Origin of the sequence: Jannaschia sp. S6380, from assembly GCF_023015695.1 — a bacterium.
GTDB lineage: Bacteria > Pseudomonadota > Alphaproteobacteria > Rhodobacterales > Rhodobacteraceae > Jannaschia.
Genome location: NZ_JALKAS010000001.1, coordinates 2,493,562 through 2,551,232 on the forward strand (window position 1 = coordinate 2,493,562; position 57,671 = coordinate 2,551,232).

Sequence of the window (57,671 nt, forward strand, 5' to 3'; positions counted from 1 at the left end):
GGCACGCCCAGATCGCGGAACATCGCCGCGGCGGTGGATTTTCCCATCCCGATGGAGCCGGTCAGCCCCAGGATCATGACAGGACCGCGCGGCGCAGGTCGTCATCCACCTCGGGCGTGACGCCGAACCAGGCGGCGAAACCCGGCACGGCCTGATGCAGCAGCATGCCCAATCCGTCGACGGTCGGGTTCCCCCGCAACTCGGCACGCGTCAGGAGCGCGGTACGAAGCGGGGTATAGACGATATCGGTGACCAGAGCGTCGTGCGGCAGCGCGTCGAGCGACAGGGCCATTCGCGGCTGACCGGCCATGCCGAGACTGGTGGTATTCACCAAAAGGCCACGTCCCCCCAACCGTGCTTCCGCCCGATCCCACGGCACCACACCGACACGGTCGTCGAAGCCCGCAGCGAGCGTCTGCGCGCGCGCTTCCGTACGGTTGGCGAGCGTGATTTCGGGCACGCCCAGATCGAGCAGGGCCGCGACGATCCCGCGCGCCGCACCACCTGCCCCAAGAACCAGGGCGGGCCTGTCCGCAGCCCACCCCGGCGCGCCCTGTCGCAAATTGGCAACGAAGCCCGCCCCGTCGGTGTTGTCGGCATGAATCGCACCATCCGAAAAGCTGAGCGTGTTCGCGGCGCCGACGGCGCGGGCACGGTCGGTGGCGGTTTCGGCCAGATGGAACACGGCCTCCTTATGGGGAATGGTGACATTGACGCCCGCAAAACCCAGCCGGGGCAAAAGGTCGAGCGTCCGCGCCAGGTCGTCCGCGCGGACATGCAGCGGCACGTAATGCCCGTCGATCCCGTATCGCCGCAACCAGTGGCCATGCAGTCGGGGCGAGCGGCTGTGCCCGATCGGATCGCCGATGACGCCGGCCAGACGGGTCACGCCGGGATCTCCCCGCGCGCGATCAACCAGTCGACCAGCGGCAGGAGCGGCAGGCCCAGGACCGCGAAATAGTCGCCGTCGACCCGGGTGAAAAGGCGCGCGCCCTCGCCCTCCAGCGTATAGCTGCCGGCGGAATGTCGGATCACCGGCCAGTTGCGATCGACGTAATCGGCCAGATAGGCCGGCGAGGCGCGCCGCATGGTCATGGTCACGGTGGCGACGTGACGCCAGACCGCGCGCCCCTCCTGTGCGGCCACGATGGCCGAATGAAGCTTGTGCGTGCCGCTCGAGAGCGCACCGAGCTGGGCCACGGCATCCGCCGGCGTCTCGGGTTTGGAGAGGAGCATGCCGCGATGATCGACGGTCTGATCGCATCCCAGGATGATCCCGTCCGCACGCAGACGCAGCGCCTTCAGCTCGGCCAGGGCATCGGCCACGTCGCGGGGTGCGTGACCTTCGGCCACGAGCGCGGCGCGGGCGACCTCCTCGTCGATGCGGGCCGGTCGGACCTCGAAGGGAATGGCGGCGTTCTGCAGCAGATCGCGGCGGGTCTGGGAGGCCGAGGCGAGAATCAGCATCTGGACGATCCTGTGGGCAACGCGCGGGAAAAACCTGTCAAGAAGGCTGTGACAGGATTGGACGCGTTCCGCGCGGAGGACAAGTCGACGGTTTCCCCGAAACGGACGGGAACTTTTTCGGCCGGGCGGCGTTTGCCCCCAAGCTGTGGAGCGGTCTTACCTGTCCCTCGTGCCTTCAACCGCACTCCCCAAGACGTTCCACAGCCGATCCCCCTTGCTGCCATCGCCGCCACGCGCGTGATCCACCGGATGGACAGGACACCACCCTGTCGGACCGTCGAATGTGAGCGATTCCGTGGAGCGGATTTGATCCCCGTTTTCCACTGCCCCTACAAACAACCACATCCTTCTTCTTTCCTTTTTGATTGATAGAAGGAAGCCTGAGGGGGCACCGCGATGGGCGATCTGTATCTTTGGTTGAAGGCGGGGCATGTGATCTCCGTCATCGCGTGGATGGCGGGGATCTTCTATCTGCCACGCCTCTTCGTGTACCACGCCGAGACCGGCCCGTCCGTGCCCGATATGATCCCGGTTCTGCAGGTGATGGAGAGACGCCTGATCCGGGCGATCATGACGCCGGCGATGATCGCGACATGGGTATTTGGGCTGGCGCTGATCGCCTTGGGCCTTGTCGATTGGGGCGCGGTCTGGCCTTGGATCAAGGCGGTCTGCGTCCTGGCGATGACGGCGTTCCATTTCTGGTGCGCGGGCGAGCGGAAACGCCTGGCGGACGGGAGCGCGCGGATGACCGGCCGTGGCTACCGGATGATGAACGAGGTTCCGACACTGCTTCTGATCGTGATCGTGGTGTCGGTGGTCGTTCGGCCGTTCTGATTGACTTCGACCGGGAGGAGACTTACGTCATTCGGGACGGTGGGCCGTCCTGGCCCGAAACCGCTTCCCATTCCGAAGATATCCGGCACGACCCCTGGCGGCGTGCCCCTTGCCGAGTGTTCCCGACATGCGCGACGACGATACCACCCTGGACACCCCCGCCGAGGACGATGGCCCGGTTGAGACCCTGAACCTGCGGGACCTGAAGGCCATGTCGCCCAAGGCGCTGGTCGATATGGCCGAGGAACTGGAGATCGAGAACGCCTCGACCATGCGCAAGGGCGAGATGATGTTCTCGATCCTGCGCGAGCGCGCCGATGACGGCTGGGAGATTTCCGGCGAGGGCGTGCTGGAGGTGCTGCAGGACGGCTTCGGCTTCCTGCGCGCGCCCGAGGCGAACTATCTGCCGGGTCCGGATGACATCTATGTCTCGCCCGAAGTGATCCGGGCGCATTCGCTGCGGACCGGCGACACGGTCGACGGGATCATCCAGGCCCCCGACGACAACGAGCGGTATTTCGCAATCACCAAGGTGACGCAGATCAATTTCGCCGATCCGGAAAAGGCGAAGCACAAGGTCAGCTTCGATAACCTCACGCCGCTCTATCCCGACGAGCGATTCCAGATGGAGATCGAGGACCCGACCATCAAGGATCGGTCCGCGCGGATCATCGACTTGGTCGCGCCGATTGGAAAAGGTCAACGTTCTTTGATAGTTGCGCCGCCCCGCACGGGTAAGACGGTATTGTTGCAGAACATCGCCAAGTCGATCGAGACGAACCACCCCGATTGCTATCTGATGGTCCTGCTGATCGACGAGCGGCCCGAGGAAGTGACCGACATGCAGCGATCCGTGAAGGGCGAGGTCGTGTCTTCGACCTTCGACGAGCCGCCGACCCGGCACGTGGCGGTGGCCGAGATGGTGATCGAGAAGGCCAAGCGCCTGGTCGAGCACAAGCGCGACGTCGTGATCCTGCTCGATTCGATCACGCGCCTGGGGCGGGCCTACAACACGGTGGTCCCGTCCTCGGGCAAGGTTCTGACCGGCGGCGTCGACGCGAACGCGCTGCAGCGGCCCAAGCGGTTCTTCGGCGCGGCGCGCAACATCGAGGAGGGCGGCAGCCTGACCATCATCGCGACGGCGCTGATCGACACAGGCAGCCGTATGGACGAGGTTATTTTCGAAGAGTTCAAGGGCACCGGCAACAGCGAGATCGTGCTGGACCGCAAGGTCGCCGACAAGCGTGTCTTCCCGGCGATGGATATCCTGAAATCGGGTACGCGGAAGGAGGAACTCCTGGTCGATGCGAAGAACCTGCAGAAGACCTTCGTCCTGCGCCGGATCCTGAACCCGATGGGCACGACCGATGCGATCGAGTTCCTGATCGGCAAGCTGAAACAGACCAAGACCAATTCGGACTTCTTCGATTCGATGAATTCCTGACGGGCCGGGCCCGGGATGGACGGCACGATCTACGCGGTCGCCACTGCGCCGGGAAAGGCGGGTGTCGCGATCATCCGCATATCGGGACCTTCGGCGCGCGCGGTGCTCTCGGCCCTCGGGGCGGCTGCCCCAGCGCCGCGGACGACGCGCTTGGCAACGCTGCGGAGCCAGGCGGGTGAGGTACTGGACCATGCATTGGTCCTGTTCTTTGAAGCGGGCGCGAGCTTTACCGGCGAGGACGTGGTCGAGCTGCATCTGCATGGCAGTCCTGCCGGCGTGCGTCGCGTCATGTCCGAAATCGGTGGTACGGGAGTCGCACGATTGGCGGAACCCGGGGAATTTACGCGTCGGGCGCTGCTGAACGATCGGCTGGATCTGACGCAGGTGCAGGCGCTGGCTGATGTGATCGATGCCGATACCGAGGAGCAACATCGGCATGCGATGCGGATCCTGGAGGGCGACCTGGCGCGCAAGGTGGAAGCCTGGCGCAAAGACCTGATCCGCGCGATCGCCCTGATCGAGGCCACAATCGACTTTGCCGATGAAGACGTGCCGACCGATGTCACGCCTGAGGTGCAGTCGCTTATTCGATCCGTTTCGGCATCCGTCGCGACCGAACTCCGCGGCGTTGCGGCTGCTGATCGGATCCGGGCCGGGTTCGATGTGGCGATCGTGGGGGCGCCCAATGTCGGCAAATCCTCCTTGCTGAACAGCCTTACGCGCAGCGACTCCGCCATCGTCTCGGACATTGCAGGAACGACGCGGGACGTGATCGAGATTCGACTGGATATCGGAGGCGTGCAGGTCAACCTGATAGATACCGCAGGTCTGCGGGACACGACAGATGCCGTGGAACGCCTGGGGGTTCAACGTGCCGTCGACCGAGCTCGAAATGCAGATTTGCGGTTATTTCTGTTTGATGACAAAGGATTGCCGGATCTAGGAGTTGCCCCCCTGTCCGATGACATCGTGATACGGACGAAGGTCGATCTGGACGGAGTTGAGGGCATCTCGACCTTGGACGGGACCGGTATCGAGGCGCTGCTGTCGCGGATCGGGGAACGCGCGATGGGTTCGGCACGGTCTGCCGGGCTGGTTTCGCGAGACAGGGATCGGGAAACACTGGCATTCGCGGTGGGCGAATTAGAGCGTCTGGCGAAGCAGGTCGGCGACTTGGAGCCTGAGGTCTTGTCCGCCGATCTGCGGATCGTCGTACGACGATTGCATCGGATCATCGGCGGGGTTGAAGTCGAAGAGATTCTGGACGAGATATTCGCCTCTTTCTGCCTCGGAAAATAGGATGTTTCACGTGAAACAGACCGACTTCGACGTAATCATTATCGGTGGCGGTCATGCAGGATGCGAGGCGGCCGCGGCCGCAGCCCGATTGGGCGTACGTGTTGGCCTGGTGACATTCCGGCGGTCCGACCTCGGGGCGATGTCCTGCAACCCTGCGATTGGCGGGCTTGGAAAGGGACATCTGGTTCGCGAGATCGACGCGATGGACGGCATCATGGCCCGCGTCGCCGATCGATCCGCCATCCAGTATCGACTGTTGAACCGCCGTCGAGGACCGGCCGTACGCGGTCCGCGGGCGCAGATCGACCGTGCCGTTTATCGTCGACAAATGCAGGACGAGATTGCCGGTTGGTCGGATATCACTGTCGTTGAAGGCGAAGTGATTGACTTGGCCGTGACAAGGGAGACCATCCGGGGCGTTGTCCTGTCGGATGGTCGAACGCTTGCTTCTGGGCAGATCGTCCTGACATCCGGGACATTTCTTGGCGGGGTGATCCATATCGGCGGGGAAGTTCGTTCCGGAGGCCGTATGGGAGATGGGTCCGCCGATCGCTTGAGCCGACGTATTCGAGAGATCGTGCCGCGGATCGGTCGATTGAAGACGGGGACACCGCCCCGGCTGCACCGTGCCTCCGTCGACTGGACCGCGTTGGAAGAACAGCCGGCGGATGCCGATCCGGTGCCCTTCTCCTTCATGCCGACGACCGGCGCGTTGCGTCAGGTTCCGTGCCATATAACCCACACGAACGGGAAGACGCATGATATCATTCGCCGAAACTTAGATCGGTCGGCGATGTATGGCGGCCAGATCAACGGCGTCGGCCCGCGCTATTGTCCGTCGATCGAGGATAAGGTCAGCCGGTTCGCCGAGAAAGAGTCGCATCAGATCTTTCTGGAACCGGAGGGGTTGGAGAGCGACTGGATCTATCCCAACGGCATTTCGACGTCGCTGCCATTGGACGTTCAGAAGGAATACGTTCGCAGTATTCGCGGGTTGGAACAGGCCAGGATCGAACAGCCGGGCTATGCGATCGAATACGACTACATCGATCCCCGCGTCTTGGCCCCGACCTTGGCGCTGCCTGAAATCGACGGCCTGTTCCTCGCGGGGCAGATCAACGGTACCACGGGATACGAAGAGGCAGCGGCCCAGGGATTGGTTGCCGGACTGAATGCCGCGGCGGGAGCATTGGGTCGGGAGCCGATCTGTTTCTCACGTACGGATAGCTATATCGGCGTGATGATCGATGACTTGACGACCCAAGGCGTATCGGAGCCATATCGCATGTTCACATCCCGGGCCGAGTACCGGCTGACGATGCGGGCAGACAATGCGGACATCCGATTGACGCCGATGGGACTTGTCTTTGGCTGTGTGGGTCAGGATCGGGAACGGAGTTTTTCGGATAAGGTTGCGGCGTTAAGCCACTGCCAAGACAATCTGGCGCGGCTCAAGGTATCCGCAGATGCAATCCGTAATCGTGGTGGCAAGATCCGAATGGATGCGCCGCCTGTCACCGCGATTCATGCCTTGGGATCTTATGGCTTGGAGGGGTCGGATCTTTTGGACATCCTGCCCGAAGTTCGTGGTCACCCCCGCGAGATCATCGATCAAGTCGGGTGGAATGCCATGTATCGGCTTTATGAAGACAGGCAGGCTGCGGATGTGGCCAGCCTTCGAGAGAGCGAGTCCGTAGTGATCCCTGCCGATCTTGTAGTCGACGAGATCGCCGGGCTGTCGAATGAGATACGCGACAAGCTTCGCGCGGTTCGTCCGTCGACGCTGGCGCAGGCTGGGCGCATCGAGGGCATGACACCTGCCGCGCTCGTCACGCTGCTCTCTGCCGTTCGGCGCCATCGCAGCAAAGCCGCATGAACCGCTATACCGGCGATGTTTCACGTGAAACAGTCGCGCAGTTTCATCGACTGGAAGCTCTCGTTCGAAAGTGGACGCCGCGTATCAATTTGGTCTCGCAGGCGAGCCTTGAGGACTTCTTTCGACGTCATATCGATGATGCTGTTTTTCTGTATAAGTGCGCACCTGCCATTGGAACGTGGCTGGATCTCGGCTCCGGCGGCGGGTTTCCGGGGCTGGTAATCGGCATACTGTCCCGTACCGGCCGTCAGGTCACGTTGATCGAAAGCGACACGCGAAAATGCGCGTTCCTTCGGACAGCCAGACGTGAACTTGCGTTGTCAATCAATATCATAAGCGCCCGGATCGAAGCCGTTCCGGCGCAGGAGGCTAATGTCGTCTCCGCCCGCGCCTTGGCGCCCCTTCCCCGCTTGCTGTCTCTTGCGACACCGCATGGCACACCAAACACGACTTATGTCTTTCTGAAGGGGAATCGCTGGCGGGACGAGGTCGATTTGGCCATGAAGGACTGGCGCTTCGATCTCGACGTCATCGACAGCCCGATCGAAAAAGGCGCAGCCGTGTTGCGCCTCAGGAATGTGGAGCGGATCTAGATCATGCGACCCAAGACAATTGCGATCGCGAACCAGAAGGGCGGTGTCGGCAAGACCACCACGGCGATCAACCTAGGGGCCGCCCTGGCCATGCGTGGCTTTCGGACGCTGCTGATCGATCTGGATCCGCAGGGAAACGCATCAACCGGCATGGGCGTGGCGCGCGATATTCGGCGGCGCAGCACCTATGATCTGCTATTGGGCGAGGAGTCGGCGGCGGATATCGCGCTGTCGACGGATGTCGACAATTTGCGGATCATCCCCGCGACGATGGATCTCAGCTCGGCGGATTCCGAGCTGATGGCCAGTTCCCGGCGCGTCATTCACCTGCGCAATGCGCTCCGCCTTCGCGAGACACCTTTCGACTATATTCTTATCGACTGTCCGCCCTCGCTCAACCTATTGACGATCAACGCTTTTGTGGCGGCGCATTCCATCCTCGTGCCCCTGCAGGCGGAGTTCTTTGCGCTCGAAGGACTGTCCCAGCTTCTGCTTACGGTGCGAGAGGTGCGATCCACGGCAAACTCCGATCTTCGCCTGGAGGGGATCGTGTTGACCATGTTCGACAAGCGCAACAACCTGTGCCAGCAAGTCGAGGACGACGCGCGCGAAAATCTGGGCGATCTCGTCTTCGACACCAAGATCCCTCGGAATGTCCGCCTTAGCGAAGCGCCGAGCTATGCGATGCCGGTCCTGAATTACGATCCCACGTCGCGGGGCGCCATCGCCTATCGGAGCCTAGCGACCGAACTGCTGCAGAGAAACCGATCGGAGGCCCCCGCCGATGTCTGATACCGCACATGGCAAGCCGGTTCGCCGGGGATTGTCCGCGCTGATGGCCGATGTCGGCGTATCCGCCGCCGACATGTCGGAACCGGGCGGACGTCCTGCCGAACGTGTTCTGCCGGTCGAATCGGTCTATCCGAATCCGGACCAGCCCCGCCGCAGCTTCGGCGAGGAGGATCTGTCGGACTTGGCCGCGTCGATCGCGCAGAAAGGCATCCTTCAACCCCTGATCGTTCGCCCCGATCCGAAGCGCGAGGACGCCTATCAGATCGTCGCGGGGGAACGGCGGTGGCGGGCCGCGCAGCGCGCCGGCCTGCATGAGGTACCGGTGCTGGTGCGCGACCTCGACGACACCGAGGTTCTGGAAATCGCCATCATCGAGAACATCCAGCGGGCCGATTTGAACGCCATCGAAGAGGCCTATGGCTTCCGACAACTGATGGAACGGTTCGGCCACACGCAGGAAAAGCTCGCCGGTGTCCTGGGAAAATCGCGCAGCCACATTGCCAACGTCATGCGCCTCCTCAAACTGCCTGACCCCGTGCAGAACCTGTTGCGGGACGGTCAGTTGACCGCCGGCCATGCGCGGGCCCTGATCGGATGCGAGGATGCCGAAGCCTTGGCTCGCCAGGTCGTCAATCGCGGCCTCTCGGTTCGCGAGACCGAGCGATTGGCGAAGGGCGACGCCACGCGGCCACGCACCCCCCGGACCTCCGGCGGCGCCCCGGCCAAGGATGCCGATACCCGGGCGCTGGAGGGGGATCTGAGCGCCGCGTTGCGCATGGGCGTTTCGATCGAGCATGATCCGGGCGACGAGGGCGGCCGTCTGACCATCCGCTATCGTTCGCTCGATGATCTCGACCGGCTTTGCGGGCTGCTGTCGTCAGACTGACAGAATGCGCGGCAGGATCGCGTCCAGCAGGAGCGCCCCGCTCTCGGTCGCCACAAGCCGGTCCCCGGTCCGCGTCAGATGTCCGCTCTCGGACAGGTCCGCCACGGCCGCAGGGTCGAGTTCACCGCCGAGCCCATGGAACAGATCGATATCCACGCCCTCCTGCATCCGTAGGCCCATCATCATGTATTCGTTAGCAATATCAATATGTTGCTGAACTTCTTCCGTCGAAGTTCCGACCCCTGCATCCTCGGACCGGGCCAGCCAATCCTGCGGCATCCGCGCCGCTTCGGTGGCGATGCGCTTTGACCCGAAGCCGATCCGGCCATGGGCGCCCGGTCCGATCCCGACCCAGTCGCCGCCCCGCCAATAGACCAGATTGTGCCGCGCCTCGGCGCCCGCGCGCGCATGGTTCGACGTCTCGTAGCGGCGCAGACCCGCGGCCGCCGTCAGGTCCTGCGTGATCTGCCACAGGTCGACGGCCAGATCCTCGCCCGGCAGCCCACGCAGACCGCCGGCGGCATGCCGCGCGCCGAAGGCCGTGCCGGTCTCGATCGTGAGTTGGTAGAGCGACAGATGTTCCCCCGCGAGGGAAAGTGCCTCCCGCAGCTCCCGGCGCCATGCCTCCGGGCCCTGGTCTTGCCGCGCATAGATCAGGTCGAACGACACCCGGTCCGTCAGGTCGCGGGCGATGTCGAAGGCGCGGCGTCCCTCCGCGACACTGTGCAGGCGCCCCAAGCGCCGCAGATCGGTGTCGTTCAGCGCCTGCAATCCGACCGAAAACCGGTTCACCCCCGCGTCGCGATAGGCCGCGAACCGTCCCGCCTCGACCGAGGTGGGGTTCGCCTCCAGCGTCACCTCCAGATCGTTGGCCGGGGTCCAGTGCGCGCGGGCGGCGGACACGATCGCCTCCACCGTTTCCGGTGGCATCAGCGAAGGGGTCCCGCCACCGAAGAACACCGATGACAAGACGCGGCCCGGCGTGCGCGCGGCCCAATGGGCCAGGTCGCGAAGAAGCGCGTCGCGCCAGCGCGCCTGGTCCACCCGGGCGGTCACATGCGAGTTGAAGTCGCAATACGGGCATTTCGCCGCGCAGAACGGCCAATGCACATAGAGTGCGAACCCCGCGCGCTGCCAGTTCTCCATCATCCGCCCCGAAACGCGGTGACTTCCAGTTCGTAGAGCATCTCGGGCTCCATCAGTTCCGCCACGATCATCGTCGCGGCCGGACGAACGTCGCCCAGCGCGCTTGCCAGAACGGGCAAGAGCGGATCGATCAACGCGCGGTCGCGAACGATATGGGTAACGCGCACGATGCCGGCATGGGCGAAACCGGCCTCGTCTAGGACGCCTTTCAGCGTGGCGAAGCAGTTTCGGGCTTGTGCGGCAATGTCCTTGGGAATGTCCATCGTCGCATAATCGTAGCCCGTGATCCCCGAGACGAAGCACCAGTCGCCCTGGACCACCGCCCGCGAATAGCCGACCTGCGCTTCGAACGGCGATCCGGTCGAGATCAGGCGTCTGCCGGTCACTCCGCCCCCTCCAGACAGCGCCGCATCTCTCGCAAGGCGACGGCGCGATGGCTGATCGCGTTCTTCTCGTCGGACGACATCTCGGCGAAGGTCCGATCGAAGCCCTCGGGCTGGAACATCGGGTCGTAGCCATGCCCGGTCTCGCCCCGCATCGGCCAGACGAGCCGGCCTTCGGCGGCGCCCTCGAACACTTCCTCATGCCCGTCCGGCCACATCAGCAGGAGCGTCGCGCGAAACCGTGCGGTCCGCGGCTCGGCCACGCCGCGCGCCTCCAGTTCCGTCCAGGCGCGGGTCATCGCCTGGACGAAGTCGCGCCCCTTCGGCGTCTCCGCCCAATCGGCGGTGTGCACGCCGGGGGCCCCGTCCAGACCGTCGATCTCGATCCCGGAATCGTCGGCCAGCGCCGGCAGGCCGGTCGCCTCCATCGCGGCGCGCGCCTTGATGCGCGCGTTTCCGACGAAGCTGTCCTCGGTCTCTTCGGGCTCCGGCAGGCCGAAATCGGCGTTCGACAGGCAGGTGATCCCCAAGGGCGTCAGAAGGGCGCGGAACTCTTCGAGCTTGCCGCGATTATGCGTCGCGATCAGCAATTCGCGCCCTTTGAGGCGTCTCACGCCGTGGCGGCCTTCTGCGCCGCGACCAGCTCGCCCACGCCCTTCTCGGCCAGGGCCATCAGCTCCGCGAACTCCTCGCGCGAGAACGTGGCGCCCTCCGCGCTCGCCTGCAGTTCGATCACCCGGCCGGCGCCGGTCATGACGAAATTGCCGTCCGTCCCGGCCTCGCTGTCCTCGGGATAGTCGAGGTCCAGCACCGGTTGACCGGCGTAGATGCCGCAGCTGACCGCGGCGACGTGATCCAGGATCGGGTCGGTGATGATGTCGCCGGCCTTCATCAATTTGTTGACGGCCAACCGCAGCGCGACCCAGCCCCCCGTGATCGACGCGCAGCGGGTGCCGCCATCGGCCTGGATCACGTCGCAATCGACGGTAATCTGCCGCTCGCCCATGGCCTGCCGGTCGATGCCGGCGCGCAGCGACCGCCCGATCAGGCGCTGGATCTCCTGCGTACGGCCCGATTGCTTGCCGGCCGAGGCTTCGCGCCGCATTCGCGTGGTCGTCGCGCGCGGCAACATGCCGTATTCCGCCGTCACCCAGCCCTGTCCGCTGTTGCGCAGGAACGGCGGCACCCGCTCCTCCAACGAGGCGGTGCACAGCACATGCGTGTCCCCGCAGCGGATCATGCAGGACCCTTCGGCATGACGCGTCACGTCCGTCTCGATGGTAATGTCGCGCATCTGGTCGAGCGCTCGTCCCGAGGGTCGCATGGATCTCTCCTGTCTGATGTCGGGGGTGACATGCCCCCGCGCCCGCGACGGTGCAACCCCGCGATTGACCGCGGGCGCGCCGCTGCATACATCCCTATCGCCCCGACCCGAGGTCCCATGTCTGAGAACCCCCAGATCCTATCCGAGATGAACGAACGCTCCCGCGAGGTGTTCCGCCGGGTGGTGGAAGGCTATCTCGGGACGGGCGATCCGGTCGGCAGCCGGACCCTGACCCGGTCGATGTCGGAGAAGGTCTCGGCGGCGACGATCCGCAACGTCATGCAGGACCTCGAGTTTCTGGGCCTGCTCGAGGCGCCGCATGTCAGCGCGGGCCGGGTGCCGACGCAGGCGGGCCTGCGCATGTTCGTCGATGGCCTGCTGGAGGCGCAGCTGGGTGATGACGACCGCGCGCGGATCGAAGCCAGCGTCGGCGCCTCCGAAGACGACGTGACCGCGATGATGGACCGCGTGGGCAGCGCGCTGTCGGGCATCACCCACGGCGCCTCGCTGGTCCTCGCGCCCAAGCGCGAGGCGCCGATCAAGCATATCGAGTTCGTCCAACTCGGCCCCGACCGGGCGCTGGTGGTTCTGGTTTTCGCCGACGGGCATGTCGAGAACCGCGTCTTCGTCCCCCCGCGCGGCCAGACGCCCAGTTCCATGCGCGAGGCGGCGAACCTGCTGAACGCGGTGATCGAGGGGCGGACCATCAGCGACCTGCAGGACCTGATGGCCGCCGAGGTCGCCGCCCGACGGCAGGAGATCGACACGCTGGCCCACGACCTGATCGAGAAGGGCCTGGCCGCTTGGGAAAACGAGGGCGAGCGGTCCGAGCGGTTGATCGTGCGGGGTCGCGCGAACCTGCTGGACCAGGGGGCGGACGCCGCGCAGCTCGACCGGATCCGCACGCTGTTCGACGACCTGGAGCGCAAGCGGGACATCACCGAGTTCCTCTCGCTGACCGAAGCCGGCGAGGGTGTGCGCATCTTCATCGGGTCGGAGAACAAACTCTTCTCACTTTCCGGTTCATCTCTGGTGGTTTCCCCCTATATGAACGCGGATCGAAAAATCGTGGGCGCGGTCGGCGTCATCGGCCCGACGCGGCTGAACTACGGGCGGATCGTGCCGATCGTCGACTACACCGCGCAAATGGTGGGACGGATTCTGTCCGGCCCGAAAAGATGGACGAATGCAGAGGATGAGCATGGCTGAGCCGAAGGAAAACCCGTTCCTCGACGATCCCGAGGAGATGGAAGAGGAGTTCGACCTCGACGCGGCGATGGAGGAGGACGAGGCGCCCGCCGACCGTCCGCGCGTCAATGTCGATGCGATCATGGCCGAGCGTGACGAGATGCGCGATCGCCTGATGCGCGCCCTGGCCGAGGCCGAGAACGTGCGCAAGCGCGCCGCGCGCGACCGGATGGAGGCCGAGCAATATGGTGGCTCAAAGCTGACGCGCGACATGCTGCCGGTCTATGACAACCTGCGCCGCGCCCTCGATGCCGCGGGCGAGGGCACCGACCAGGATGGCGTGATCGAGGGGATCAAGCTGACGCTGAAGGAGCTGTTGAACGTCTTCAACAAGCACGGCGTCACCCTTGTATCGCCCGAGGTCGGCGACAGGTTCGACCCGCAGATCCATCAGGCCATGTTCGAGGCACCGGTGCCCGACACCAGGGCCGGCGACATCATTCAGGTCGCGATGGAGGGATTCATGCTGCATGACCGCCTGCTGCGGCCGGCGCAGGTCGGTGTCTCAAGCACGCCTGCCAACTAGCCCCTTGAGTTCATAGACCAGAGCCAGCGCGTCCCTTGGCGTCAGCTCGTCCGGCAGGACCTCGCGCAGGCGGGTCTCGGCCGGGCTGTCCGCCGGGGGCTTCGGCGCCTGCGCCGGCGTCGCGCTGAACAGCGGCAGGTCGTCGATCATCGCCTTTGCCTTGCCCCCGCCCTCGCGCTCGCCCTGTTCCAGCGCCTCCAGCACCGCGCGCGCCCGGGCAACGACGGCATCCGGCAGCCCCGCCAGGCGGGCGACCTGCACGCCATAGGACCGGTCCGCGGCCCCGTCGCGCACCTCGTGCAGGAAGATCACGTCGCCGTCCCATTCACGCACGGTGACGGTCGCGTTCTCCACCCCGTCTAGCTTGGCCGCCAAGGCCGTCATCTCGTGATAATGCGTGGCGAAAAGGGCGCGGCAGCGGTTGACGTCATGCAGGTGTTCCAGGGTGGCCCAGGCGATGCTGAGCCCATCATATGTGGCGGTGCCGCGCCCGATCTCGTCCAGGATCACTAGGGCGCGATCGTCGGCCTGGTTCAGGATCGCGGCCGTCTCGACCATCTCGACCATGAACGTGGACCGCCCGCGCGCCAGATCATCGGATGCGCCCACCCGGCTGAAAAGCTGGCCGACGATGCCGATATGGGCGGCATCGGCGGGGACGAAGCTGCCCATCTGCGCCAGCACGGCGATCAGCGCGTTCTGCCGCAACCAGGTCGACTTGCCCGCCATGTTCGGCCCGGTCAACAGGCGGATCGCGGCCCCCCCGCCCTCGGCCGTCAGGCGCGTGTCGTTGGCCACGAAGGGCGCGCCTTCGCGCCCGAGCGCGCGTTCCACCACCGGGTGACGCCCGGCCGTCACCTCGAAGGTTCGGCTGGTATCGACACGAGGCCGGGCCCAGCCCTCGCCCCGCGCCAGGTCGGCCAGCGCCGTCACCACGTCCAGTTCGGCGAGGACGCGCGCCGCGGCGAAGATGCCGTCGGCCGCCGTCAACACGGTCCGGCGCAGATCACGGAAGATGCGCTCCTCGATCTGCTGGGCCTGGCCGCCCGCGTTCAGGATCCGCGTCTCCAGGTCCGACAGCTCGACCGTCGTGAAGCGCACCTGGCTGGCGGTGGTCTGACGGTGGATGAAGCGATCGTCGCCATGCATCTTGTCGGCATGGGTCGCCGTCGTCTCGATGAAATAGCCCAGCACGTTGTTGTGCTTAATCTTGAGCGCGCCGATCCCCGTGGCAGCGGCGTAATCGGCCTGCAATCCGGCGATGACGCCCCTGCCCTCGTCGCGCAGGCGCCGCACCTCGTCGAGTTCGGGATCGAACCCTTCGGCGACCAGGCCGCCATCCCGCAGCATCGCCGGCGGCTCGGCCATCAGCGCGCCGTCCAGACGGTCGCGCAGGCTTGCGTGCCCGTCCAGGGCGCGCAGGTCCAGCGGCTGCTCGGTCGCCGCCAGCCGTGCGGACAGGCGCTGCGCCGCGTCCAACCCGTCGCGGATCGCCGCCAGGTCGCGCGGGCCGCCCCGGTCGAGCGACAGCCGCGACAGGGCCCGGTCCATGTCGGGTGCCCGCCGCAGCGCCTCGCGCACCTCCTGTGCGACGGCTTCGGCCGTGACCGCCCAATCGACCGCGTCCAGCCGGGCGCGGATCGTCCCTTCCACGGTCGAGGGGGCGGACATGCGTCGCTCCAGAAGGCGCCCGCCGCCCGCCGTCACCGTCCTGTCGATCGCGCGGAGGAGCGAGCCGTCGCGTCCGCCCCCTGCCCCGCGCGTCAGTTCCAGGTTGCGCCGGGTCGCCGCGTCGATCGCCATCAGCTCGGACGCCGCCTCGCGCCTGGGCGGACGCAGCGACGGCAGCTTGCCGCGCTGGGTGATCTCGACATACTCGATCAGCGCGCCCATCGCACCGCATTCGGCCCGCGAGAACGTCCCGAACGCGTCCAGCGACGCGACCCCGAACAGATCCGTCAGGCGACCCTCGGCGCCGCCGCTGTCGAAGGCGCTGCGGCCCAGGGGCGTGACGGCGGCGCCCTGATCCTCGATCACGGGGGCGATGTCGGACCCCTCGACCACCACGACCTCGCGCACGCCGAGGCGGGCCAGGTCCGGTCCCAGCCGGACACGCGGGCATTCCGCGACGTGGAACGCGCCGGTCGAGATGTCGGCCCAGGCCAGCGCCCCCGCCCCGCGCACCTCGCACCAGGCGGCCAGGTAGTTGTGCGCGCGCGCGTCGAGCAGCGTATCCTCGGTCAGGGTGCCGGGTGTCACCAGCCGCACGATCCCGCGCCGGACCACGGACTTGGCACCGCGCTTCCTCGCCTCCTCCGGCGCCTCCAGCTGTTCGGCGACGGCCACGCGGAACCCCTTGCGGATCAGTGTCATCAGGTAATTCTCGGCGGAATGGACCGGAACGCCGCACATGGCGATATCCTCGCCCAGATGCTTGCCGCGCTTGGTCAGCGCGATATCCAGCGCCGCGCTGGCGGCCACGGCGTCGTCGAAGAACAGCTCGTAGAAGTCGCCCATCCGATAGAACAGCAGGGCATCCGGCGCCTCGGCCTTGATCTCCAGGTACTGCGCCATCATCGGCGTCGCTGACATGCCCGTCCCCCCATTGGCGCGGGCAGCCTACCGCCCGGCGAACGCCTTCGCTACACCATCCCAAACGGGAGGACGCAATGGCAGGACGCACCAAGATCACCGATGCCGAGGCATTGGCCTATCACCTGGAGCCGCGGCCCGGGAAGCTGGACATCAACGCGTCGACCGCGATGACCACGCAGCGCGACCTGAGCCTCGCCTATTCGCCCGGCGTGGCGGTCCCCTGCGAGGCGATCGCCGCCGATCCGGCCACGGCCTACGACTACACCACCAAGGGCAACCTGGTGGCCGTCATCTCCAACGGGACGGCGGTGCTGGGGCTGGGCAATCTCGGCGCGCTGGCCTCGAAGCCGGTGATGGAGGGCAAGGCGGTGCTGTTCAAGCGCTTCGCCGACGTGAACTCCATCGATATCGAACTGGATACGGAGGACCCGGACGCCTTCGTCCAGGCCGTCCGCCTGATGGGGCCGAGCTTCGGTGGCATCAACCTGGAGGACATCAAGGCGCCCGAATGCTTCATCATCGAAAGCCGCCTGAAGGAGGAGATGGACATCCCCGTCTTCCATGACGACCAGCATGGGACGGCGGTGATCTGTGCCGCCGGGCTGATCAATGCGCTGCACATCTCGGGCAAGCGGATCGAAGATGTGCGCATCGTTCTGAACGGCGCCGGTGCCGCGGGCATCGCCTGCCTGGAACTGCTCAAGTCGATGGGGGCCCGGCACGAGAACTGCATCATGTGCGACACCAAGGGCGTCATCTGGCAGGGCCGGACCGAAGGCATGAACCAGTGGAAATCGGCCCATGCCGTCAAGTCCGACCTACGCACGCTGGATGAGGCGATGAAGGGGGCGGATGTCTTCCTGGGCGTGTCGGCCAAGGGCGCCGTCACCGCCGAAATGGTCACGAACATGGCCGAGAACCCCGTGATCTTCGCCATGGCCAACCCCGACCCCGAGATCACGCCCGAGGAGGCGCATGAGGTCCGCCCCGATGCCATCGTGGCCACCGGGCGGTCGGATTACCCCAACCAGGTGAACAACGTGCTGGGCTTTCCGTACCTGTTCCGCGGCGCGCTCGACATCCATGCACGCGCGATCAACGACGAGATGAAGATCGCCTGCGCCGAGGCGCTGGCCGCCCTCGCCCGCGAGGACGTCCCCGACGAGGTGGCGATGGCCTATGGCCGAAAGCTCAGCTTCGGGCGCGACTACATCATCCCGACGCCCTTCGACCCGCGGCTGATCCATGTCATCCCGCCCGCCGTCGCCCGCGCCGGGATGGAAACCGGCGTCGCGCGTCGCCCGATCGTCGACATGGAGGGCTATACCCATGCCCTGGCCGCGCGGATGGATCCGACGGCCAGCATCGTCCAAGGCATCAGCGCCCGCGCACGCCAGGCCCAGGCCACCATGATCTTCGCCGAGGGCGACGACCCCCGCGTGCTACGCGCCGCCGTCGCCTATCAGCGCAACGGCTATGGCAAGGCGCTTGTCGTCGGGCGCGAGGATGACGTGCGCGCCAAGCTGGCCACCGCCGGGATCGGCGACGCCGTGCGCGAGCTGGAGATCGTGAACGCCGCCAACACGCGCCACCTCTCGACCTACAAGACCTTTCTCTACGAGCGTCTGCAGCGGCAGGGATTCGACGCGCAGGATGTCCACCGCATGGCAAGCCGCGACCGGCATGTCTTCGCCGCGCTGATGCTGGCCCACGATCACGGCGACGGCCTTGTCACCGGGGCCACGCGCAAGTCGGCCCATGCGATCCGCCTCCTGGACCACGTCTTCGACATTCGCGACAACCCGGATGCGGTGGGCATCACCGCGCTGCTGCATCGCGGGCGCATCGTGCTGATCGGGGACACGCTGGTCCACGAATGGCCCGAGGAGGAGGATCTGGCCACCATCGCCGAGGCCGGCGCCCGCGTCGCCCGCGGCTTCGGGATGGAGCCGCGCGTCGCCTTCGTCAGCTTCTCGACTTTCGGCTATCCGGTGAGCGAGCGCGCGACCAAGATGCATCTTGCCCCCCGCGTGCTGGAGGAACGGGGCGCGAATTTTGAGTACGAGGGCGAGATGACGGTCGACGTTGCGCTGAACCCCGACGTGGCGGCGAATTATCCGTTCTCGCGGCTGACGGGGCCTGCGAACGTGCTCGTCGTTCCAGCCCGCCATTCGGCCAGCATCTCCGTCAAGCTGATGCAGGAGATGGCCGGCGCAACGGTGATCGGCCCGATCCTGACGGGCATCGACCGCCCGGTGCAGATCGCGTCGACCGGGTCCCGCGCCTCCGATATATTGAACATGGCGCTTCTCGCGGCTTGCCGCGTCGGCGGGTGACCCAAGGCATTGCTGCATCTGCACTTGTAATTGCTGCAGTGCAGCATAGTCTGGAGGAAAGGCCGGGATGATCCCGGCCAGAAGCCGGAGCGTCCCATGAGCGATATGAGCGAGATCCTGAACCTGGTCCGGACTGGCCGCCTGGGTGAAGCCACACAGCGTATCCAGCGTAACTTGGGCACCGGCGGACCCGAGATGCGACCGGAACCCGACATGAAGGACGTCACGCCGCGCGCGTGTCCGATCCCAAGCCCCGGCATGTCGGCACGCGGCAAGGCGACACGGACCAAACCGGCTCGCAAGCCCCGCGCGACCGCTACCGGACATCCGGCCGGCACGACCTGGGCGCGGCGACAAGGTCCGCTGCCCTATCGGCTCTCCGCCCCCTCGGCCCCCGACCCGCGCGCGCCGCTTCTGGTCATGCTTCACGGATGCACGCAAACCCCCGAGGATTTCGCGGCCGGCACGGGGATGACCCATGCGGCCGGGGCGATCGGCGCGCATGTCATCTGGCCGGAGCAGACGCGAGCGGCGAACGTCAATGCCTGCTGGAACTGGTTCGAACCCGCCCATCAGGGCCGAACGGGCGAGGCCGCGGCCATCGTGACCGTCATCGAAGAGGTCCTTTCGGGCCTGGGGCCGAGGGCGGTTCACGTGGCCGGCTTGTCGGCGGGGGGCGCGATGGCGGCGCTGCTGGGGGCGTTCTACCCGGATATCGTGACCTCGGTCGCGATCCATTCCGGTCTGGCCCCCGGCAGCGCCCAGGATGTCGGCAGTGCCTTCGCGGCGATGCAGAACGGCGCACCGGGGCGACGGGCGCTCGCCGTGCCGGCCATCGTATTCCATGGTGCGGCCGACCGGACGGTGACCCCCGCCAATGCCGGGGCGCTCTTGAATCTCGGTCCGGCCTCCGACCGGCAGGAGCGTCGCGAAATCATCGCTGGGCGCCGGACCACGATCCGCAGCGGCATCCGGCCGGGCCAGTCCGCCCCGTCCGAGATGTGGGAAATCGACGGGTTGGGCCATGCCTGGTCGGGTGGTCACCCCGCCGGCAGCTATACCGACCCGAAGGGCCCGGACGCGACGGCCGAGATGATCCGGTTCTTCGCCGGCGTCGCCCCGCGCGATCGGTAGACAAATGTCGAAGGGCCGCCCCGGTATCGGGACGGCCCTTGAAACGGCGGTGGTCGGGATGGTGCGCTACTGCGTCATCCCGTCCCAGAACCCCTTGACCTTGCGGAAGAAGCTGTCGCCCTGCGGATTGTTGTCGGCATCGATCCGCTCGAACTCCCGCAGCAGCTCCTTCTGGCGCGAGGTCAGGTTGACCGGCGTCTCGATGGCAAGCTCGATCATCATGTCGCCCACGCCGCCCCCGCGAAGGGCCGGCATGCCCTTGCCGCGAAGGCGCATCTGCCGCCCGGTCTGCGACCCGGCGGGCACCTTCACGCGCGACCGGCCACCGTCGATCGACGGCACCTCCACCTCGCCGCCCAGCGCCGCGGCGGTCATCGAAACCGGAACGGCGCAGTAGAGGTTCACGCCATCGCGCTGGAACAACGGGTGATCCTCGACCTCGATGAAGATATAAAGGTCGCCGGTCGGCCCGCCGCGCAGGCCGGCCTCGCCCTCTCCGGACAGGCGGATCCGCGTGCCGGTTTCGACCCCCGCGGGAATGTTCACCGAAAGCTGGCGTTCCTTCTCGACGCGGCCGACGCCACCGCAGACATTGCAGGGATTCTTGATGATCTGGCCGGCGCCGGAACAGGTCGGGCAGGTCCGCTCGACCGTGAAGAAGCCTTGCTGCGCACGGACCTTGCCCATGCCCGAACAGGTCGGACAGGTGGCCGGTTCGCTGGCGCCCTCGGTGCCGCGACCTTCGCATTTGGTGCATTGCACGGCCGTGGGCACGGTGATCGTCTTCTGCTGGCCGGCAAAGGCCTCCTCCAGCGTGATGCGCATGTTGTAGCGCAGGTCCGATCCACGGGTCGCTCGGGCCCGGCCGCCGCCGCGTCCGGGCTGGCCGCCCATGAAATCGCCGAACAGATCCTCGAACACATCCGAGAAGGCGGAGGCGAAGTCCCCCTGCCCCTGCGGCCCCGCGCCGGGTCGCCGCGGCCCGCCGCCGCCCATGCCGCCATCGAACGCGGCGTGGCCGAAGCGGTCGTAGGCAGCCTTCCTCTCGGCGTCCTTCAGGACGTCATAGGCCTCGTTCGCTTCCTTGAACTGCGCCTCGGCGTTCGGATTGTCGGCGTTCCGATCAGGGTGCAGCTCCTTCGCCTTGCGGCGGTAGGCCTTCTTAATCTCTTCCGTGCTGGCGCCCTTCGAGACGCCCAGGGTCTCGTAGTAGTCACGTTTCGCCATCATTATTCTCCAACGAAAAGACCGGCCCGGATGTCGGGCCGGTCTCTGCTGTCATTCGACCCGGAAAGGATCAGGCCCGCTTCTGGTCGTCATCCAGATCCTCGAAATCGGCATCCAGGATCTCGTCGTCCTCGCCGGTTCCCTGTTGCGCCTCGGGGGTCTCCTCGGTCTCGCCCTCCTCGGACGCGGCCTGTGCCTTATAGATGGCCTCGCCAAGGCGCATCGCGGCCTCCTGGACGTTCTGGATCGCGGATTTGATCTTGCCGGCATCCTCGCTGTCCATCGACTCCTCGAGCGCGGTGACCGCGAACTCGATCGCCTCGACGGTGGACGGGTCGACCTTGTCGCCATGCTCCTCCAGCGACTTCTTCGTGGAATGGATGAGGCTCTCGGCCTGGTTGCGCGCCTCGACCAGTTCGCGACGGCCCTTGTCGGCTTCGGCGTTGGCCTCGGCGTCCTTGACCATCTGTTCGATGTCCTCGTCCGACAGGCCACCCGACGCCTGGATCGTGATCTGCTGCTCCTTGCCAGTCGCCTTGTCCTTGGCGCCGACCGACACGATGCCGTTGGCGTCGATGTCGAAGGTCACCTCGATCTGCGGCAGGCCGCGGGGCGCGGGCGGAATATCCTCGAGGTTGAACTGACCGAGCATCTTGTTGTCGGCCGCCATCTCGCGCTCGCCCTGGAAGACCCGGATCGTCACGGCGTTCTGGTTGTCCTCGGCGGTCGAGAAGACCTGGGACTTCTTCGTCGGGATCGTGGTGTTGCGGTCGATCAGGCGGGTGAACACGCCGCCCAGCGTCTCGATCCCCAGCGACAGCGGCGTCACGTCGAGCAGGACCACGTCCTTAACATCACCCTGCAGCACGCCCGCCTGGATCGCGGCGCCAAGGGCCACGACCTCGTCGGGGTTCACGCCCTTGTGCGGCTCCTTGCCGAAGAACTTGGTCACTTCCTCGACGACCTTGGGCATGCGGGTCATGCCGCCGACCAGGACAACCTCGTCGATCTCGTCCTTCGAGATGCCGGCATCCTTCAACGCGGCCTGGCAGGGCTTCAGCGACGCCTTGATCAGATCGCCCACCAGCGATTCCAGCTTGGCACGGGTCAGCTTCATGACCATGTGCAGCGGCTGACCGTTCGAGCCCATCGAGATGAAGGGCTGATTGATCTCGGTCTGCTGGCTCGACGACAGCTCGATCTTGGCCTTCTCGGCGGCTTCCTTCAGGCGCTGCAGGGCCATCTTGTCCTGCGTCAGGTCGGTGCCATGCTCCTTTTTGAACTCCTCGGCGAGGTAGTTCACGATGCGCATGTCGAAGTCTTCGCCGCCCAGGAACGTGTCGCCATTCGTGGATTTTACCTCGAACAGGCCGTCGTCGATCTCCAGGATGGTCACGTCGAAGGTGCCGCCGCCGAGGTCGTAGACCGCGATCGTGCGCGTTTCCTTCTTGTCGAGCCCGTAGGCCAGCGCGGCCGCCGTCGGCTCGTTGATGATGCGCAGCACCTCGAGGCCCGCGATCTTGCCCGCGTCCTTGGTGGCCTGACGCTGGGCGTCGTTGAAATACGCCGGAACGGTGATGACGGCCTGCGTCACCTCCTCGCCCAGATAGCTCTCGGCGGTTTCCTTCATCTTCTGTAGGATCAGCGCGGAGACCTGCGCGGGCGAATATTGCTCACCGCGAACCTCGACCCAGGCGTCGCCGTTCCCGCCGGACACGACGTTGAAGGGGAGGTTCTTCTTGTCCTTGGCCAGATGCTCGTCGTTGAAGCGACGGCCGATCAGGCGCTTGACACCGAAGACGGTGTTCTCGGGGTTGGTGACGGCCTGCCGCTTGGCGGGTTGGCCGACAAGACGTTCGTTCTCGGTGTAACCGACGATCGACGGCGTCGTGCGCGCGCCCTCCGCGTTCTCGATCACGCGGGGCTGCGACCCGTCCATGATTGCGACGCAGGAGTTCGTGGTCCCGAGGTCGATACCGATGACTTTTGCCATTTCGAATGGTCCTCTCTTGGCGATTTGCTCGTCCCGAAGCCCGTGTCGGCACTCCGGTCCTCATCCCGAATTGAATACGGACCGTGCCGAAGGGTCCCGGCCCGCGGTTCGCAGGGTATATAAGGAGGGGGTTTTGACCTCGCAAGGACGTGAAGGGGCACAAATTGAACGAACTGCATCCGCGTGAAATCCGCGGGTTCCGCCTGTTCGACGGATTGCTGGACGCCGACATGCAGGCCGCGATCGTCGAGGACGTCCGCCGCGTGATCCGCGCCGCTCCGCTCTTCGTGCCGGTCACGCCGCGCGGCAAGCCGATGTCCGTTCGCATGACCGGGGCCGGGCGCCTCGGTTGGGTGACCGACCGCGGGGGCTATCGCTACGACGAACGGCATCCGGCGGGGGGTGCCTGGCCCGCGATCCCCGACCGCATCCTGTCCGTCTGGCGCGAGGTGGTGCCCGAAGCGCGTGACCCCGAATGCTGCCTCGTCAATTGGTACGACCCGGCGGCGCGCATGGGTCTGCATCAGGATCGCGACGAGGCCGATCTCACCCAGCCCGTCGTCTCGATCTCGCTGGGTGATGACGCGCTGTTCCGCATCGGCAACCAGACCCGCGGCGGTTCGACCGAGAGCTTGTGGCTCCGCTCCGGCGACGTACTGGTGATGGCGGGCGACGCGCGCCTGCGCTATCACGGCGTCGACCGGATCGCCGTCGGCACCTCGACATTGCTGGGTGCGCCGGGGCGGATCAACCTGACCCTGCGCGTCGTCACCTGACGGCGCTTATCCCGCGTCCAGCGTCAGGCGGACAGGTTGCGGCCCGAAGTCGCGCGGCGGCCACAGGGCACCCGCATCGGCCTCCAGATCCGCCCCTGTGACGGTGACCCTCACCGCCAGTGCCCCGCGCCGGAAGGCCAGCACGCCCTCCGCGGCGTCAAGCGGATCATAGCGCGCACGACACAGTTCCGGCCGGTCCCGACGCAGCCTCAGGACGGTCCGCGTCAGCGACAGCTTGGCGCGGTCGAAGGGCGACAGGTCGGCGTCCCCGTCCAGCGCGTCGGCCAGCCGGGCGAAATCCACGGGTCGGCGGTTGTCGGGGTCGGTCAGCAGAAAGCTCCCGACCTCGGTCCCCTGATAGATATCGGGAATCCCCGGGATCGTCAGCTTGAGCGCGCATTGCGCCAGCGAAAGCCGCTCTGCCCGCGCGATCAGAGGGGCCAGAGCCTCAGGCAGCCTCCGTTCGGCCACGGCCCGCGCGGCGGCGCCGATCCGGTCCTCGAACGCCGCGTTCGGGGCGGTCCAGAAGGTGTCCTGCTTGGCCTCGCGCACGGCTTTTTCCAGATGTGCGGGCAGACGTTCATCCAGATCGCCCTGCGGGGCCGCGGCGAAGGCGGACTGGACGAGGTACCAGCCCCAGGGCGGGGGAAGATCGGTCAGCGACATCAGAACGTCCCGCAACCCGGGGTCATGCGACAGCGCGGCGATCCGCATGCGCGCGTCCTCCGACCGCTTGGTGTCGTGGCTGGAGGTCAGCGTCAGCGCGTCGGGCATCAGGTCTTGCCGTCGGCGCATGGCATCGTGGAACGCGGGCACCTCCATCGCCGGCTCGTCCGGTTCGGCCCCGACCTCGTTGGCCGACAGAAGCGCGACGTGGCGATAGAAGGACGTGTCCTCCTGCGCCTTGGCGATCGCGGCGCCGGTTACCTGCTGCATTCGCAGGCGCAGAGTGGCACCGTCCGGGGCCGTCAGCAGCCGTGCAAGGTCCGGCAGGGCGCCCGGATGGGGCAGGGCGGCGGCCGCTCGCTCGGCCGTTGCGGCGATCAACTCGCGGTCATCGGAGCTAACGGTGTCAGCCGTCGCATAGGTTCGATATCGCGGAAATGCCCGGATATAGAGCCTAATCGCGTCCCGCATCGCAGCGCGGCCCCATTCCGACGCGCGCGCGTCGCGCCGTCCCGCCGCCAAGGCGAGATCGGTCAGGCGTTCCAATTCGGCCGGCAGTTCCGTGGTGACGATCTGGTCCTTGGCCTCCATCAGCGTGGCGTGGAAATCGGGCGCATCCTCGGCCAGTCGGGCCGCGCCCCGCGCATCGGTCAGCGCGCGCGCGATCGCCCGCGCGGCGACATAACCGGTCGTGCCCTGGACCGGCCAATCCTGCAGCGTCTCCTCCCGCGTCAGGATCTTCTCGACCCAGACCGGCGTGTCCGGAACCTCCGCCCGCAGCCGCACCAGATAGGCCGCTGGGTCCGCTAGCCCGTCGACGTGATCGACCCGCAGCCCCTGCACCACCCCTTCGCGAACCAGCTTCAACGTCAGGCGGTGCACATCGTCGAAGACGCGGCCGTCTTCCACCCGCAGGCCGATCAGGCCGGTGACGGTGAAGAATCGCCTGTGGGTGATCGCCGCCGCCTCGGTCCGCCAGGAGGTCAGCCGCCAGCACTGCGCGGCGTGGATCGCGTGCAGGTCACCGTCCGGCACCGGTCCAAGTGGCACGGCGAGGTCACCGATCCGCATGGCACCGTCCCGAACCTCCACGTCTCCGGCTTCGACCAGATCGGCGAAGGGTGCGCCCAGCCAGGGCAGCCGCAACGGACCGGCGGCCCAATCGATGTCGAAATGCCCGTGATAGGGACTGTTCCCGCCCCGGCGCAGCACGTCGTGCAGCCACGGATTGTGGACCGTAAAGGCCATGTGGTTCGGGACGATATCCAGGATCAGCCCCATCCCGTGATCGCGCAAACCCTCCGAGAGCGCCCGCAGACCGTCGAGGCCACCGAGATGCGGCTCCACTTCATTCGGGTCGGTGACGTCGTAGCCGTGGGTCGAGCCGGGCGCCGCGGTGAAGACCGGGCTCAGGTATAGATGCGAGATGCCGAGGTCCTGAAGATAGGGCACCAGATCGCGCGCACGGGCGAAATCCATCCCCTTGCGCAGTTGCAGTCGATAGGTCGCGGTCGGCAGGTCCATGTCATGGCCTCGGGCGGTGCTGGCGCATCAGGGCCGCGATGCGCTGGAAGGTGGGGTGATCGGCGATCGCCTCGATCGGCACGGGGCTGCGCGGTCGCCAGTTCGGATAGGCATCGGTGACGCCGGGCAGGTTGGTGGGATCCTCGGGTCCGACAAGATCGGCCAGGCGGACCCCGGCCAGAAGGCAGGGCGTTCGCGCGATATGAACATGGGCCGCGTCGAGCACGGCATCCGGCAGGTCGGGCGCCCCGGGGTCGGCATCGACACCGAGCGCCGCGATCAGGTCGCGCCGCTCCCGCGCACGGTGTCGCATGTGTTCGGCCGAGGTGTCCTCCGACACCAGGCCATGCGCGGCGCGGCGGTCGATGTCGTCCCCGCGCCACCAGTTGGCAAGGACGGGCAGGTCATGCGTCGACAGGCAGGCCAGCGCCAGATGTGGATAGCCGTCGGCAGGGTGGAAGCCCTTCGCGTCCTGCTCGAAATACACGATCCGATAGCTCAGGACGTTGGCCCGGCGCATGGCCGCGCGAAAGCCGTCGGGCACGAAGCCCAGATCCTCGCCGATCACGACCGCGTTCGCACGCCGCGACTCCTCGGCCAGGACGCGCAGCATATCGGCCATGGGAAAGCGCAGATGCGTCCCCTCGGCCGCCGGTCGCCCCGAGGGGATGAGGAACAGTTGCCAGAGCGCCATGGCATGGTCGATCCGCAGCGCGCCGGCATCCTGCAGCTGTGCCGCGATCATGTCGCGATAGGGCGCGAAATCCCGCGTCTTCAGCGCTGTGGGCGAGGGCGCGGCCAGATGCCAGTTCTGACCCTGCTCGCTGAACATGTCGGGGGGCGCGCCGACATCGAGGTGGGGCAGGGCGGCGGCGGTGCCGGACCAGGTGGCCGATCCGTCCTGCGCCTCGCCCACCGCGAGATCGAGATAGAGGCCTATGCGCATGCCCGCGTCCCGCGCGGCGTCCTGCGCAGCCGACAGCTGCCGCCGCGCGATCTGCTGCAACCAGACGTGGAAGGCGACATCGTCCGCATGTTCGCGTGCGATCGCCTGGGCGGCGGACCCCGTCGGGTCGTGCAGGTCCGCTGGCCAATCGGTCCAGCCGCGGCCGCCATGCAGCGTCGAAATTGTCTCGAACAAGGCGTGTAGAGACAGGGCTTCGTCGACGGGCTTGGCTGCGGGGCCTTCGGCATCGAACCGGCTGCGCAGGGCGGACAGCTTGGCATCGGCTACCGCGCGATAGTCGACGAGGTCGCCTTGCGGCAGTTCGGGCCGCTCGCAGCCCAGCAGATCCGGGGCAATGTAGAGCGGGTTCAGGAACCGCCGGTTCGACGGCGAAAACGGCGAACAGCGCGCGGGTGCCGCGGTGAACAGCGTGTGGACCGGATTGATACCGAGGAAGTCCGCACCCGCCGCGCCGCAGATGCGCGCCAGTTGCGCCAGGTCCGCGAAATCGCCGATGCCCCAGTTCCGGTCCGAGCGGAGTTCGTAGAGCTGACAGAAGATGCCCCAGCCGGGCGCGTCGCGAAGCGAGTCGGGCAGGTGGCACCGTGCGTCGCGCGGCACCGTCATGCGCCGGGGTGCGCCGGGACCCGTCGCCGGGACGTCCGGGTCCTGCCCCAGCCCTCGCAGGATCAGCCGCAGCGTCGCGTCGGGCACCGCGCGCCGCCCGCCATCCGGGTCGTCATAGGCCAGCGTCAACCCATGATGGCGTGCCAGGTCGCGAAGCGTCATCGTTCGATCCAGGCGGCGCAGCTTCGGGGGTGGCCGATCTCCTCCCCGGTCAGATGGAGCGGATCGCCTTCGGGGAGGTCGGCCCTCTCCCAGACTGCGTTTCCGAAATTCGCCCGGATGCGCAGCCGCGCGCCGTCCAGTGCCCAATCGACGGCGACGCAGCCTTCGGGGGCGGGCTGGACGGTGCCCGAATGGCCCGGCGCGTCGCCCAGATGGGGTATAATTTCCCGAGCCCGCAGCGCCAGCAGGTCGCGCATCCGCGCCAGCGTATCGCGACCGGCCGGGGTGTCGCGTGCGGACCAGTCGAGCTTCGATGCCTCGAACGTCGCGCGTGCGATCGGGTCGGGGACATCGTTGGCGGTGAAGCCCTTGAACCCCTCGAACTCGCTCCGGCGGCCGCGGGTGACGGCATGGGCGAGGTCGCCGTCGAAATCGGCGAAGAACAGGAAGGGTCGGGTCTCGCCCCACTCCTCACCCTGAAACAGCATCGGGATATGCGGCTGGAGCAGCAAAAGCGCCTGCGCGGCCGCCAAGGCATCCGGATGGGCCAACGTCGTCAGCCGGTCGCCCCGCGCGCGGTTGCCGGTCTGGTCGTGGTTCTGCAGGAAATCGATGAACCGCGTGGGCGGCTGATGCGCGCTGTCGACGCCCTGCCCGCCGGCGCCCTTGGTCGTGAACCCCTGCGCCGCCGCCTGCGCCAGCATCCGCACGGGGGCGTCGGCATAGGCGTCGTAGTAGCCCTCGGTCTCGCCGGTCAGGACGACATGCGCCGCGTTGTGCCAATCGTCGTTCCACTCGCCGGCCATGGCGTTCGGCCCCTCGTGCAGATGGGTGACGTTGCGATTGTCTTCGGTCGTCAGGTGGACGGAGTGGGGCAGCGTCCGGACCTCGCGGGCGAGCTGCACCAGCAGTTCGGGGTCGGACGGGTCGCGGATGTGGTCGATCGCATCCAGCCGCAACCCGTCGAAGCGATAGTCGCGCAGCCACATCAGCGCATTGTCCAGAAAAAAGCGCCGGACCGGATCGCGGGTGTAGTCGATGGCCGCGCCCCAGGGCGTGTGCCGGTCGGGGTCGAAGAAGTCGGGCGCATAGGCGTTCAGGTAATTTCCGTCCGGCCCGAAATGGTTGTAGACCACGTCCAGCAGGACCAGCATGCCACGCCCGTGCGCCGCATCGACCAGCGCGCGCAGGTCGTCGGGCGTGCCGTAGGCCGGGTGCGGCGCATAGGGCAGGACCCCGTCATAGCCCCAGCCGTGATCGCCGCCGAACTGCGCCACCGGCAGGATCTCCAGCACGGTGATGCCCAGGTCGGCCAGATGGTCCAGCCGGTCGATGGCGGCGCGATAGGTGCCGTCTTCGGTGAAGGTCCCGATGTGGCATTCGTAGATCACGGCCTCGGCCCAGGACCGGTCGGGGTGGTCGTGGACCCAGTCGTAGGTCGCGTCCGCCACGACGCTGTCGCCATGGACGTCCCCCGCCTGCAGCCGCGAGGCCGGATCGGGCACCTGCATCCCGTCGGGCATGCGGAAGCGGTATGGCGTACCCGGTGGCGCGTCGGCGATGCGTTCGAACCAGCCGTCGCCCGCCGGCGTCATCGCCACGTCGCCGTCGGGCAATGACAGCGTGACGGTCGCAACCCCCGGCGCCCAGAGGCGGAACCGCGTGCCGCCTTCGACGGGCACCGCGCCCCATTGCGGCAGCGGGGCCTCCTTATCCGTCATCCTCGGCCTCCAGCAGCAGAAGGGCGCGTCCCTCGATGGCCACGGTCCCGGTCAGGATGTCGGCCGCGCCCCGGGTCATCGCGAAGCCTTCGGCCGTGTCGACGAGGCGGCGCCAGTACCCGTCCGGCAGGACCAGCTCGCGCCCCTCTGCGCCCGCGTTCAGCGCCAGCAGCAGCGTGCGGTCCTCCCGCCCGTGATAGCTGACGGCGAGGGCGCGGCGCTGCGGGTCGTCCCAGGCGTCGGGCTGCATCTCGTCGCCCTGCAGACGGTGCCAGACGACGTGCCGCCCCTCGGGGTTGTCGGGGTCGGCATGCAGATAGCGTTCCGCCGTCAGCAGCGGCCGGTCCAGCCGCACGTCGATCAGCCCGCGCAGGAAGGCCGCGAACGGGTCGTCCATCTTCGACCAGTCGAGCCAGTTCATCTCGCCCGGTTGGCAATAGGCGTTGTTGTTGCCGCCCTGGCTGCGCCCCTGCTCGTCGCCCATCAGGATCATCGGCGTGCCATGGCTGAGCAACAGGGTGGCCAGCAGGTTGCGGCGCTGCCGGTCGCGCAGGGTCACGATGTCGGGGTCGTCGGTCGGCCCTTCGACGCCGTGGTTCCAGCTGACGTTGTGGGAATGGCCGTCGCGGTTGTCCTCGCCGTTGGCCGCATTGTGCTTGTCGTTGTAGCTGACCAGATCGGCGAGCGTGAAGCCATCATGCGCGGTGACGAAATTGACCGAAGCCGAGGGGCGGCGTCCCTCGTGCTCGAAGACCGACGCACTGCCCAGGAGCTTGTCGGCCAACTTCTGCGCCTGGCCCTCGTCGCCCTTCCAGAAGGCGCGCACGGTGTCGCGGTACTGGTCGTTCCATTCGGCCCAGCCGGGGGGGAAGTTGCCGACCTGATAGCCGTCATTGCCGGTGTCCCAGGGCTCGGCAATCATCTTGACCTGGGCCAGGACGGGGTCCTGCAGGACGGCGTCGAAGAACGGCGCATGCGGGTCGAACTGGTCGCGCCGCCGTCCGAGGGTGGAGGCAAGGTCGAAGCGGAAGCCGTCGACATGGCAGTCCTCGACCCAGTAGCGCAGCGAATCCATCACGAATTGCAGCACCCGCCGGTTGTCGAGGTTGAGCGAGTTCCCCGTCCCGGTCGTGTCGTAGTAGTAGCGCGGATCGTCGCCCAGCAGGTAATAGCTGACGTTGTCGATCCCGCGGAACGATAGGGTCGGCCCCATCTGGTTGCCCTCGGCGGTGTGGTTGTAGACCACGTCCAGCAGGACCTCGATCCCGGCATCGTGCAGGCGGCGGACCATCACGCGGAACTCGTCCAGCGCTGCCGGTTGCGTCAGATAGCGCGTGGCCGGCGCGAAGAAGCCCATCGAATTGTAGCCCCACCAGTTCACCAGCCCGCGATCCAGCAGGTGGCGATCGTCGGGGAAGTCGTGGACGGGCAGCAACTCGATCGCGGTCACGCCGAGGCGTTGCAGATGTCGGATCGTCTGCGGCTCGGCCAGGCCCTCGAACGTGCCGCGCAGGGGCTCCTCGACATGGTCGGCGCCGTTGGTCAGGCCACCGACATGCGCCTCGTAGATGACGGTCCTTGCCCAGGGCGTGCGCGGCGCGCGGTCGGCGCCCCAGCTGGACGCATCGGCCACGACCACGCATTTCGGCATGACGAACGCACTGTCGCGGCGGTCGAAGCTCAGATCCTCGCGCTTGGCCCCGACCTTGTAGCCGAACAGGCTGTCATGCCACCGCAACTCGCCCGAATGGGCCCGCGCATACGGGTCGAGCAGCAGCTTGTTGGGGTTGAACCGGTGCCCCGCCTCGGGCGCGTAGGGCCCGTGCACGCGGTAGCCATAGAGCTGCCCGGGGCGCACGTCGGGCAGATAGCCGTGCCAGACCTGATGGGTGTATTCAGGAAGCGGGATGCGCGCGACCTCGCGCCGGCCCGAGGGGTTGAAGAGGCACAATTCCACCTTCTCGGCATGGGCCGAGAACAGCGCGAAATTGGTGCCGGCCCCATCCCAGGTCGCGCCAAGACGCGTCCCGGTGCCGGGGAGAAGACGATAGCCGTTTGCGGACATGATGTGCCTAGCTGGATGCGGTGTTCGGGTCGGGCGTCAGGATCAGGGTTGCCAGGGGCGGCAATGTCAGGCTGGCCGACACGGGCTGGCCATGCCAGCCGGCGCCGTTGGCCGTGACGGAACCCCCGTTGCCCGATCCGGTTCCGCCATAATCGACGGCATCGGAATTGAACACCTCGCGCCAGGGCCCGTCGCCCGGCAGTCCGACGCGAAAGTCATCGCGGCGGACGGGGGCCATGTTGCAGATGACGGCGACCGGCGGGTCGCCCTCCATGCCGACGCGCAGGAAGGTGAAGACGTTGTTCTCCGCGTCTCCGCCGTCGATCCAGCGGAAGCCCTCGGGATCGCAGTCGCGGACATGCAGCGCTGGGGTCTCGCGATAGACCCGGTTCAGGTCACGCACCAGGCGCTGCAGCCCGGCATGGTTGGGATCGTCCAGCAGGTGCCAGTCGAGGCTCCGGTCATGCGACCATTCCCGCTCCTGCCCGAACTCGCCGCCCATGAAGAGGAGCTTCTTGCCCGGATGCGTCCACATCCAGCCCAGATAGGCGCGCAGGTTCGCGAAACGCTGCCACGTGTCGCCGGGCATCTTGCCCAGGAGGCTGCCCTTGCCATGCACGACCTCGTCATGGCTCAGCGGCAGGACGAAATCCTCGCTGAAGGCATAGTGCAGGCCGAAGGTCATCTTGTCGTGGTGCCAGCGGCGGTTCACCGGATCCTCGGACATGTATTGCAGCGTGTCGTGCATCCAGCCCATGTTCCACTTGAAGTCGAAGCCGAGCCCGTCCTGGTCGACGGGGCGGGACACGCCCGGAAAGGCGGTCGATTCCTCGGCGATGGTCAGGCCGTCGGTGCGCTCGGCCACCTGGATGTTGGTGTCGCGCAGGAAGCGGATCGCGTCGAGGTTCTCGCGGCCGCCGAATTCGTTCGGGATCCATTCGCCCGCATCGCGCGAATAGTCGAGATAGAGCATCGAGGCGACGGCATCGACGCGCAGCGCGTCGACGTGGAATTCCTTCAGCCAATAGAGCGCCGAGGCGCGCAGAAAGTTCGCGACCTCGTTGCGGCCGAAATTGTAGATCAGCGTGTTCCAGTCCTTGTGGAAGCCCAGCCGCGGGTCCTCGTGCTCGTAGAGGGCGGTGCCGTCGAACCGCGCCAGCCCGTGTTCGTCGGACGGGAAATGCGCCGGCACCCAGTCCATGATGACGCCGATGCCGCGCCCGTGCAGATGGTCGACCATCGCGGCGAAATCGCCCGGCCCGCCGAAGCGCGACGTGGGGGCGAACAGGCCGATCGGCTGATACCCCCAGGACGGCGCGTAGGGGTGCTCCGAGAGTGGCAGGAACTCGACATGGGTGAAGCCCATCTCCTCGGCGTAGTCGGCCAGCATCGGCCCGACCTCGGCATAGGGCAGGACGCGGTCGCCGTCGCCGCGCCGCCAGGACCCCAGATGCACCTCGTAGATGGAGATGGGGGCCTGCCGCGCGGGCGGCCGGTCGCGCCCCGTCCAGCCGCCGTCGGTCCAGTCGTGGTCGATCGGCCCCGTGACGATGGAGCCGGTGCCGGGCGCAGGTTCCTGCCGGAACGACATCGGATCGGCCTTGAGTGGCAGGGTCTGGCCATGCACACCCACGATCTCGAACTTGTAGAGCTCGCCCACCCCCATGTCGGGCACGAACAACTCCCACAGCCCGCCGCCCAATCGGCGCCGCATCGGATGCCGGCGCCCATCCCAGGCGTTGAAATGACCCACGACGCTGACACGGCGCGCGTTCGGCGCCCAGACGGCGAAGGCCGTGCCGGCGACACCCTCATGCTCGGTCGGATGCGCCCCGAGCCGTTGCCACAGCTCCTCGTGCCGTCCCTCGGCCATCAGGTATTCGTCCATGTCGCCCAGAACCGGGCCGAACCGGTACGGATCTTGCCGTGTCCACTCGTGGTCGCCCGCGCGGCATTTCAGGCGATAGTCGAACGCCTTGCGCTTGCGCGGGAAGGTGGCGTGGAAGACGCCCTCCGGGTGAATGCGCTCCATCTCGGCCAGGGGCTTGCCCTTGGGGTCCGTCACCGTGACGGTGCCCGCATCGGGCGCGAAGGCGGCGATGCCGCGGCCCTTGTCTGCCGGGTGCTGGCCCAGCACGGCGAATGGGTCGGACAGGCGGCCGCGCACGATCGCGTCGCAGGTTTGATCGTCGGGTCGGCTCATGCCGTCTCCTCCAGAACGTGAAGCATCCCGCGCAAGGGGACGTCGATCCATGCGGGACGGAAATCCCGCTCGTAATCGACCTCGTAGGCGCATTTGCGCAGCAGGTAGAGATCGAGAAGCGCATCCTCGAACGCGCTGTCGTCGGGGCGCAGGGGGTTCTGGCCCATCGTCTCGCGCCAGGCGGTCAGGAAGGCCCCCGACGTGGCGGCCCGCCAGTCGCGCACCTGCGCTAGCGTCCGCTCCGGGTCGGCCCCGGCCTGAAGCCGCCGGTCGAGCGCCGACCAGAGCGCGTAATCGAAACTGCGCAGCATGCCGGCCACGTCGCGCAGTGGCGAGGACTTGGCCTGCCGCTCCTCCAGGGACCGCGACGGCTCGCCCTCGAAATCGATGATGGCGAGATCGTTCTGCGCCACCAGGACCTGCCCCAGGTGATAATCGCCATGCACCCGGCAGGCGCCCCCCGAAGGTGCGCGCGTGCCGACGCTGCGGATCCGATCGAGGATGGCGTCGCGCCGGGCCAGCACCTCATGCGCGATCGGGGCGGCCTCGCCGTCCAGATCCGTCTGAGCTAGCCGGTCGAGGCTCCGCGCGACCTCGGCCTCGGTCTCGGCCACCAGGTTGCGCAAGCTGTCGGCGTCCAGCGGGTCAATCCCGAACGCCCCTTCGCCGGAGCCGAGCGCGAGGTGCATCTCGGCCGTGCGTTGCCCCAGAAGCGTTCCGAGGTCGAGCGCGCCGACGCGCAGCGGATTCTCGTCACGCCCCCCGTGTCCGACCTCGCGCGCCTCCATCTCGCGATCCAGCCCCTCGGTCACGAAGGCCCAGGCGTCGCCCTGGTTGCGGACGAAATCGGAGGCGGCGGCGAGAACCGTTTCGACCCCGTCATCGGCACGCCAGATGATCGTGCCCAAAAGGGCAGGGGTGGCGGTGAAATCGGTCTCGTTGGTCAGGAAACGCCCGACCTCGATATCGGGCTGCAGGCCGGGGCGCAGGCGGCGATAGAGCTTCAGCACCATGCGGTCGCCGAACGCGATCGAGGCGTTCGACTGCTCGGCCCCCATCAGTCGCGGCGTGCCGGGATCGTCGGGCAGGTTCGCACCCTCGAACACCAGCGTGCCGCCCTCGCCGGGCACGTCGCGCCCCGCGCGCATCGCCCGGAGCAGGGCCTGGGCCAGCGCCTCGTCGGACGCACCGTCCATCAGTGAGCCGACCGTGTTCGCCCGCCTCAGCCGCGCCAGCGTCGCCGGCAGGCGCGGCGACATGGCGGTCGCGTCCTCGTCCCAGACCGCCGAGAGGGGCAGGAAGTAGCTCTGCGTCTCGCCGCCGGTCTCGACCTCGGCCACCGCCAGCAGGTGCTGCCCATCGCCCATCTCGCCCAGTTGCCGCAGATGCGCGGTGCGGATGCCTTGGCCCTTTCCGGCGAACCAGCGCTGCAGCCCGACATAGGCCGGCAGCGACCGATCCTGGAATTGCTTGCCTTCGCGCCCGGCCAGCGCGCCCGACAAGCGGCCGTTGCGGGTGGTGATGGTGACGAAATCGGGCAAGGTCGGGGTGAAGGGCGTATGCCAGGCCGGGGCCTCCTCCTCGGCGCAGAGCAGGAACCAGAAAAACCCGTAACCCGGTAGCGTCAGCATGTAGGGCAGCTCGCCCACCGGCGGGAACGGTGACTGGCCGACCAGCTCCACCGGCACGCGGCCCTCCCAGCGGCTCAGGTCGATCTCGACGGCCTGGGGCGCGCGGCTGAGGTTGGCGACGCAAAGGACGGCGTCGTCACCCTCGGCCCCGGGCTCGACCCCGCGCGTCCGGCGGACATAGGCGAGCACCTTGCGGTTCGCGGGATAGAGCAGGTCGATTTCGCCCCGCCCGAACACGTCGTGCTTGTGGCGGACCGTCACCATCCGGCGCAGCCAGTTCAGCATCGAGGACGGGGAGGCGGCCTGCGCCTCGACGTTCACGCCCTCATAGCCGTAGATCGGGTCCTGGATCACGGGCAGGTAGAGCTGCTGCGGATTGGCGCGGCTGAAACCGCCGTTGCGGTCGGCGGACCATTGCATCGGCGTGCGCACCCCGTCCCGGTCGCCCAGGTAGTAGTTGTCGCCCATCCCGATCTCGTCGCCGTAATACATGATCGGCGTGCCCGGCATCGACAGGAGCAGCGAATGCAGCAGTTCGATCTTGCGACGGTCGTTCTGCATCAGGGGCGCCAGCCGGCGGCGAATGCCCATATTGATGCGCGCCCGCCGGTCCGAGGCGTAGGTATCCCAGAGGTAGTCCCGCTCCCGGTCGGTGACCATCTCCAGCGTCAGCTCGTCATGGTTGCGCAAAAAGATGCCCCACTGGCAGTCCTCGGGGATCTCGGGCGTCTGGCGGATGATGTCGGTAATCGCGTGGCGATCCTCCTGGGCCACGGCCATGTACATCCGCGGCATCAGGGGGAAGTGGAAGCCCATGTGGCATTCGTCGCCCTCGCCGAAATACGGGCGCGTGTCCTCGGGCCACTGGTTCGCCTCGGCCAGCAGCATCCGGCCCTCGTAATGCGCGTCGAGGTCGGCGCGGATCGCCTTCAGCACGTCATGCGTCTCTGGCAGGTTCTCGTTGTTGGTGCCGTCGCGCTCGACGAGGTAGGGGATGGCATCCAGCCGCAGGCCGTCGACGCCCATGTCCAGCCAGAAATGCATGACCGACAGGATCGCCTTCATCACCTCGGGGTTGTCGAAGTTCAGGTCTGGCTGATGGCCGAAGAAGCGGTGCCAGTAGAACTGTCCCGCCTCGGCATCCCAGGTCCAGTTCGACGTCTCGGTGTCGTTGAAGATGATCCGGGTGGTGTCCATCCACTTCGAATCGTCGTCCGACCAGACGTAGAAATCCCGCTCCGGGCTACCCCTGGGCGCGCGGCGGGCGCGCTGGAACCAGGGGTGCTGGTCGCTGGTGTGGTTGATGACCAGTTCGGTGATGACCTTGAGGCCCCGGGCATGGGCCGCGTCGACGAAGGCGCGGAAATCCTCCATCGTGCCGAAGGCCGGGTTGATCGCCTCGTATTCCGAGATGTCGTAGCCGTCGTCGCGCATCGGCGAGGGATAGAACGGCAGCAGCCAGATCGCCGTCGCGCCCAGGCTTTCGACATGGTCCAGCCGGTCGGTGAGGCCGCGAAAGTCGCCGATGCCGTCGCCGTTGGAATCCTGGAACGCCTTGACGTGGCATTGATAGATCACCGCATCCTTGAACCAGTCCGGCCGGTCGATCACGCGGCCTTCGCCGATATCGGCCTGCGCGTTCATCGCGTGCCCCCCGGGGGCGTCAGCTTCCAGATGGCGTAGGGCCGGTCCTGCGGGTCGAGACGCAGGCGGTGGTCGCGGCCATGCCACGTGAAGCTGTTGCCCTGGATCAGGTCCTGCACCTCGACCGAGGCCTCGGCGGGCAGGCCGAACTCCCACATGGGGACTTCGAAGCCGAACTCGGCGCCCTGATGCGGGTCCAGCAGGACGTGGAACAGCACCGCGTCGCCGGTTTCCGCATCGTGGCGCAGCCAGGACAGCACCCGATCGTCATGGGCGGGCACGAAGCGCAGGTTGCGCATGTCGCGCATGGCCGGATGTTCGCGGCGGATGCGGTTGATCAGGCGGATGTCGTCCTTGATGTTGCCCGGTGCGTCGAGGTCGCGCGGGCGCAGCTCGTATTTCTCGGAATCGAGATATTCCTCCTTGCCGGGCATGGGTGCGCCCTCGCAGAACTCGAACCCCGAATAGAGGCCCCAGTTGCCGGCGAGCCCCGCTGCCAGGACCGCGCGGGCGCGGAAGCCCGGTCGCCCGCTGGTCTGCAGCGGGACCGGGTTGATGTCGGGCGTGTTGACGAAGAAGTTCACGCGCATGTAGTCCGCACAATCCGTCGTCGTCAGTTCCGTCAGGTACTCGGTCAGCTCGGCCTTGGTGTTGCGCCAGGTGAAGTAGCTGTAGCTCTGGTTGTAGCCCAGCTTGGCCAGGCGCTTCATGACCTTCGGACGCGTGAACGCCTCCGATAGGAAGACCGCGGTGGGGTGTTCGGCGCGGACCTCGGCGATCAGCCATTCCCAGAACGGGAAAGGCTTGGTGTGCGGGTTGTCGACCCGGAAGCACAGCACGCCGTGGTCGGCCCAGAACAGGAACATCTCCAGCACGGCGTGCCAGAACGGCAGGTTCGGGCTGCCGTCGTCCAGGTAATAGCGGAAGTTGACGATATCCTCGTATTTCTTGGGCGGGTTCTCGGCGTATTTGATGCTGCCGTCGGGGCGCCATTCGAACCAGTCGGGATGCGCCTCGAGCCAGGGATGGTCGGGCGAGGAGTTGAGCGCGATGTCCAGCGCGACATCCAGGCCCTTCTCGGCCGCCGCCGCAACCAGGTGGTCGAAATCGTCCAGCGTGCCCAGTTCGGGATGCACCGCCATGTGGCCCCCTTCCGCGGACCCGATGGCGTAGGGCGAGCCGACATCGTCCGGCCCCGCGGTCAGGGTGTTGTTCTTGCCCTTGCGATTCTTGCGGCCGATCGGATGGATCGGGGGGAAATACAGCGTGTCGAAGCCGAGGTCGGTGACGTAGTCGAGCTTGCCCTCGACGTCGCGGAAGGTGCCGTGCCGCCCGTCCTCGCCCCAGGACCGCGGGAACAGCTCGTACCAGGCCGAGAAGGCCGCCGCCTCGCGGTCGATCCAGATCGGAAAGGTCTCGGACTGGGTCAGGTTCGCGCGCGGCCCGATCCGTTTCATCAAGGCGCGCGTGTCGTCGCGCATCAGCACGTCCTGGCCGTCGGGGCCGTCGGCAGCCGCGCGCAGATCCTTCAGCGCCTTCAGATCGGCCCCCTTGGCCTTGGTGGCGGCCAGGATCTGGCGGCCCTCGATCATCTCGACATCGACGGACTGGCCGGCCGCGATCTTCTTGCCGGTGTCGCGCGCCCAGGTGCCGAACAGGTCGCGCCAGGCGATCACGCTGAACTTGGCCGGGCCCGGATGGTCGAAGACGTGACGCCCGCGCCAGCGATCGTTCACGTCATGCGCGAGCGCGATCTCGGTCATGGCCTTCTGGCCCGGCAGCGCCACCATAACAGCCGCGCCCAACACCTCGTGCCCGTCGGCCAGGATATCGGCGGCGAACCGGGTCGGCCATCCGGCAACGGTCTTGGCGGCGAACCGGCCGCCATCGACCGTCGGCGCCACTTCCTCGATTGCGAGGCGGGCACGGCTGAGACTGCGGGGGGGATCGTTGCGCGTCATATGGGCGAAACCTCTCGTGGCGGCGTTCCAGGGGTTGAACGCGGGCTGATGGGGCTTGTTCCGCGCCTGCGGGCGATGCGTCAGATCGGCAGCGCGTGCGCGATCCGCAGGGATTGCCCCTCCAGCGGGCCGATATCGACCTGCAGAAGCCCGTCCTCCTGCATGTCGCCGACGATGGTTTCCTCGATCATGTCGAAGATCGGGCCGGCGCGCATGTCCGACAGATCCACCGTCTCGACCACGCGGTCGCGACCGAAGTTCAGCACCGTGACCTGCGTTCCGCGCCTGTCCGGCAACTCGTGCACCATCATCAGCAGACTGGGCGACGTCACATCCGGAATGGCGACCTGCCGGCTGGCGGCCAGGCCATAGGATTCGCGGACCTCCAGCAGCCGCCGCAACCGCGACGCGAAGCTCTCGGGATCGTCCAGCTGCCGCGTCAGCGGGCCGTAAAGGGCACGGGCCTTCGGCAACCCCTCGGCCGAGCGGTCGGCGTCGGGCGCCACCTCGGCCAGGTCATAGGCGCCGCGCTCGATCCAGCGCGTGTCGCCATCGGCCATCATCCCGGCGACCTGATCCTCGGGCAGGGGCAGGGCGCCCACCATGTCCCAGCCCGACAGGGCGAACACGCCGGGCTGGAAGGCGTTGTACATCGCCAGGAGCAGATGCGCCTTGCGGATCTCGGCGATGTCGCTGTCGGTCAGATCGTCCAGACTCTCATGCCCCAGTGCCGCCGCGATCAGGCTCGCCGTCGTGCAGGCCACGCCATTCGTCACGAAACGCAGGTTGTAGGGCGCGCGCGGACCGCTGATCGCCTCGTACATCGTCTCGCGGATATGGGTGCGCAGGGTGCGGCCCTGCCAGGACTGACCGGCGAAGGTGAACATGTCGTCGGCATGCAGGGTCCAGAAATGCACCAGCTCCAGCGTCAACTCGTCATGGTTCTGCAGCGCATGGATCAGGGAGGCCGGGTCGATGCCGTAGTCGTGCACCATCCGCAGCATCATGCGCAGGAACTCGGTATCGGCGGTCACCAGCGCGTGGTGATAGGCCGGCCGGGTGATGAAATCGTAGCTGAGATCCGCGCCCCCGCCCGACATGGCGGCGATGTCGTCGACCGTCAGGTTCAGTTCCTGGAACGAAAAACCGCCCGCCTTGCGGATGATCCCGCCCAGAAGCTGGTTGCCGGTGACCGAAAGCGGGTGTCCTTCGGACCAGGCCAGTTCGCCCTCGCGCCGTTCGATGCCCAGGAAACCGTTGGCATCGAGCCGCAGGCCGCGCGCGCCCAGCACGTCCAGCGAGTGCAACGCATCGCCGGTGATCATCTGCTGGGCCGCGTAGGACGGGTCGAGCCAGTTGAGACTGGGCTGCCCCTCCTTGAAGTAATGCAGGTAGACCCAGCGCCGCTCGATCCCGTCGACGCCGGTGACGGGGCCGGTGGCGGACCAGTCCGTCTCCTTCACGCCCGGCTCGAAGAAGATGACCCGCTGCAGCTGTCCGACGATATATTCCTTCTCGGCCAGCAGATCGACGGTCTCGGCCGGCAGGTTCACGACCTCCCGCCCCTCGGGGATCTCCGGCAGCAGATCCCAATCGGCCGGCGCGATCTCGACCATGTGGTAAAGGCCGGCCCAGTCCTCGTGGCGCATGGTGGCCAGCCGGAAATCGGGGCCCTTGCCGGTATGCGAGGGGATGATGTCGTCGATCACAACGGCGTTGTGCGCGGCGGCCATACGGCTCAGCGCGATCAACTCCTCCTGCGAGCCGAGCGCGGGATCGGTGTCGAAGCCCACGCGGTCGAAATTGCCGTCGATCGTGGGCGTCCAGACACCGTCGCGATAGCCGCCCGACCGCTTCGTCGGTCCGGTGTGGATCGCGCGGATGCCCACCTGGCTGAACGCGCGCCACAGGTCCGCGTCGCCCAGCGTGGCCAGCACCGTGTCGCCCTCGCGGGTGATGACCGAGGATGGATAGGTGGTGATCCAGACGGGGGCCACGGCGGTCGCCGCGAGCGGCCGCGCCATCGCGTAGGGCCGTTTCCACAACCGACCCTGGCCGCCGTAGTCGCGCGCCAGATGTCGGGCCTGGCCCAGCATCGACAGCCCCTCGAGCGTCGCAACGTCGTCGGGCGCCGGCGTCGCCACCAGCGATCGCCCGCCGCCCTCCCGGTCCTCGGTCGCGGTCTGGGTGCTGCGATCGGTGGTGTCGGGCATGGCGGCTCCTTCGCGGTTCGGATCGCGGTGCAGGATACGCGGCCCACGGCTTCGGGGACAACGCGCCGGGGTGGCGCCGGGGTTCCACGGGGCGTGGGGGCGGGTTTGTGCAAGCTTGGCGGGCATGCGATAGGCGGGGCGGTCCGATCGCGAACGCATGGCGGAGAAGCGCATGATCCTGCGCCGATTCATTTCCCGGATGGGCGCCCGCACCGGCGCCTTCGACGCGCCGTTCCGCCCGGCCGGCCGGATCTATGCCGTGGGCGACGTGCATGGCCGCCACGACCTGCTGCAACTGGCGCTGCGCCACATCGGCCAGGACGATGCCCGCCACGCGGTGCCCGCGACGCTGGTCATGCTGGGTGACTATGTCGATCGTGGGGACGGCGCGGCCGAGGTCCTGTCGCTTCTGCGCGCGTTGCCCGAATGGTTTCGGGGCGACGTCGTTTGCCTTGCCGGCAATCACGAGCGAATGATGCTGGATTTCCTCGCCGATCCGCCGCGGAACGGCCCGGTCTGGCTGGCGAATGGCGGATTGCAGACGCTGGCGAGCTTCGGTGTGGGGCTGGGCGACCCGGGGGACGGGGCCGCGCTCATGGCCGCGGCCGATGCCCTGCGCGCCGCCATGCCGGACGGGACGGCGGACTGGCTGGACGACCGACCCCTTCACTGGCGCAGCGGCAACGCGATCTTCGTGCATGCGGGCCTGGATCCGGCCTATCCGCTCGAGGCGCAGGAGGATGCGACCCTGCTCTGGGGGCATGCCGCGTTCGACCGCACATCCCGGCAGGACGGCCATTGGGTCGTTCACGGCCATACCATCGTCCCCGAACCGCTGGCGGTCGAGGGGCGCATCGCGCTCGACACCGGGGCCTGGGCCACGGGGCGGCTAACCGTCGGCATCCTGGGGTCGGGGGCGCCGCGATACGTCACGATCACGGCGGATGGGGCGGAAGATCCCCGCCCAATGCTGCTTTTCCCCGGCCCGGACCGGGGCTACCCTGTCGCCGCAACCGAAGGACGCGAGACCATGGCCGTCGTCGAGACCATTGCACGGGAGCGTGCCGTTCCGCCGGGCGTGGTCGAACCCGCCGAGGTGATCGTCGTGGTCCCCACCCTGAACGAGGCATCGCATATCGAGGCCTGCCTGACCTCGCTCGACCGGGGCGACCCGTTCATGGTGGACGTGCGGGTCGTCGTGGCCGACGGCGGCAGCACCGACCGGACCCGGGCGATCGTCGCGGACCTGGCGCGCGCGCGTCCGGGCCTCACGCTGGTGGACAATCCACCGCGCCTGCAATCGGCCGGGATCAACGCCGCCGTCGCGGCCGAGGCGGGGCCGGACCACCGTTACCTGGTCCGGTGCGACGCGCACGCGGTCTATCCGCCCGGCTATGTCCGGCGGGTCGCCGAGGCCCTGGCCGCCCGCCCCGACGCCGCCTCCGTCGCCAGTGTCCTCGACGCCGAGGGGGACGGCTGTTTCCAACGTGCCAGCGCCTGGGTGGTCGACACGCCGCTGGGCTCCGGCGGATCGGGTCATCGCGGCGGCGCACGCTCGGGCTGGGTCGATCACGGTCACCATGCCGGGTTCCGGCTGGACTGGTTCCGGCGCGTGGGCGGCTACGACCCGTCGTTCAGCCACAACGAGGATGCGGAATACGATCACCGCCTGGGTCTGGCGGGCGGGCGTGTCTGGCTCGATGCCGGATTGCGGACGGGGTACCGCGTGCGCCCCACCGCGCGCGGCCTCGCCCGCCAATACTGGAACTACGGGCGCGGGCGGGCACGGACGGTGCGCAAGCACAGGATGCGGCCACGCCTGCGGCAGCTGATCCCGGCGGCAAATCTATTGGGGATGGTCCTTGCGCTGGTCGTGGCGCCCGCCTGGCCGCCGGCCCTGATCTGGCCCATCGCGTATCTCCTTGCGCTGGCGATGGTCTCCGGCGTCGCTGCCCTGCGTCTGCGCAGCCCGTGCGGTCTGCTGGCGGGGCCGGCGCTGGCGATCATGCACAACGCCTGGGGGGCGGGATTCCTTTGGCAGATCGCGCGGCGGGGCTGAGGATGCGGATCGCCGTCCTGATGTGTACCTTCCGCCGGCCCGAAGTGCGGCAGACGCTGGCCTCGCTGGCGGCGCAGGACCTGCCCGTCGGCGCGCAGCTTCGCGTGGTCGTGGCCGACAACGACGATACGCCATCCGCCCGTGCGACGGTGGAAGGTGCCGCACCCGGCCTTGCGGTCGAGTACCTCCATGCCCCGGCGCGCAATATCTCGATCGCGCGGAACGCCTGTCTCGACGCGGCGGACGGGGCCGACTGGGTCGCCTTCATCGACGATGACGAAATCGCGCCGCCGGACTGGCTGTCCCGGCTGCTGGCCTGCGCGGCCGAGACCAGCGCGGATGCCGTGTTCGGCCCGGCGGTGGCCCGCTACGGCCCCGACGCGCCCGAGTGGATGCGTCGTGGCGACCTGCATTCCAACCGCCCCGAACGTCGGGGCGGCGATGTGCGGACCGGACACACCTGCAACGCGTTGCTGCGCTGGGCCGGCACGCCCTGGACGGGACGGCGGTTCGACCTGTCGCGCGGCGCGTCGGGGGGCGAGGACACGGCCTATTTCTTCGACCTGCATCGCGACGGCGCCAGGTTCGAGATCTGCGAGGACGCCGCCGTGCACGAAACCGTGCCCGAGACGCGCCTGTCGCTGCGCTGGCTGCTGCGGCGGCGCTTTCGTTCGGGGCAGAGCTATGCCGCGTCGGAGGTCGGGGCGGCAGGGCGCACGCGGCTGGCACTGTCGGCCACGGGGAAAGCCGCAATTTGCGGGTTTGGCGCGGCGGCCACGGCGGTCTCGACCGGCCGGCGCAATTCCTGGCTTCTGCGCGGGGCGCTGCATCTGGGCGTGGTCGCGGGCTGCTTGCGCCTGCGTCAGGCGGCGCTCTACGGGGGCGACGCCGAAGGCTAGGGGTGCTTCACCAACCGTGCGCAGAGGATCGCCGGATCGCCCACGTTCGCCCGAGGCCGCGCATCGCGAAGGCTGCGATAGACGTCATGGTCGTCTCGGATCGCGAAGACGCGGCTCTCCTCGACCGTACAGCGGTCGAACGCTTCGAGCGTGCTTTCGTGCAGGCGATGCGGCTCGGTCACGGTGGCGGGATGGTCGATCTCCACGATCAGCAGCAGATCCCCGCCCGGCGCCAGGATGCGCTGCATCTCGGCGATCGATGCCTCCACATCCTCGACATGGTCGAGTGCGTTGAACATCGACACGACGTCGAAGCGCGCATCGGGGAAGGGCAGGGATTCGCTGCCGGCACGGACGTAGCGCATTGTCTGCCCGCCCCCGTTCAGCGCGATATAGCGATCCGCCAGCGGGTCGGCCCCCACCCGTTCGGCTGCCCCCGTCGCCCATTCCAGGCTGCCCAGGGGGCCGCAGCCAAGGTCGATCATCCGCTTGCCATCGAAATAGGACCGCTCGAGGCCGAACAGGTCGGTGAAGCGGGATTCGAAATGGCCATTGTAGAACTTGCCGCCCGATTTTCGAAGTTCGCGGCGCCAGTACATCAGCTCCGCCTCTTCCTTCATCCGGGTCTGAAGGGCCTTGGGGGCAATCGAAAGGACGCCCCCCGCGATCTTACCGACGATGTTCATGCAGTCGCTCCTCCTGTCTTTCGAACAATGAGAAGAGCGCCGCATCGCCCCTCGAACTTCCCTAGTAGTAACTTCGTATCTGGCTCGCCGGAGCGAAGGACATGACCGCGCAACTTGGCGGGCGTCCGGCACGATCGAGCATCCGGCGCCCGGTCAGCACGTCATCCGTGCTGCTTCCATAGGGAACCATCATCACCACCTGGTTGGCAAGTCGCGCGACGGGCAGGGCGTCGGCCACGGGCAGCAGCGGGGCCGTGTCGATGATCACGACGTCGAAATGCCGCTTCAGCGAATCGACGATCGTCGACATCTTCTGCGACAGCAGGACGCCGGCCGGGTCGTCCGCGTCCAGGCGCGTGGTCAGGACGCGCATGCCCGATTCGGGATCCTCGTGCAGGGCGCTCGTCAGGTCGGCGTTCCCCTCGATCACGTCGACGAGGTCGGGATGCGTCGGCAGATCCAGCAAACGGGCGATGTTGCCACGACGCTGGTCGGCATCGACCACCACGCAGGATTTCCCCATCCTCGCGAAAAGGCGTCCGATATTGATCGCGGTCGTCGTCTTGCCCGCCCCCGGGTTGGTCGAGACGAAGCACACGACGAAGCCCCCCGTCTGCGGAGCCGCCATCATCAGCGTGCTGCGCAAGGTTCGCAGACTTTCCGACAGTGGCGACTGGGGCTTGTGCAGCGCCGTCGCCAACGGATCGGACCGCCCCCAGAGCGAGGCCACGCGCGGCACCAGGACCATGTCGGCCCCGCGCATCAGCCGCTGCAACCCGTCGAGACCGCGCAGCCGCGTGTCGGTCAGGGCATGCGCGAAGGCCAGCGCCAGGCCCAGGAACGCGCCGCCGAACCCGCCCAGCGCCACGGCCAGCTTCTTGTTGGGCGCGATGGGGGCCGGCGGCGGGCTGGCATAGTCGATGACCTGTGCGTCGCTTTCCTGCAGGTCGCCCACATCGCGGGTCTGGTTGAAGCGGTCGAGAAAGTTCTCGTAGACGAGCTGCGCGGCGCTCTGTTCGCGCTGGAGCTGGGCCAGGCGCACCTCGCGCTGTGCCAGCGCCACGGCGCGGCGTTCCATCTCGGAGAGTTGCCGCGACAGCGCGTCGGTGCGGGCGCGGGCGAGGTCGACCAGCTTGGCCTTGTCGTCGCGCAGGCGCAGCACCTCTTCGGCCAGCGCCGATTCCAGCCGCGCGATTTCGCGGCGGGCTTCGTCGAGTTGCGGGATGTCGTCGCCGAACTGGCCGCGCAGCCGGTCCTCGCGGCGGCGCAGGTCCGACAACTCGGCACGCAGCGTGGTGATCGTCGGCGACTGGAACAGGCCGGCGGTCGAGATCGCGCCCTCGGCCTCGATCAGCGCGTTCAGGCTGCGGAGTTCCGATTCCAGTTCGGACTGCTCGGCCGTGGCCGCGCTCAGCCGGACCGACAGATCCGCCAGCTGCTGATCCATCTGGACCCGGCTGCCGAACCCTTCGGACAGGTTCTCGTTGCGATAATCGATGGTCGCGCGCTCCGAAGCCTCGACCCGCCCGCGCATCGTGTCGAGCCGCGTCTCCAGTCCGGCGGTCGCGCGGTTCAGGACGTCGAAACGCCGGTTGACCTGATCCTCCAGGTAGACGTCGATCAGCGCGTTCGGGACGGCGGCGGCCAGGACGGGATCGGTCGTGGCATACTGCACCGACACCAGGTTCGAGCGACCTACCTGCCGGACCTTGAGCCCCTGCCGCAACTGATCGACATAGCTGGCCTGGTCACCCAGCGCGGTCTTGCCCGTCAGTGCCGCGTCCGCGACGGGCGATCTGCCGGCCGTGGCAGGGCCCGCGCCACCGGCGTCGTCGGTGCTCATGCCCAAAGCGCCCTTGAGGAGGTCGACGGCCCCGTCCGACATGCGCGCCAGCAGGCCGGGCCCGTCCTCGGGCGGGCGCAGGTCGGGGTTGAATTCGGCATGGGTGTCGAGATCGAGGCGATCGGACACCTCCGACAGCACGCGGCCGGACGTGATGATCGCGATCTCGCCCGAGATGGCGGCATCGTCCAGGCGCAGATCCTGGAACAGCGCGCCCATCGCGTCGTCCACACGCCCCTTCTGCCCCAGCAGAAGTTCGGCCCGGGCCTGATAGGTCGGCGTCACCTGCAGAACCAGGATCGCGGCGATCACCGCCCCCAGGAAACCCAGCCCGGCGATCAGCCACCAGCCCCGCCGCATGATCGCGAGGATGCGACCGAAATCGAGAACCATGTCCTGCGACCCGCCTCCCTCGGCCACGGGCGCCACGGTCGGGCCCAGGCTGCGGCGGTTGTCGGCGGAAATCTCGTTCATCTAGTCAGCTCTCTGCTCGGCACTGGCCGGGGGCAGATCTCCGGCAGCGCGGTAGGCGGCGATGATATCGCGGACCTCGCCGGCGAAATCCTGTCGCGGCTCGAATTTCAGCATCTCTCGGGCCTTGGATATGTCATAGGCCCGGTTCTTGATAAAGAAGGCAACGCGCCGGCGGAACAGCGGCGGCTCGACCCCGATCGGCTTGCACACGATCTCGGTCGCATGCGCCAGCGCCATCATCGGACGGACGGGCAGGCGAAGCCGGGGTTCGGCCACGCCCAGCTGCGCGGCGATCTCGCGGGCGTTCTCGGCCAGCGTCATGTAGCGGCGGCCGCCGATCAGGAACGCCTCTGCATTGATGTCGGTGGCCTCCATCGCCTGCTGGAACGCCCGCGCCAGGTCGCGCACGTCGACCCAATGGGTCAGCGCCTCGCCCCGCCCGACATAGAAGAAGCGCCCCTTCGCGATCATCCGGAACAGCTTGAGCGTGCGCGCGTCGCCGGGCCCGTAGATCATGGTCGGGCGTAGGATGACGCCGCCGATCCGGCCCTGTTCGAAATAGGCCATGGCGATCCGTTCGCCCTCGGCCTTGGTGACCTGATAGATGTCGCCGGGGTTGAACGGATAGCTCTCGTCGGCGGGGGGATGGTCGATATCGCTGTGGACGCCGTTGGTGGAGCAGTGGACGAAGCGGGGCACGCCGGCCGCGATTGCCGCGTCGAGCATGTGGCGCACGCCCTCGGCGTTGATGGCGCGGAAGGTCTCGTCGGGCAGCCCCTCCTGCCGGAAGATGGCGGCCACGTGGTAGACGCCCGCGCACCCCTCGGCGGCCATGCGCAGCGTCTCGGGTCTTTCGAGGTCGCCGATCACGACCTCCTGCACATAGGGCCGCAATGCCTCGGCCTGGGCCTCGCGGCGGACCATGGCGCGCACGGCGATCCCTTCGGCATGCAGATGTCGGACCAGATGGCTGCCGACGAAGCCCGCGGCACCGGTGACGAGGAACAGGTCCCTGTCCTTCGTGTCAGTCGCGGGCATCGGTCACCACCTGTCCGGGGGGCTCCGCGTCGCGGTCGGCCGTGTGACGGGGGTCGGTGGTGATGATCTCGGCCACCTCGTACTGCTTCATCCGGCGCGCGCCGGCGAAGACGATGATCTCGCCCACCAGCCCGATGGCGATGATCTGCAGGCCCAGGACGATCATCAGCACCGCGAAGATCAGAAGCGGCCGGTCGGCCAGTGCCGTATCGCCGAGCAGGCGCTGCACCACCAGAACGGCGGTCATCACCGCGCCCGCCAGGAACAGCGGCAGGCCGATGGCCCCGAAGAACCGCAGCGGCCGGCGCAGGAAGGTCAGCACGACATAGAGCGTCAGCGCATCGAAGAGCGCGCGGACATGGCCCAGCGGCTTGAAGATGTAACCCGCCGTCTCGGCGTCTTCGGACGGTGCCGGGGCGACGGTGACCTCGGCGGTGTCGTGACCGCGATGGGCGGCGATCACCGGCAGGAAATGCTGGCGCACGCCGAAGCTCGCCACGTCCTCCAGCGTGTCGCGGCGGACCAGGTGCACACGGCAGAACGGGTCGGCGGGCGCACGGCCGAACATGGCGCGCAGGACGCGTCCGAACAGGCGCTGGCGAAAGCCCTGCAGGGCGCCGCCCTCGGGCCCGCGGCGGACGGCGGACACCATGTCGTGATCGTCCAGCGCCGCAGGCAGCCGCGCGAGGTCGGCCGGTTCGACCTGGGGCCAGCCTGGCAGCATCAGGATGAGCTCGGCCGAGGATCGCCGCACCGCCGTCGCCAGCGCCGCGTCCTCACCGCTCCAGGGGCGCTGGCCGATAACGGTCAGGGCGTCCCAGCTCTCGGCCAGGGTGCGCAGGCTGGCCAGATGCTCGGCCTGCCGGCCATCGACGATCACCAGCAACTCGTAGCGCAGACCGAGGCCGTCAAGTGCGGCACGGCAGCGCGTCAGCGTGTCGTCGACACCGCCATCGGCATCCGTTGCCACCAGAACCGAAAGGTCCAGGCCGCGCGGTGCATCATCCATCCGGTCCATCCGACTCACCCCGATCCTCCCGCCGGTGCGGGCCGGCGATGCAGGCCCTGGAACATGGCCCCGGTCACGAGGCCCAGCAACAGCAGAAACGCCGAGAGCGACAGGAGCAGTCCCGCCGCCGTCATCGCAACCACCATCGACCCGCTATCGGGCATCAGGACCAGCAAAAGCAAGGCCACCACGGCCATTGCCCCCGCCAGACCCGAGAAACGCGCCAGCGGGCGTCGCGCGAAGATCAGCAGCGTCTTGATGACCATGAGGTCGAGCAGAACCTTGAAGATGCGCGACAGGCCGTACTTGGACTCGCCGAACTGCCGGGCGTGGTGGCGCACCCCCACCTCGGCCACGCGCGCGCCCATCGGGATCGTCATCGCCGGGATGAACCGGTGCATGTCCGAGTAGAGCGGCACGCGCCGGATGATTTCGGACCGATAGACCTTGAGCGAGCAGCCGTTGTCGCGGATCGGCAGACCCGTCACCTTTCCGATCAGCCAGTTGGCCATCTTCGACGGCAGCTTGCGCGTCAGGAACTTGTCCTGTCGCTTGACCCGCCATCCCACGACCAGGTCGTAACCCTCGTCCAGCTTGTCGATCATCATCGGAATGTCGGCGGGGTCGTTCTGCAGGTCGCCGTCCATCGTCACGACGTAGCGGCCACGCGCATGGTCGATGCCAGCCTGCATGGCCGATGTCTGTCCGAAGTTGCGGCGGAACCGGACGATCACCAGCCGCGGGTCTTCCGCGGCGATGCGCGACAGGCGCGGAATGGTGTCGTCGCGGCTGCCGTCGTCGACCAGCACCATCTCGAAGCTGCGGCCGCCCGGCTCCAGCGCAGCGACGATGGCGTCGCACAGGGGGGCCACGCTCTCCTCCTCGTTGAAGATCGGAACGCAGACGGAAATGTCCGGTCGGGATTGGGGCGTCTGGGGCATGGCGGGGGGCGGGCCACCGGATCGGCGGCGTCCTGTGGATGTTTCGGGTCGGCGGGGCGCACGCCCCTTGCTATCATAGGTCCTGCGTCAGGAGTCGGCATTTTGCAGGGATTTCGCGGCCTGAATGGGGCCTCGGGGCGAAGTCAGGAACGATACCGGCGCGATTTCCCGCGGCTGTTGTCAGTCTGCGACAGTCACCGCCTCGACTTCGAGCACATCCAGCGGACGCAGGGGCGTCGCGGGGGTCGCCGCGATCCGTTCGCCGCCGTCGCCGCGAAGGATGGTGAAGTCGAGCCTCACGCTTTCCTCTCCCTCCGGCTCGGCCAGCAGGGCGGCGGTGGCTGACAGCAGGTTGCGCGTGGTGGCGAGCTGCGTCTCGAGGCGGGCAACCTCGCCCTCGGCCTCCTGCAGGTCGCGCAGGACCTGGACGCGGCGGTTGGCCCGAAGATCGCCCTCGTCGCGGTCCAGCTCCGAAAGCTGCTGGCGGGCGCGGAAGATGCCGGTCTCGGTGTCCAGCTCCCGCGCCTCCAGGTCGATCAGCGTCTGCTGCAGGGTGATCAGGGTCGGCGATCGGGCCAGGCCGCGCTCGCGCAGCGCCTCCAGATTGCCGACAGATTCGCGCACAAGCTCCAGTTGCCGACCGATGCCGGCGCGCTTCTCCTCCAGCGCGGTGATCTCCGTCTGCAGCAGCGCCTCGGTCTCGCCGATGGAGGCCAGCGCGCTTGCCATCTGGCTGCGGCGGCTGTCGAACAGGCTGGCCTCATGGGAATAGAGCGCCTGCGACGCCGTCTCTCCGGACGGGTGGGGCGGCAGGTCGGGGCGGTCGAAGGCGTCGCCCTCGGCCATCTCGGCGCGCAGGCGGGCCGCGCGCATCCGCTCGCGCGCCAGACGCTCGGCCAGCTCCTCGATGCGGCCGACGGCGCGGATCGCCTCGCCGGTGCCGGTCGCCTCGTCCGGGCGGTAGATGCCGCCGGCCAGCGCCAGGGCCCGGGTCGCGTTCAGGCCAAGCTCGTACTCGTAGCGGCCCGGTCGCGCCACATCGCCGAGGACATAGACGGGCCGGTACTCGACGATCTCGACCGTGGCGCTGGGCGTTTCCGCCAGGCCGAGGCGGCGCTGGTAGCGTTGGCCCACCTCCCGCGCGAGCGTCGCGACATCCAGCCCGCCGGCCGTCACCGCCCCCAGCAGCGGCAGGGCGACGGTTCCGTCCCCGTCGATGCGGTAGGTTCCGCCCAACCCTTCATAGAGTTCGAATTCCAGTTCCAGCGAGTTCCAGGCCAACACGCGCACCGCGATCCGGTCTCCCGCGTTCAGGGCGTAGCCGTCCTGCGCAAGGGCCGGCCCCGGACCGACCAGCATCGCGGCGAAGAGGAGGATCATGGCCACGAGACGGCGCGCCGCGATTGAAACGAGGTTCGAGACGTGGAACGTGTCGGACATGAAAAGCCCGCAATCGGATCGCATCTAGAATGCCCTTAATTTCGGCGATCGTCCCGACCTACAACCGCGCGCGTTTCCTGCGTCAGACCATCGATGGCCTCAGACGTCAGACACGCCGGGTAGACGAGATAATCCTTTGGAATGACGGCTCAACTGACGAAACGCTAGACGTAGTGCGGGACCTCGGCAAGGGGATCCGCGTCTTCTCGGCGGCCAATGCGGGCAAGTCCGCGGCGCTCAACGCAGCAATGGCCGAAGCACGAGGCGATTATATCTGGATCTGCGACGATGACGACATCGCGCTGCCCGGCGCGGCGGCCACACTGGCCGGAATTCTGGACGCCAACCCCGGGGCGGGCGTGGCCGGCGCGTCCTATCGGCGATTCCGCGAGGGGCAGCCGGAGCAGGGGCCGGGTTATTGGCCCGACATGGGGACGGGCACGCCGATCCGGCATGTCCTGGAGGACATCTTCCTGTTCCAGAACGCGATGATGGTGCGCCGCGAACTCTACGACCGGGTCGGGCCCTTCCGCGAGGATTTGCCCCGGTCGATCGATTACGAGATGCTGGTGCGGCTGGGCCTCGCCGCGCCGATCGTGATGACCGAGGAGGCCGTATTCCTGCAGCGCAAGCATGACGGCGACCGCGGGCCCGCAGCGGCCCGGCACGCGGCCGACCAGTCCGAAGCGGTCTGGAAGGCCACGGACCGGGCCATCTTCGCGGGCTTCCGCGACCGCATTCCGCTCTCGTTCTATGAGGCGATGTTCCAGGCCGATGGACCGGAGGCGCTCCGCCGGGTGGCGTTGCTGCAACGGGCCTGCGTTCATGCACGCAAGACGGACTGGCCCGCCGCCATCGCCGATTTCAATGCGGCGGCCGGGCTTCTGCCGCAGGCGGCGCTGGGCGCGACCGAACGCCGGATCTGCCTGCGCGCGATGGCCGGCAAGCACGGTATCGCCGAGGCCATGGAGCCGGCGACCCGGCACGCGCTGAGGGGAATCGCGCGCCGGACCCCCGCCGGTGCGGCCATCGCCACGGCGTTGCGCCACGGTTTGCGCTGGCGCCTGCGCGTGGCCGTCACCCGGCGCGACCTGGGCGACACGGTCGGGATCGCGCGGCTGGCGATGGCCCTTCGTGGCGGGGGCGGGGGCACCGATGCGGCCCCCGAAACGAAAGAACGCCGCGACATTCCTGCCGCGGCGTTCGTGGATCTCCGTCCGGTGGACTGACCGGTCTACATGATCTCGATCGCGTCCGCGTCGTTCAGCTGCTCGATGGTCAGGCCGCGGCCGTTGCGGATGACCGCGATGTCCTCGAACGACTTGCCCTTGCCGGTCTCGTCGACCTGGAGGATGCCGAGCGTGCCCGCCTTCTCGATACGGACCCAGTCGCTCAGATCGGCCGGATCCTCGGGCAGGAAGCCGCGGAACGACAGGACATCTCCCTCGCCGAGGTCGAAATCCTTGATGTCGTCCAGCTTGCCGTCGAGAGAGGCCTTGTTGAAGACGAACGTGTCCGCCCCTTCCTCGCCGTAGAGCTTGTTGGTTCCGCCCTTGGCGCGCAGTTCGTCGTCGCCCTTGCCGCCGAACATGATGTCCTGACCGCCCGCGCCGATGATGAGGTCGTCGCCGCCGGTCCCCTTGAGCTTGCCCGCGCCGTCGATGAGGTTCGGGCCGGTGTCGGGTTCGGCGTCCAGGTCCACGAAGGTGATCTTCGGGCTCCAGACCTTGGCCTTGTTGCCGTCATCGTCCTTCACGAACAGGCGGACGCGGGCGAAGCCTTCTTCGAAATCGCTCAGATCCATGGTGATCTTGCCGTCCGAGTCGACCTTCTGGCGGACCTTGTTCTCCTGGTCCCAGACCACCACGCGACCGCGGGCGTCGTCGTCGAGCCCCTCGACACGGAACGACACGATGCCGGAGCCGTCGACGTCGACTTCCTTGGTAAAGCCGATCAGGGCGAGGTTGCCGTCCTCGTCCGCGGAATTGTCCTCCGCGTGATCCCCGCCGCCATGACCTCCGCCGTCATGACCGCCATGGCCGTCATGATCGTCGTCGTCCTCTTTCTCGTCGTCGTCGTCCTTCTCGTCATCGTCATCGTCGTCGTCGTCGCCGTTGTCATGGCCGCCGTTGTCGTGGCCGCCGTGACCATCGTGGTCGCCGTCCGACCCGTTGTCGTCTTCATGATCGTCATCGTAATGATCGTCGTCATGATCGTTGTCATCATGATCGTCATGATCGCCATGCCCACCGCCATGGCCGCCGTCACCTTCGTTGCCGCCATCGGGTCCGAAGATGTTGAAGCCGTAATCGAAATCGGTGTTGTCGATCTTCGGGTTCGGATAGGCGTCCAGCTCGTTGGCCTTCAGCTTGCTGCGATCCACGTCGTCCAGCTCGATGTCGATGATGACGGGATGCTGCTCGCCGGTCAGGCGGTCGGTGATCCAGTTCACCACGGGCGAGACCCAGGTGCCGTCGGGCTTCTCGAAGGCGCCGTGCTCGGCCAGGAACTCGTCGAAGGTGAATTCGATCTGAAGGCCCGCCGCCTGGCCGCCCAGGCGCAGCTTGACGCCGTCGAATTCCTTCGAGCCGGTCGCGCCAGAGGGGGTCTTGGCCACGACGTATTCGTTGAAGGTCCGCTCGCCCAGCGAGTCGATGATCTTGCCCTTGATGTTCAGGGTCGAATCCCCGGACCCGATCTTCAGGTCGGCGTCGTTCGACGCGACGAAGCGGACCTTGCTGACCTCGGTCAGCTTGGAGCTGTCGAGGATCTTCGGCATCGGGTTGTTGTAGTCGATCCCGTATTCCGACCGGAAGTAGTCGACGAGCGCCTTCTTCGTGCCGGCGTTCGAGATGTTCTTCATCAGGTCTTCGATCTTGAAGTGATTGTCGACATTGATGAAATCTACGTCGACCAGCACCGATTCATGGTTGATGCCATAGCTGTGGTAGCCGGTGCCGAAGTCGCGGAACTCCACATTGTTGAACACCACCGCCGAGGTCTTGCGCTCGACCCGGAAGCCCTCGCCGCTGCCCTGGAAGGTCGAGTCGATGAACTCGTAGTTCGAGGAGTAGTTCTTGAGGTTGATGCCGTTGTCGCCGCCCCAGACGGTGAAGTCGCGGATCACGCTCATGGTGTCGGTGTCGTCCGAAAACTGGCGGTGATAGACGCGAAACGCCTCCTGCGCGCCGATCACCTCGTTGCCGGTGAAATCGACGATCGGCGGCTCCTCGTGGTCGAGGGCGACATCGAAGGGCGAGGGGTCGAACTTGACCTGCTCGCGCTCGAACATCTTGCGGTGTGCGCCATCGCGGGGGGCGCCGCCATGCGCCTCGTCGACCGCGAAATCCTCCTGCCCGGAGAAGTTCCAGCCCAGCTTGGAATTGGCGGCGATGTTGTCCTGCTGGACGATCACGCGCGACTGGTTCTCGTAGGCGGCACCCTGGTCGCCGTCGCCGTTCTTGTTCGGCGCGTCATAGCCGCTGGTCCCGGTGACGAGGTTGCCGATCCAGGCGCCGGTCTCGTCGCCGACCTCGGACACGATGCCGCCGCCGACCACGTCGGAGACGATGTTGTCGGACACGATGGCGCGGCTGGAATGCTGGACGATGCCCCAGCCCGGCGAACCGGAGACGGCATTGCCCTGCAGAAGCGAGCTGGCCGCGTCCACCTCGGTCCCGGTCATGTGAAGGTGCAGCGGATAGCGCCCCTCGGGGTTGGCCTTGGTGATATCCTCGGTCTTGTCCGTCCGGCCCAGGTCGTCGAAGGCCGCGTAGCGGACCGAATTGGCCGGGTCGTCGGCCCCGCCGGAGGTCGAGTTGTGCAGCATGACGTGGCCGCGCTGCCCCTCCGGGTCCTCGGAGCTGAAGGTGACGTTGCGCGACATGTTCCCGACATAGGTGTCGACGGACATGCCCGACGGCGTCGTGTGGTCATGGTCGAGCGCGCGGTCGAGCGTGATCTTGTCGCCGTCGATGGCGACGATCTTGCGCTCCTCGTCCTGGTTGCGCAGCCGGCCCTTGTCATCCTCGCCGACATATTTCGTGCCGACGATCAGCAGCGTGTCGCCGACATTCCAGTTGCCCAGGTCGCCGTCGACCTTGATGGTCTTGTCGCCGCGCTCGGCTTCCCTGTCGAGCGTCAGGAAACTCTCCTTCTCGGCCCCCTCGATCGACACCTCGCCATGCGCGACCAGCCCATGGGACAGACGCTCGGGGTCCTTGCCGGTATCGATCTCGCCGTCGCGGAAGATGACGTCGGCCGTGATGCGCGCCGGGATCGGGTCGTCCTGCGTCCCGATCTCTAGCCGCGAGCCCGGCATGGTAACAATCGTCTCAACGACCATCTCGGTGTCATGCGCGCGGGTCCAGTCCAGCGTGCCGTCGACGCGGACCGTGCCAAGATCTGCGGACTTTTTCACGTCGTAGGTAATTGAAATTCCCGAGGGAATATATACCAGGGCGTCATCGTTCGGGATCCGGCCGCCCTTCCAGGAGGAGCCGTCGGACCAGTCGCCGTTGCGGACCGCGACGTGGGTCGCATCGGAAGCTTTCAAAAGCGATGCCCCGGAATGCATGTGGTGGCCGTTCATATAGGTGCGTCCTTCGTTCTGTTCGGCCCTTGGCTCCATGGCAGGCCCCCGGATGGGGCTGCTGCGGACAAGGGCGATCGTTCGTCCGCAACTGAATGCGGGCGCTCCGAGATGGCTCCCGGTGTTGGCAGAAAGGGCGGCCGCCTGGACCTGGCCCGGTTTGGATCTTGCGTACGTGGTCTGTCTGACTGTCCCGTGACGGTTGGCCCGCCATCATGTCTCGGTCGATATCACGTCCGCCGGTCGCGCCAGGCGCGATCGGTTGGTTTCATTGCGTGGTAGTGCTAGTGAATTTTGCTAGGGTGACTTTGCGAAATTGCTGCTACCCGCGTGTCTGGCCCATCTCAATCCTCCTCTGCCCCATTTCGTGGCTAGGATTCGAAAACGGCGAAAATATGCTTGTTTCGGGGTTATCGTTCGCGGATTTGTGGCGGGAAGCCGCCGCGGGACGCGACGTCAGGCGCGTCGGCCGGTTCGCGCCTGCGCGAACAGCGCCTGGCAGGAGACCAGCGCGCCGATCCATACGACCATGTGGAAGAGGACGAACGGGCGCAGGAAATCCGCCTCCGTATAGGTCCGCACCATCGCCACCGTCATGTGGGTGAAGAAGTAGATCAGCGGCATCGTCCCGATGCGGAAAGCCGCCAGGCCCAGCATCCAGACCGCCCAGGCCATGCCGATCAGCGCCAGGCCCATCCCGATCAGGCCCTGGTGGACGGCGATCTCGTAATACGCGTTGTGGAAGTTGAAGACGTCGCCCGGCGACTTGAAGAATTCGAAATAGATCCGCTGCACCAGCGGCGAGGTGTGATAGCGCCAAAACCCGCCGGCGCCGACGCCCAGAATCGGGTTCTCGGCCACCTGCTCGTCGGCGTATTGCCACAGCAGGGTCCGGCCCGTCAGGGTCGTGTCCTTGCCGAACTCGTCCAGCACGACCTCGACCGGGTCCACCGTTAGCGTCGGCAGGATGAAGCTGCCCGCGATCAGCACGATCCCCAGGAAAAGGAAGGCCAGCGACAGGCGGCTGGTGCGGAACAGCCCGCCCCGCAGCACGATCGCGCCGACCAGCAGGATGCCCGAGGAAGCCAGCACGAGAAGGACGGCCGTGGCCGAATTGCTGGCGAAGGCCATGACCGCGGCGATGACGGCGAGCCCGAGCGCCGCCAGGCGCGTCAGCCTGCCCGCGCCGGGATCGAGGAACGTGGCGAAGGCGACGATCCACAGGACCACCATGTTCTTTCCCATGGTGTTCTTCTGCGCGAAGATCCCGCGCCCCATGTCGCCCGTACCCACCGCGTAGAGCAGGTTGATGACGCCGATCACTCCGGTCGCGAGCAGGATCGCATGCATGATCTGCCGGGGGGTCAGGCTGACGGCGACCTGGAAGCAGATCATCATCGTCAGGAACAGGTAGACCGCGTGCTTGAGGGCGGCCAGCGGCTCGACCGC

At 67.3% G+C, this 57,671-nt stretch carries 41 protein-coding genes (2 of these 41 only partly in view); 15 read left to right on the forward strand and 26 right to left on the reverse strand.

Annotated features, from left to right (window positions below):
• The 3 genes in view from coaE to MWU52_RS12830 are tightly spaced (each overlapping or abutting the next) and all read right to left on the reverse strand, a layout consistent with a single transcriptional unit that may run on beyond the window.
• On the reverse strand, positions 1 to 77 hold the 5' end (the start) of the coding sequence (gene coaE, locus MWU52_RS12820) for a dephospho-CoA kinase (RefSeq protein WP_246952617.1). 493 nt of this gene lie to the left of the window's left edge; the window shows 77 of its 570 coding nt (coding positions 1-77); the start codon lies at positions 75 to 77; the stop codon falls past the left edge of the window.
• Complete coding sequence (locus tag MWU52_RS12825) at positions 74 to 889, reverse strand: shikimate dehydrogenase (protein WP_246952619.1); 816 nt, start codon at positions 887 to 889, stop codon at positions 74 to 76. The genes coaE and MWU52_RS12825 overlap by 4 nt, the downstream gene beginning before the upstream one ends.
• A complete protein-coding gene (locus MWU52_RS12830; RefSeq protein ID WP_246952907.1) occupies positions 886 to 1,476 on the reverse strand; it encodes a Maf family protein in 591 nt (196 codons plus the stop codon). Before MWU52_RS12830 ends, MWU52_RS12825 begins: the two co-directional genes overlap by 4 nt.
• A 387-nt stretch (positions 1,477 to 1,863) precedes the next feature.
• Here MWU52_RS12830 and hemJ point away from each other — a divergent pair, with 387 nt between their 5' ends.
• The 7 genes from hemJ (at position 1,864) to MWU52_RS12865 (ending at position 9,191) form a co-directional block, all read left to right on the forward strand.
• Positions 1,864 to 2,301: a protoporphyrinogen oxidase HemJ gene (gene hemJ, locus MWU52_RS12835; protein ID WP_246952621.1), complete on the forward strand. Its 438-nt coding sequence runs from the start codon at positions 1,864 to 1,866 to the stop codon at positions 2,299 to 2,301.
• 127 nt (positions 2,302 to 2,428) lie between these two features.
• Positions 2,429 to 3,745, forward strand: a complete 1,317-nt coding sequence (gene rho / locus MWU52_RS12840; protein ID WP_246952623.1) for a transcription termination factor Rho — start codon at positions 2,429 to 2,431, stop codon at positions 3,743 to 3,745.
• 15 nt (positions 3,746 to 3,760) lie between these two features.
• The gene (mnmE, locus tag MWU52_RS12845) at positions 3,761 to 5,044 is read left to right on the forward strand and encodes a tRNA uridine-5-carboxymethylaminomethyl(34) synthesis GTPase MnmE (protein WP_246952625.1); all 1,284 of its coding nucleotides are present in this window, start codon (positions 3,761 to 3,763) and stop codon (positions 5,042 to 5,044) included.
• 1 nt (position 5,045) lies between these two features.
• The gene (gene mnmG, locus MWU52_RS12850; RefSeq protein ID WP_246952626.1) at positions 5,046 to 6,920 is read left to right on the forward strand and encodes a tRNA uridine-5-carboxymethylaminomethyl(34) synthesis enzyme MnmG; all 1,875 of its coding nucleotides are present in this window, start codon (positions 5,046 to 5,048) and stop codon (positions 6,918 to 6,920) included.
• Positions 6,917 to 7,513: a 16S rRNA (guanine(527)-N(7))-methyltransferase RsmG gene (gene rsmG, locus MWU52_RS12855; RefSeq protein ID WP_246952628.1), complete on the forward strand. Its 597-nt coding sequence runs from the start codon at positions 6,917 to 6,919 to the stop codon at positions 7,511 to 7,513. The genes mnmG and rsmG overlap by 4 nt, the downstream gene beginning before the upstream one ends.
• 3 nt (positions 7,514 to 7,516) lie before the next feature.
• Positions 7,517 to 8,305: a ParA family protein gene (locus MWU52_RS12860; RefSeq protein WP_246952630.1), complete on the forward strand. Its 789-nt coding sequence runs from the start codon at positions 7,517 to 7,519 to the stop codon at positions 8,303 to 8,305.
• Entirely contained in the window at positions 8,298 to 9,191 is an 894-nt protein-coding gene (locus MWU52_RS12865; RefSeq protein ID WP_246952632.1) for a ParB/RepB/Spo0J family partition protein, read from the forward strand. The genes MWU52_RS12860 and MWU52_RS12865 overlap by 8 nt, the downstream gene beginning before the upstream one ends.
• Here MWU52_RS12865 and hemW read toward each other — a convergent pair.
• The 4 genes from hemW to rph are packed head-to-tail and all read right to left on the reverse strand — an operon-like array spanning position 9,183 to position 12,044.
• A complete protein-coding gene (gene hemW / locus MWU52_RS12870) occupies positions 9,183 to 10,337 on the reverse strand; it encodes a radical SAM family heme chaperone HemW (RefSeq protein ID WP_246952909.1) in 1,155 nt (384 codons plus the stop codon). The genes MWU52_RS12865 and hemW overlap by 9 nt on opposite strands.
• Positions 10,337 to 10,723: a RidA family protein gene (locus MWU52_RS12875; RefSeq protein ID WP_246952634.1), complete on the reverse strand. Its 387-nt coding sequence runs from the start codon at positions 10,721 to 10,723 to the stop codon at positions 10,337 to 10,339. The genes hemW and MWU52_RS12875 overlap by 1 nt, the downstream gene beginning before the upstream one ends.
• The gene (gene rdgB, locus MWU52_RS12880; RefSeq protein WP_246952636.1) at positions 10,720 to 11,334 is read right to left on the reverse strand and encodes an RdgB/HAM1 family non-canonical purine NTP pyrophosphatase; all 615 of its coding nucleotides are present in this window, start codon (positions 11,332 to 11,334) and stop codon (positions 10,720 to 10,722) included. The genes MWU52_RS12875 and rdgB overlap by 4 nt, the downstream gene beginning before the upstream one ends.
• A complete protein-coding gene (rph, locus tag MWU52_RS12885; protein ID WP_246952638.1) occupies positions 11,331 to 12,044 on the reverse strand; it encodes a ribonuclease PH in 714 nt (237 codons plus the stop codon). The genes rdgB and rph overlap by 4 nt, the downstream gene beginning before the upstream one ends.
• Before the next feature lie 117 nt (positions 12,045 to 12,161).
• Between rph and hrcA the strand changes: the two genes are divergently transcribed.
• Together hrcA and MWU52_RS12895 are read left to right on the forward strand one after the other, a co-directional pair.
• Positions 12,162 to 13,253, forward strand: coding sequence for a heat-inducible transcriptional repressor HrcA (gene hrcA / locus MWU52_RS12890; protein WP_246952640.1), 1,092 nt, complete (start codon positions 12,162 to 12,164; stop codon positions 13,251 to 13,253).
• Entirely contained in the window at positions 13,246 to 13,818 is a 573-nt protein-coding gene (locus MWU52_RS12895; protein ID WP_246952642.1) for a nucleotide exchange factor GrpE, read from the forward strand. The genes hrcA and MWU52_RS12895 overlap by 8 nt, the downstream gene beginning before the upstream one ends.
• Here the strand turns inward: MWU52_RS12895 and mutS are convergent.
• Positions 13,798 to 16,395, reverse strand: a complete 2,598-nt coding sequence (gene mutS, locus MWU52_RS12900) for a DNA mismatch repair protein MutS (RefSeq protein ID WP_246952911.1) — start codon at positions 16,393 to 16,395, stop codon at positions 13,798 to 13,800. The two genes, MWU52_RS12895 and mutS, sit on opposite strands and share 21 nt — an antisense overlap.
• A 92-nt stretch (positions 16,396 to 16,487) precedes the next feature.
• On the opposite strand from mutS, the gene MWU52_RS12905 reads away from it, so the two are divergent.
• Together MWU52_RS12905 and MWU52_RS12910 are read left to right on the forward strand one after the other, a co-directional pair.
• On the forward strand, positions 16,488 to 18,749 hold the full coding sequence (locus tag MWU52_RS12905; protein ID WP_246952644.1) for an NADP-dependent malic enzyme: 2,262 nt from the start codon (positions 16,488 to 16,490) through the stop codon (positions 18,747 to 18,749).
• Positions 18,750 to 18,845: 96 nt separating this feature from the next.
• Positions 18,846 to 19,883 carry a PHB depolymerase family esterase gene (locus MWU52_RS12910; RefSeq protein ID WP_246952646.1) on the forward strand — a complete coding sequence of 346 codons (1,038 nt, stop codon included), beginning with the start codon at positions 18,846 to 18,848 and terminating at the stop codon, positions 19,881 to 19,883.
• A 66-nt stretch (positions 19,884 to 19,949) separates the two neighbouring features.
• On the opposite strand, the gene dnaJ is transcribed toward MWU52_RS12910, so the two are convergent.
• Both dnaJ and dnaK read right to left on the reverse strand, forming a co-directional pair.
• Positions 19,950 to 21,110: a molecular chaperone DnaJ gene (gene dnaJ / locus MWU52_RS12915; RefSeq protein ID WP_246952649.1), complete on the reverse strand. Its 1,161-nt coding sequence runs from the start codon at positions 21,108 to 21,110 to the stop codon at positions 19,950 to 19,952.
• A 70-nt stretch (positions 21,111 to 21,180) separates the two neighbouring features.
• Entirely contained in the window at positions 21,181 to 23,103 is a 1,923-nt protein-coding gene (gene dnaK / locus MWU52_RS12920) for a molecular chaperone DnaK (RefSeq protein ID WP_246952651.1), read from the reverse strand.
• 164 nt (positions 23,104 to 23,267) lie between these two features.
• Between dnaK and MWU52_RS12925 the strand changes: the two genes are divergently transcribed.
• The gene (locus MWU52_RS12925) at positions 23,268 to 23,879 is read left to right on the forward strand and encodes an alpha-ketoglutarate-dependent dioxygenase AlkB (protein WP_281493960.1); all 612 of its coding nucleotides are present in this window, start codon (positions 23,268 to 23,270) and stop codon (positions 23,877 to 23,879) included.
• A 6-nt stretch (positions 23,880 to 23,885) separates the two neighbouring features.
• Here MWU52_RS12925 and treY read toward each other — a convergent pair whose 3' ends face one another.
• From treY to treS (MWU52_RS12965), 8 genes are all read right to left on the reverse strand, one after another.
• On the reverse strand, positions 23,886 to 26,069 hold the full coding sequence (treY, locus tag MWU52_RS12930) for a malto-oligosyltrehalose synthase (protein ID WP_246952653.1): 2,184 nt from the start codon (positions 26,067 to 26,069) through the stop codon (positions 23,886 to 23,888).
• A gap of 1 nt (position 26,070) precedes the next feature.
• Positions 26,071 to 27,804: a 4-alpha-glucanotransferase gene (gene malQ, locus MWU52_RS12935; protein ID WP_246952655.1), complete on the reverse strand. Its 1,734-nt coding sequence runs from the start codon at positions 27,802 to 27,804 to the stop codon at positions 26,071 to 26,073.
• The gene (treZ, locus tag MWU52_RS12940; protein ID WP_246952657.1) at positions 27,801 to 29,525 is read right to left on the reverse strand and encodes a malto-oligosyltrehalose trehalohydrolase; all 1,725 of its coding nucleotides are present in this window, start codon (positions 29,523 to 29,525) and stop codon (positions 27,801 to 27,803) included. Before treZ ends, malQ begins: the two co-directional genes overlap by 4 nt.
• Positions 29,515 to 31,590 (reverse strand): glycogen debranching protein GlgX, encoded by a 2,076-nt coding sequence (glgX, locus tag MWU52_RS12945; RefSeq protein ID WP_246952659.1) that lies wholly within the window; start codon positions 31,588 to 31,590, stop codon positions 29,515 to 29,517. Before glgX ends, treZ begins: the two co-directional genes overlap by 11 nt.
• A gap of 7 nt (positions 31,591 to 31,597) precedes the next feature.
• On the reverse strand, positions 31,598 to 33,793 hold the full coding sequence (gene glgB / locus MWU52_RS12950; RefSeq protein WP_246952661.1) for a 1,4-alpha-glucan branching protein GlgB: 2,196 nt from the start codon (positions 33,791 to 33,793) through the stop codon (positions 31,598 to 31,600).
• Positions 33,790 to 37,068, reverse strand: a complete 3,279-nt coding sequence (treS, locus tag MWU52_RS12955; RefSeq protein ID WP_246952663.1) for a maltose alpha-D-glucosyltransferase — start codon at positions 37,066 to 37,068, stop codon at positions 33,790 to 33,792. Before treS (MWU52_RS12955) ends, glgB begins: the two co-directional genes overlap by 4 nt.
• The gene (locus tag MWU52_RS12960; protein ID WP_246952665.1) at positions 37,065 to 39,029 is read right to left on the reverse strand and encodes an alpha-1,4-glucan--maltose-1-phosphate maltosyltransferase; all 1,965 of its coding nucleotides are present in this window, start codon (positions 39,027 to 39,029) and stop codon (positions 37,065 to 37,067) included. Before MWU52_RS12960 ends, treS (MWU52_RS12955) begins: the two co-directional genes overlap by 4 nt.
• An 80-nt stretch (positions 39,030 to 39,109) precedes the next feature.
• Positions 39,110 to 41,242, reverse strand: coding sequence for a maltose alpha-D-glucosyltransferase (gene treS, locus MWU52_RS12965; RefSeq protein WP_246952667.1), 2,133 nt, complete (start codon positions 41,240 to 41,242; stop codon positions 39,110 to 39,112).
• Positions 41,243 to 41,414: 172 nt separating this feature from the next.
• Between treS (MWU52_RS12965) and MWU52_RS12970 the strand changes: the two genes are divergently transcribed.
• The gene (locus MWU52_RS12970) at positions 41,415 to 43,301 is read left to right on the forward strand and encodes a glycosyltransferase (protein ID WP_246952669.1); all 1,887 of its coding nucleotides are present in this window, start codon (positions 41,415 to 41,417) and stop codon (positions 43,299 to 43,301) included.
• Between the two features lie 2 nt (positions 43,302 to 43,303).
• A complete protein-coding gene (locus tag MWU52_RS12975; protein ID WP_246952671.1) occupies positions 43,304 to 44,200 on the forward strand; it encodes a glycosyltransferase family 2 protein in 897 nt (298 codons plus the stop codon).
• On the opposite strand, the gene MWU52_RS12980 is transcribed toward MWU52_RS12975, so the two are convergent.
• The 6 genes from MWU52_RS12980 to MWU52_RS13005 form a co-directional block, all read right to left on the reverse strand.
• Entirely contained in the window at positions 44,197 to 44,886 is a 690-nt protein-coding gene (locus MWU52_RS12980) for a class I SAM-dependent methyltransferase (RefSeq protein WP_246952673.1), read from the reverse strand. The genes MWU52_RS12975 and MWU52_RS12980 overlap by 4 nt on opposite strands.
• 61 nt (positions 44,887 to 44,947) lie before the next feature.
• The gene (locus MWU52_RS12985; protein ID WP_246952675.1) at positions 44,948 to 47,203 is read right to left on the reverse strand and encodes a polysaccharide biosynthesis tyrosine autokinase; all 2,256 of its coding nucleotides are present in this window, start codon (positions 47,201 to 47,203) and stop codon (positions 44,948 to 44,950) included.
• Positions 47,204 to 48,241: an NAD-dependent epimerase/dehydratase family protein gene (locus tag MWU52_RS12990; protein WP_246952677.1), complete on the reverse strand. Its 1,038-nt coding sequence runs from the start codon at positions 48,239 to 48,241 to the stop codon at positions 47,204 to 47,206.
• The gene (locus MWU52_RS12995; RefSeq protein WP_246952679.1) at positions 48,228 to 49,250 is read right to left on the reverse strand and encodes a glycosyl transferase family 2; all 1,023 of its coding nucleotides are present in this window, start codon (positions 49,248 to 49,250) and stop codon (positions 48,228 to 48,230) included. Before MWU52_RS12995 ends, MWU52_RS12990 begins: the two co-directional genes overlap by 14 nt.
• A gap of 14 nt (positions 49,251 to 49,264) precedes the next feature.
• Entirely contained in the window at positions 49,265 to 50,191 is a 927-nt protein-coding gene (locus MWU52_RS13000) for a glycosyltransferase family 2 protein (protein WP_246952681.1), read from the reverse strand.
• Positions 50,192 to 50,371: 180 nt separating this feature from the next.
• Positions 50,372 to 51,655 carry a polysaccharide biosynthesis/export family protein gene (locus tag MWU52_RS13005; protein ID WP_246952683.1) on the reverse strand — a complete coding sequence of 428 codons (1,284 nt, stop codon included), beginning with the start codon at positions 51,653 to 51,655 and terminating at the stop codon, positions 50,372 to 50,374.
• A 5-nt stretch (positions 51,656 to 51,660) separates the two neighbouring features.
• Between MWU52_RS13005 and MWU52_RS13010 the strand changes: the two genes are divergently transcribed.
• Positions 51,661 to 52,860: a glycosyltransferase family A protein gene (locus tag MWU52_RS13010; protein ID WP_246952685.1), complete on the forward strand. Its 1,200-nt coding sequence runs from the start codon at positions 51,661 to 51,663 to the stop codon at positions 52,858 to 52,860.
• Positions 52,861 to 52,865: 5 nt separating this feature from the next.
• On the opposite strand, the gene MWU52_RS13015 is transcribed toward MWU52_RS13010, so the two are convergent.
• Together MWU52_RS13015 and MWU52_RS13020 are read right to left on the reverse strand one after the other, a co-directional pair.
• Positions 52,866 to 56,222, reverse strand: a complete 3,357-nt coding sequence (locus MWU52_RS13015; protein ID WP_246952687.1) for a G8 domain-containing protein — start codon at positions 56,220 to 56,222, stop codon at positions 52,866 to 52,868.
• 456 nt (positions 56,223 to 56,678) lie between these two features.
• On the reverse strand, positions 56,679 to 57,671 hold the 3' portion of the coding sequence (locus MWU52_RS13020; RefSeq protein ID WP_246952690.1) for an O-antigen ligase family protein. The gene runs 255 nt beyond the window's last position; the window shows 993 of its 1,248 coding nt (coding positions 256-1,248); the start codon falls outside the window, past its right edge; its stop codon occupies positions 56,679 to 56,681.

Excerpts from the sequence above, each read along its gene's own strand:
- MWU52_RS13010 (WP_246952685.1), top strand. The coding sequence starts at position 51,661 with ATGCCCTTAATTTCGGCGATCGTCCCGACCTACAACCGCGCGCGTTTC.
- treS (WP_246952667.1), bottom strand. The coding sequence starts at position 41,242 with ATGCCCGACACCACCGATCGCAGCACCCAGACCGCGACCGAGGACCGG.
- mnmE (WP_246952625.1), top strand. The coding sequence starts at position 3,761 with ATGGACGGCACGATCTACGCGGTCGCCACTGCGCCGGGAAAGGCGGGT.
- MWU52_RS12970 (WP_246952669.1), top strand. The coding sequence starts at position 41,415 with ATGATCCTGCGCCGATTCATTTCCCGGATGGGCGCCCGCACCGGCGCC.
- glgX (WP_246952659.1), bottom strand. The coding sequence starts at position 31,590 with ATGTCCGCAAACGGCTATCGTCTTCTCCCCGGCACCGGGACGCGTCTT.
- hrcA (WP_246952640.1), top strand. The coding sequence starts at position 12,162 with ATGTCTGAGAACCCCCAGATCCTATCCGAGATGAACGAACGCTCCCGC.
- MWU52_RS12905 (WP_246952644.1), top strand. The coding sequence starts at position 16,488 with ATGGCAGGACGCACCAAGATCACCGATGCCGAGGCATTGGCCTATCAC.
- MWU52_RS12980 (WP_246952673.1), bottom strand. The coding sequence starts at position 44,886 with ATGAACATCGTCGGTAAGATCGCGGGGGGCGTCCTTTCGATTGCCCCC.
- treZ (WP_246952657.1), bottom strand. The coding sequence starts at position 29,525 with ATGACGGATAAGGAGGCCCCGCTGCCGCAATGGGGCGCGGTGCCCGTC.
- MWU52_RS12990 (WP_246952677.1), bottom strand. The coding sequence starts at position 48,241 with ATGCCCGCGACTGACACGAAGGACAGGGACCTGTTCCTCGTCACCGGT.
- rho (WP_246952623.1), top strand. The coding sequence starts at position 2,429 with ATGCGCGACGACGATACCACCCTGGACACCCCCGCCGAGGACGATGGC.
- MWU52_RS13000 (WP_246952681.1), bottom strand. The coding sequence starts at position 50,191 with ATGCCCCAGACGCCCCAATCCCGACCGGACATTTCCGTCTGCGTTCCG.
- rsmG (WP_246952628.1), top strand. The coding sequence starts at position 6,917 with ATGAACCGCTATACCGGCGATGTTTCACGTGAAACAGTCGCGCAGTTT.
- MWU52_RS12865 (WP_246952632.1), top strand. The coding sequence starts at position 8,298 with ATGTCTGATACCGCACATGGCAAGCCGGTTCGCCGGGGATTGTCCGCG.
- MWU52_RS12860 (WP_246952630.1), top strand. The coding sequence starts at position 7,517 with ATGCGACCCAAGACAATTGCGATCGCGAACCAGAAGGGCGGTGTCGGC.
- mnmG (WP_246952626.1), top strand. The coding sequence starts at position 5,046 with ATGTTTCACGTGAAACAGACCGACTTCGACGTAATCATTATCGGTGGC.
- MWU52_RS12960 (WP_246952665.1), bottom strand. The coding sequence starts at position 39,029 with ATGACGCGCAACGATCCCCCCCGCAGTCTCAGCCGTGCCCGCCTCGCA.
- MWU52_RS13005 (WP_246952683.1), bottom strand. The coding sequence starts at position 51,655 with ATGCGATCCGATTGCGGGCTTTTCATGTCCGACACGTTCCACGTCTCG.
- MWU52_RS12910 (WP_246952646.1), top strand. The coding sequence starts at position 18,846 with ATGAGCGATATGAGCGAGATCCTGAACCTGGTCCGGACTGGCCGCCTG.
- rph (WP_246952638.1), bottom strand. The coding sequence starts at position 12,044 with ATGCGACCCTCGGGACGAGCGCTCGACCAGATGCGCGACATTACCATC.
- treY (WP_246952653.1), bottom strand. The coding sequence starts at position 26,069 with ATGGACCTGCCGACCGCGACCTATCGACTGCAACTGCGCAAGGGGATG.
- hemW (WP_246952909.1), bottom strand. The coding sequence starts at position 10,337 with ATGGAGAACTGGCAGCGCGCGGGGTTCGCACTCTATGTGCATTGGCCG.
- mutS (WP_246952911.1), bottom strand. The coding sequence starts at position 16,395 with ATGATGGCGCAGTACCTGGAGATCAAGGCCGAGGCGCCGGATGCCCTG.
- hemJ (WP_246952621.1), top strand. The coding sequence starts at position 1,864 with ATGGGCGATCTGTATCTTTGGTTGAAGGCGGGGCATGTGATCTCCGTC.
- MWU52_RS12995 (WP_246952679.1), bottom strand. The coding sequence starts at position 49,250 with ATGGATGATGCACCGCGCGGCCTGGACCTTTCGGTTCTGGTGGCAACG.
- MWU52_RS12895 (WP_246952642.1), top strand. The coding sequence starts at position 13,246 with ATGGCTGAGCCGAAGGAAAACCCGTTCCTCGACGATCCCGAGGAGATG.
- MWU52_RS12985 (WP_246952675.1), bottom strand. The coding sequence starts at position 47,203 with ATGAACGAGATTTCCGCCGACAACCGCCGCAGCCTGGGCCCGACCGTG.
- MWU52_RS12975 (WP_246952671.1), top strand. The coding sequence starts at position 43,304 with ATGCGGATCGCCGTCCTGATGTGTACCTTCCGCCGGCCCGAAGTGCGG.
- malQ (WP_246952655.1), bottom strand. The coding sequence starts at position 27,804 with ATGACGCTTCGCGACCTGGCACGCCATCATGGGTTGACGCTGGCCTAT.
- glgB (WP_246952661.1), bottom strand. The coding sequence starts at position 33,793 with ATGAGCCGACCCGACGATCAAACCTGCGACGCGATCGTGCGCGGCCGC.
- treS (WP_246952663.1), bottom strand. The coding sequence starts at position 37,068 with ATGAACGCGCAGGCCGATATCGGCGAAGGCCGCGTGATCGACCGGCCG.
- dnaJ (WP_246952649.1), bottom strand. The coding sequence starts at position 21,110 with ATGGCGAAACGTGACTACTACGAGACCCTGGGCGTCTCGAAGGGCGCC.
- dnaK (WP_246952651.1), bottom strand. The coding sequence starts at position 23,103 with ATGGCAAAAGTCATCGGTATCGACCTCGGGACCACGAACTCCTGCGTC.
- MWU52_RS13015 (WP_246952687.1), bottom strand. The coding sequence starts at position 56,222 with ATGAACGGCCACCACATGCATTCCGGGGCATCGCTTTTGAAAGCTTCC.